The organism is Citrobacter sp. R4 (assembly GCF_026719175.1).
GTDB lineage: Bacteria > Pseudomonadota > Gammaproteobacteria > Enterobacterales > Enterobacteriaceae > Citrobacter_A > Citrobacter_A sedlakii.
The window spans coordinates 1-50,243 of record NZ_JAPPSU010000018.1 but is presented as its reverse complement, the minus strand read 5'-3'; the positions used below and the strand labels follow the sequence as shown (position 1 = coordinate 50,243).

The following is a 50,243-nucleotide window of genomic DNA, read 5'->3' as shown; positions in this document are numbered from 1 at the left end:
ATGGAAGTTTTGCGGCATTCTGGCTACACAATAACAAGGGAAGACTTACTCGTGGCTGCAACCCTACTAGCTCAAAATTTATTCACACATGGTTACGCTTTGGGGAAATTATGAGGGGATCTCTCAGAATTGAGTGTTGCTCTGTGGATAACTTGCAGAGTTTATTAAGTATCATTGCAGCAAAGATGAAATCAATGATTTATCAAAAATGATTGAAAGGTGGTTGTAAATAATGTTACAATGTGTGAGAAGCAGTCTAAATTCTTCGTGAAATAGTGATTTTTGAAGCTAATAAAAAACACACGTGGAATTTAGGTTAAAGAACAGATCGCGGTGCTGAAGGGGAGCCTCCTGCTGTCTCGTATCCTGTATCAGCAGCAGCAAACCCTGCCGTCGGCAGATGAGCTTGAAGATATGACCAACCGCATCGCGGATTTGCGGCTTGAGCAGTTTGAAGTCAACCAACAGCGCGACGCGCTGTTTCAGAATGATGCTTTCGTCGCCAAACTGGAAGAGGGGCATCAGAGCGACGTTAACGACGAGGTGCACGACGCGCTGCTGCAGGTGGTCGATATGCGCCGTGAGCTGCTGGATCAGTTGAATAAGCAGCTTGGCAATCAGTTGATGATGGCCATTAACCTGCAAATTAATCAACAGCAGTTAATGAGCGTATCAAAAAGCCTGAAAGAAATTCTCACCCAGCAAATCTTCTGGGTAAACAGCAACCGTCCGATGGACTGGGACTGGATAAAGGCGTTCCCGGAAACCCTGAAAGAGCAGTTTAAGGCGATGAAAATCACCGTTAACTGGGAGAAAGCCTGGCCTGCGGTATTCATCGCGTTTCTTGCTGGTTTGCCGCTGCTACTGATTGCCGGCGTGATTCGCTGGCGTCTGAAATGGCTGAAAGCCTGGCAGCAAAAACTCGCTGCGGCGGTCGGTTCCTTACGCAATGACAGCCAGTTGAATACGCCGAAAGCGATTCTGATCGATCTGATTCGCGCCCTGCCTGCGTGCCTGCTTATCCTCGCCGTCGGCCTGATTTTGCTGACAATGCAGCTCAACATCAGCGACCTGCTGTGGGCGTTCAGCAAAAAACTGGCCATCTTCTGGCTGGTGTTTGGTTTGTGCTGGAAGGTACTGGAAAAAGAAGGGGTGGCGATTCGACACTTCGGGATGCCCGCGCAGCTGACCAGCCACTGGCGGCGTCAGATCGTACGCATCAGTCTGGCGCTGCTGCCGCTGCACTTCTGGTCGGTGGTGGCCGAGCAGTCGCCGCTGCATCTGATGGATGATGTGCTGGGGCAGGCGATGATTTTCCTTAACCTGCTGTTGATCGCGTTTCTGGTCTGGCCGATGTTCCGGGAAAGCTGGCGCGACAAAGAGTCTCATGGACTGCGACTGGTCACGATCACTATCCTGTCGATCATTCCGGTTGCCCTGATGGTGCTGACCGCGACCGGCTATTTCTATACCACGCTTCGCCTGGCGGGTCGCTGGATAGAGACCGTTTATCTGGTGATTATCTGGAATCTGCTTTACCAGACCGTACTGCGCGGACTGAGCGTTGCGGCGCGGCGCATTGCCTGGCGTCGCGCACTGGCGCGTCGGCAAAATCTGGTGAAAGAGGGCGCTGAAGGGGCGGAACCGCAGGAGGAGCCGACGATCGCGCTCGAGCAGGTGAACCAGCAAACGCTGCGTATCACCATGCTGCTGATGGTCTCGTTGTTTGCGGTCATGTTCTGGGCGATTTGGTCCGATCTGATCACCGTGTTCAGCTATCTCGACAGCATTACGCTCTGGCATTACAACGGCACTGAAGCGGGCGCCGCGGTGGTGAAGAGCGTGACGATGGGCAGTTTACTGTTTGCCATTATCGCCTCAATGGTGGCCTGGGCATTGATCCGTAACCTGCCGGGCCTGCTGGAAGTGTTAGTGCTCTCGCGGCTTAAAATGCGCCAGGGCGCATCGTACGCGATCACCACGATCCTCAATTACATTATTATCGCCGTCGGGGCGATGACAGTATTCGGGTCGCTTGGCGTTTCGTGGGATAAACTGCAGTGGCTGGCGGCGGCGCTGTCGGTCGGTCTGGGTTTTGGTTTGCAGGAGATCTTCGGTAACTTTGTCTCCGGTCTGATTATCCTGTTCGAACGTCCGGTGCGGATCGGCGATACGGTGACCATCGGCACCTATTCAGGGACCGTCAGTAAGATCCGCATCCGTGCGACCACTATCACTGACTTCGATCGCAAAGAGGTGATCATCCCGAACAAGGCGTTTGTGACCGAACGTCTGATCAACTGGTCCCTGTCCGATACCACCACGCGACTGGTGATCCGCATTGGCGTGGCCTACGGTTCAGATCTGGAAAAAGTGCGTAAAGTTCTGCAACAGGCGGCGCTGGAGCATCCAAAGGTGATGCACGATCCGCAGCCTGAAGTGTTCTTTACCACCTTCGGCGCCAGTACGCTCGACCACGAGCTGCGTTTGTACGTCCGCGAACTGCGCGATCGCAGCCATACTGTGGACGAACTGAACCGCGCCATCGACCGCCTGTGCCGCGAAAACAATATCGACATTGCCTTTAATCAACTTGAAGTGCATCTGCGCAACGATAAGGGCGATGAAGTGACGGAAGTGAAGCGCGAGATTAAAGGCGACGATCCGACGCCGGCGGTAAGTTAACCAAACGGGGGGCGGCGAATGTCGCCCCTCGATTGGTTAATGAGACAGCGCAGCCAGTTCTTCTGCGGTCAGGCCAGTAAACTGCATAATACGTGAGGATTCCATCCCGTCATCCAACATTCTACGTGCAATGACACGGGCACTCTCTTCAAGACCTTTTTGCATTCCCAGTTGAATACCCTCTGTGCGGCCTTTCTCTTCCAGCCATTCGGCAATCGTCATCAGTTGATCCTTATACTGAGGCGCACCTTGTGCCAGTTGGCGAATCAGTACGCCGGGATTTTCACAATTCCCTGCCTTCACCATATAGTTTATCAACACGTTAAGTTGAGGGTCGGTAAGCGATTGCTGCGTTAGCAATGTGATCAACTGATCCAGTAACTCACTCAAATCGCGTTGACGAATATGTTTTTGCAGGAGTTCCAGCATCGCCATCCGTTGATGCTGCAGGATCTGATTATCCGGTATCGCCGTCAGGTCCACCAGCGGAAATTCACTGTTGTATAGCGTCTTTGCCATCTCGGGTTCACTAAACAGACTTTGCCAGTTGAGGCTGTGGGGCCATGGGCTTTTTAGCCCCTGGTAAAAGAGGATAGGCACCACTAACGGCAACGTTGTATGTCCCGCATCAAGATGGCGCTGCATGGCGGCAATCGCATAGCGCATCATTCGGAATGCCATGAGCTTATCGGGTGTGCTCTGATGCTCAATCAGCGCATAAATGTAACCAGGACCCTGTTCCGTCTCTAAGGAATAAAGGATATCAGCATACCGATTGCGTAAATTTTCTTCGACAAAACTACCGGACTCCAGCTTTAAGGAGTCCAGATTACAGATCTGAAGAAAATGACCGGGCAGGTGAATCTGCAGAAAATCCCGGGCAACGGCTTTTTGCGTCAGCATCTGTCGGAAAACCGCATCGTGCGGTGAAGGGGGAAGTCGTTCCATGAGCCATCCAATGGTCGCGAATTGTTGCGGCGACTATGCCATTCGCCGCGACGCTCCACCAGACAGTAATCATTGATATTGCGAGCCGTCTTCCGCGCTTTTGAGCTTGTTTTCATAATCACGCATAACGATTTCCAGCGCGCGTAGCACGGTTCGCGGAGGGAGCTGATTCTCTTCCAGCAGCACGATCAAATCGACGGCCAGTTTGACCTCGTCCGGGGCGTTTTCCAGTGACATAGATTCTCCGGGGATTAGCGGGTTAAATGTGCGATGACGCGTTCGATGCTGTCGAGCGCCTTGCGACAGCGCGCCAGACGACCTTCATAGATTTCCACTTCGCGCTGCAGCGTCTGTTGTTCCTGCAGACTGCGGGTTTCGGCGAGGCGCATTTTACGTTCCTGCGTCATCGCTCGCAGGCGACGTTCAAATTCCTGATGTTGAAGGCGTTTACGCTGCCATTTGGTCAGGGTGGGTGAACCGCTGTCCCATTCGCGCAGCGACCAGCTTTCACACTCGCGGGCGATAGCCTCCAGCTGTGAGGCGAGGTGTTCCGCCAGCCAGGCGACCTGTGGAAGCTGCTGTCGCAAAACCGCCTGGCGTAGCGCCTGAAGATTGGCCTCCGCTTCCTCTACGCAGTCCTGAAGACGCGTAGCGCGGGTCTGAAAAAGCTGGCGATCGAAGCGAGGGCTGAGTGTTGCGTGCTGCGCTAGCGGTGCGCAACGATGGCGCAATTCGGCGAGCCGATCGTCCAGCTTTTGTAGCAGCATGGCGGTTTTCAATGCAACACTCCAATGAAAATGATAACTGTTATGCTAAAGTAGCGTTCTGGTTTGCGACATGCCTTTATTATGCAACGAATCTTCTTGATCATCACGGGCTGGCTTGCGGTTGTCCTTGGAACGCTTGGCGTGGTATTGCCGCTTCTGCCGACGACGCCGTTTATTTTACTTGCCGCCTGGTGCTTTGCCCGCTCGTCGCCGCGTTTTCATCAGTGGTTGCTCTACCGTTCGTGGTTTGGCAGCTATTTACGCTACTGGCAAAAACATAAAGCGATGCCGCCGGGCGCGAAATCCCGGGCGATTATTCTGATCCTGATGACCTTTGGCGTCTCATTGTGGCTGACCCCCATGATGTGGGTGCGGATCCTCCTGCTTTTCATCCTCGCCTGCCTGCTGATATTTATGTGGCGAATCCCGGTAGTTGATGAAAAGCAACAAAAGCACTGAAGCGTAATCATCGCAGTTGCAATTACTGGCTGTAGCCAGTAAATTCGACCGTTTTCGAGCACAGGCGCGCCTGGTCAAAGGTTAACCACAGGTAACTTTGGCCTGCTATACACACGATCGTCCAAAGTGCGTTAAGGCAATCTGCAGGATGAAGTATACTGCGCGCAATGTAGAGTAATACCGTATTTATCAGGCACACACTTATGACCGCGACTGCACAGCAGCTTGAGTTTCTCAAAAATAGCATTAAAAGCATTCAGGACTACCCGAAACCGGGCATTCTTTTCCGTGATGTCACCAGCTTACTGGAAGACCCGAAGGCTTACGCGCTCAGCATCGACTTGCTGGTTGAGCGTTACAAAGATGCGGGCATTACCAAAGTGGTCGGTACCGAAGCGCGCGGTTTCCTGTTTGGCGCGCCGGTGGCGCTGGGGCTTGGCGTTGGTTTTGTGCCGGTACGTAAACCGCGCAAATTGCCGCGTGAGACAATCGCTGAAAGCTACGAGCTGGAATACGGCACCGATCAACTGGAAATTCACGTTGATGCCATTCAGCCTGGCGACAAAGTGCTGGTGGTGGACGACCTGTTAGCGACCGGCGGCACCATCGAAGCCACCGCGAAACTGATCCGCCGTCTGGGTGGTGAAGTCAATGACGCGGCGTTTATCATCAATTTACCGGATCTCGGCGGCGAAGCGCGTCTGGAAAAATTGGGTATCGCCAGTTACTGTCTGGTCTCCTTTGCCGGGCATTAATCCCGGTCCCCGCAACCTCGCTCATTGAGCGAGGTTGTGTTAGCATTCCCCCCTATGAATTCACCTTCCAGCGTTGCAGAGCCAGCCAATGAGTTATCAGGTTTTAGCCCGAAAATGGCGCCCACAAACCTTTGCTGACGTTGTCGGCCAGGAACATGTGCTAACCGCACTGGCGAACGGCTTGTCGCTAGGGCGTATTCACCACGCTTATCTTTTTTCCGGGACTCGCGGCGTCGGTAAAACCTCTATCGCCCGTCTGCTGGCGAAAGGGTTGAACTGCGAAACCGGGATCACCGCCACGCCATGCGGCGTTTGCGACAACTGCCGTGAAATTGAGCAGGGACGGTTTGTCGATCTCATCGAGATTGACGCCGCGTCGCGTACCAAAGTCGAAGACACTCGCGACCTGCTGGATAACGTTCAGTACGCCCCTGCGCGTGGTCGCTTTAAGGTGTACCTGATCGACGAAGTGCATATGCTGTCCCGTCACAGCTTTAACGCGCTGCTCAAAACCCTTGAGGAGCCGCCAGCGCACGTCAAATTCCTGCTGGCGACCACCGACCCGCAGAAGTTGCCGGTGACCATATTGTCCCGCTGTCTGCAATTTCACCTTAAGGCGCTGGACGTCGAGCAGATCCGCCACCAGCTTGAGCACATTCTTAATGAAGAGCACATCGCGCACGAACCTCGCGCGTTGCAGTTGCTTTCCCGGGCGGCAGACGGGAGCCTGCGCGACGCGCTTAGCCTGACCGATCAGGCTATCGCCAGCGGCGACGGTCAGGTTTCAACCCAGGCGGTGAGCGCGATGCTCGGTACGCTGGATGACGACCAGGCGCTGTCGCTGGTTGAAGCGGTGATCGCCGCCGACGGTGAACGCGTCATGTCGCTGGTCAACGACGCGGCGGCGCGCGGCATCGAGTGGGAAGCGTTGCTGGTCGAAATGCTCGGCCTGCTGCATCGAATTGCGCTGGTCCAGCTTTCACCCGCGGCGCTGGGCAGCGACATGGCGACAATTGAAGTACGGATGCGCGAACTGGCGCGAACCGTACCGCCAACGGACGTACAGCTTTATTACCAGACGTTGTTGATGGGTCGTAAAGAACTGCCTTACGCGCCGGACAGACGCATGGGGGTTGAAATGACCCTGCTGCGCGCGCTGGCGTTTCACCCACGGATGCCGTTGCCGGAACCGGAGACGCCGCGCCAGTCTTTTGCGCCCGTGGCCCCGACGGCGGTAATGAGTCCGACGCAGGTGCCGCAGCAGCCGTCTGCGCCGACACAGCAGGCGCCAGCCGCGCCATTGTCCGACGCCACCAGTCAGGTGCTGGCGGCGCGCAATCAGCTTCAGCGCGCGCAGGGAGCAACCAAAGCAAAAAAGAGTGAACCGGCAGCCGCAACCCGCGCGCGGCCGGTGAATAACGCTGCGCTGGAAAGGCTGGCATCGGTGACGGAGCGCGTGCAGGCGCGTCCCGCACCGTCTGCGCTCGAACAAGCGCCGGTGAAGAAAGAAGCGTATCGCTGGAAGGCAACCACTCCGGTTGTCGAAGTGAAAGACGTTGTCGCGACGCCGAAAGCGCTGAAAAAAGCGCTGGAGCATGAAAAGACGCCTGAGCTGGCGGCAAAACTGGCGACGGAAGCCATTGAACGCGACCCGTGGGCGGCGCAGGTGAGCCAGTTAGCGTTACCGAAACTGGTGGAACAGGTGGCGCTCAATGCCTGGAAAGAAGAGAACGGCAATGCTGTCTGTCTGCATTTGCGCTCCAGCCAGCGCCATCTGAACTCCGCTGGCGCGAAACAAAAACTGGCCGAGGCGCTGAGCGCGCTGGCCGGTACAACGGTTGAACTGACTATCGTAGAAGATGATAATCCGGCGGTGCGCACGCCGCTGGAGTGGCGTCAGGCCATTTATGAAGAAAAACTTGCGCAGGCGCGTGAGTCGATCGTTGCGGATAATAATATCCAGACCCTGCGTCGCTTTTTTGATGCGGATCTGGATGAAGAGAGTATTCGTCCCATTTGATCGTAAGCGTCGCTTACGATTGTCATCCCTTAACGTGATTGAGAGAGAAGCCTATGTTTGGTAAAGGCGGTCTGGGCAACCTGATGAAACAGGCCCAGCAGATGCAGGAAAAAATGCAGCAGATGCAGGAAGAGATTGCGAAGCTGGAAGTGACCGGCGAGTCCGGCGCAGGTCTGGTGAAAGTGACCATTAACGGCGCGCACAACTGCCGTCGCGTGGAAATCGATCCGAGCCTGCTCGAAGATGACAAAGAGATGCTGGAAGATCTGGTTGCCGCCGCGTTCAACGATGCCGCTCGTCGCATTGAAGAAACGCAGAAAGAGAAAATGGCGTCTGTGTCTTCCGGTATGCAACTGCCGCCAGGCTTTAAGATGCCGTTCTGATGCAAACCAGCCCGCTGTTAACTCAGCTTATGGAAGCACTGCGCTGTTTGCCGGGCGTAGGCCCGAAGTCGGCGCAGCGCATGGCGTTTACGCTGTTACAGCGTGACCGCAGCGGCGGGATGCGCCTGGCGCAAGCGCTGACCCGGGCGATGTCGGAAATCGGCCACTGTGCCGATTGCCGTACTTTCACCGAGCAGGACGTGTGCAATATCTGTTCAAACCCGCGTCGTCAGGAAAACGGTCAGATTTGCGTGGTCGAAAGTCCGGCGGATATCTACGCGATTGAGCAGACCGGGCAATTTTCCGGGCGCTATTTCGTGCTGATGGGGCACCTGTCGCCGCTCGACGGTATCGGACCGGACGACATTGGACTTGACCGGCTGGAACAGCGCCTTTCTTCTGAGCCGCTCAATGAAGTGATCCTCGCGACCAATCCCACGGTCGAAGGGGAGGCAACGGCGAACTATATTGCCGAGCTTTGCGCGCAATATGGCGTCGAAGCCAGCCGTATCGCTCACGGCGTTCCGGTTGGCGGTGAGCTGGAGATGGTTGACGGCACAACGCTGTCACACTCTCTTGCCGGTCGCCATAAGCTTAAATTCTGAACAAACGGAGGCGGCGTTTGCGGCCTCCGCTTGAAATCTCTCCTCCGCGTCCCCATTTTCCCCTCAACGTGTTTTTACCATTAAAAATGGCTTTGTTGAGGTAGATCTACATGAAAGGACAAGAAACTCGCGGTTTTCAGTCAGAGGTAAAGCAGCTTCTGCATCTGATGATCCATTCTCTGTATTCCAATAAAGAAATCTTCCTGCGTGAGCTTATCTCTAACGCCTCAGATGCGGCAGACAAGCTGCGTTTCCGCGCGCTGTCAAACCCGGACCTCTATGAAGGCGACGGTGAACTGCGCGTGCGCGTCTCCTTCGATAAAGATAAGCGTACGTTGACCATTGCCGACAACGGCGTGGGCATGAACCGGGATGACGTTATCGATCATCTGGGGACCATCGCCAAATCCGGCACGAAATCATTTCTCGAATCCATGGGATCTGACCAGGCGAAAGACAGCCAGCTGATCGGCCAATTCGGGGTCGGCTTTTATTCCGCGTTTATTGTTGCCGACAAAGTGACCGTGCGCACCCGCGCGGCGGGCGATAAGCCGGAAAACGGCGTGTTCTGGGAATCCGCGGGCGAAGGCGAATACACGGTTGCCGACATCACCAAAGACGATCGCGGCACCGAAATTACCCTGCACCTGCGCGATGGCGAAGATGAGTTCCTTGATGACTGGCGCGTGCGTTCGATCATCAGCAAATATTCCGATCACATCGCGCTGCCGGTAGAAATTGAAAAACAGGAAGAGAAAGACGGTGAAACCGTTGTCTCCTGGGAAAAAATCAACAAGGCGCAGGCGCTGTGGACCCGTAACAAGTCCGAAATCAGCGAAGACGAATACAAAGAATTCTACAAGCACATTGCCCATGACTTTACCGATCCGCTGACCTGGAGCCACAACCGCGTGGAAGGGAAGCAGGAGTACACCAGCCTGCTGTATATCCCGTCTCAGGCGCCGTGGGACATGTGGAACCGCGATCATAAACACGGCCTGAAGCTGTACGTCCAGCGCGTGTTTATCATGGACGACGCCGAACAGTTTATGCCGAACTACCTGCGTTTCGTGCGGGGTCTGATCGATTCCAACGACCTGCCGCTGAACGTTTCTCGTGAAATCCTGCAGGACAGTACCGTTACCCGTAATCTGCGCAGCGCGCTGACCAAACGCGTTCTGCAAATGCTGGAAAAACTGGCGAAGGACGATGCGGAAAAATACCAGACCTTCTGGAAACAGTTCGGTCTGGTGCTGAAAGAAGGTCCGGCGGAAGATCACGCCAACCAGGAAACCATCGCCAGACTGATGCGTTTTGCCTCCACCCATACCGATTCCTCCGCACAGACTGTCTCGCTGGAAGACTATGTTTCCCGCATGAAAGAAGGGCAGGAGAAGATTTACTACATCACCGCCGACAGCTATGCGGCAGCGAAGAGCAGCCCGCACCTGGAGCTGCTGCGTAAGAAAGGTATCGAAGTCCTGCTGCTTTCCGACCGCATCGACGAATGGATGATGAATTACCTGACCGAGTTCGACGGTAAAGCGTTCCAGTCCGTGGCGAAAGCCGACGAATCTATCGACAAGCTGGCCGATGAAGTGGACGAAAGCGCGAAAGAAGCGGAAAAAGCGCTGACGCCGTTCGTTGAGCGTGTGAAAACTCTGCTTGGCGATCGGGTGAAAGAGGTGCGTCTGACCCACCGTCTGACCGACACGCCCGCGATTGTCACCACCGATGCGGACGAAATGAGCACTCAGATGGCAAAACTGTTTGCCGCTGCGGGTCAGGCTGTACCGGAAGTGAAATACATCTTTGAACTGAACCCGGATCACGTGCTGGTGAAACGCACCGCGGACACCGAAGATGACGCTCAGTTTAAAGAGTGGGTTGAACTGCTGCTGGATCAGGCGCTGTTTGCCGAACGCGGGACGCTGGAGGATCCGAACCAGTTTATCCGTCGCATGAACCAACTGCTGGTTTCCTGACCGCGTTGAGGTGATGCCGGAAGGCGACGAAAACGTCTTTCCGGCCTACCGACAGGTTGCTGTTTGTAGGTCGGATAAGCGTCAGCGCCATCCGGCATTCTTTTATTTGTTCCTCTCTTTTCTTATTTTCCCGCCGTTAACCGTTTCAGCGCAGGGCACCTTCCTTGAGCGAATTGCGTGATGGTGGTATCGTTTAGCGCTTTTTTAAAAAATATCGACAACCTTTAAGGGGATTTTCGTAATGCGTATCATTCTGCTTGGCGCTCCGGGCGCGGGTAAAGGAACTCAGGCTCAGTTCATCATGGAGAAGTATGGTATTCCGCAAATCTCCACGGGTGATATGCTGCGTGCTGCCGTGAAGTCTGGCTCCGAGCTGGGTAAACAAGCGAAAGACATCATGGATGCGGGTAAGCTGGTGACCGATGAGCTGGTGATTGCGCTGGTGAAAGAGCGTATCGCCCAGGAAGATTGCCGTAACGGTTTTCTGTTAGACGGCTTCCCGCGCACCATTCCGCAGGCTGACGCCATGAAAGAAGCGGGCATCGTGGTGGATTACGTTCTCGAATTCGACGTACCGGACGAACTGATCGTGGACCGTATCGTCGGTCGCCGCGTTCACGCCGCCTCTGGCCGCGTATACCACATCAAATTCAATCCGCCGAAAGTGGACGGTAAAGACGATGTGACCGGTGAAGAGCTGACTACCCGTAAAGACGACCAGGAAGAAACCGTACGTAAGCGTCTGGTGGAATACCATCAGATGACCGCACCGCTGATTGGCTACTACCAGAAAGAAGCGGAAGCCGGTAACACCCAATACGCCAAAGTCGACGGCACACAGGCCGTGGCGGACGTGCGTGCAGACCTGGAAAAAATCCTCGGTTAATCGGTAAAATGCCCGAAGGCGCCACGCTTATCGGGCTTACCGCACCGTAGGCCGGAGAGAACGCGGCACGCTACTCTCCGGCTTCGCCCAAAAATACCTCTCGCAGCAATTAGTTCTTCTTCTCTGCTTTTCCGCTACAATTATCAACCAGTTGAAACGATAAGAGGCGGTAATGCGTCAGACGAAAACCGGAATTTTGTTGGCTAACCTCGGCACGCCCGATGCGCCTACGCCAGCGGCAGTGAAACGCTATCTCAAGCAATTTCTCAGCGACAAACGCGTTGTTGATACGCCTCGTCTTTTATGGTGGCCGTTGTTACGCGGGGTGATTTTGCCGCTGCGCTCGCCGCGCGTGGCGAAACTGTATCAGTCTGTGTGGATGGAAGGCGGGTCGCCGCTAATGGTTTACAGCCGCCAGCAGCAGCAGGCGCTTGCCGCACGCTTGCCGGATACGCCGGTTGCCCTCGGGATGAGCTATGGATCGCCATCGCTGGAAAGCGCAGTGGATGAACTGCTGGCCAACCATGTCGATCATATCGTCGTGTTGCCGTTGTACCCGCAATATTCCTGTTCGACCGTCGCTGCCGTCTGGGACGAACTGGCGCGCATTCTTGAGCGCAAGCGCCACATTCCTGGCATCTCATTCATTCGCGATTACGCTGACGACAGCGCCTACATTGATGCGCTGGCCAACAGCGTGCGGGCATCATTTGCAGAACATGGCGAACCCGATCTGCTGCTGCTGTCGTATCACGGCATTCCGCAGCGTTATGCAGATGAAGGCGACGATTATCCGCAGCGCTGCCGTGATACCACCCGAGAGCTGGTTTCTGCGCTCGGCCTGTCGCCGGACAAGGTGATGATGACCTTCCAGTCGCGCTTTGGTCGTGAGCCATGGCTAACGCCTTATACCGACGAAACGCTGAAAATGCTCGGTGAAAAAGGGACCGGTCATATACAGGTGATGTGCCCGGGCTTTGCGGCTGACTGCCTGGAGACGCTGGAAGAGATCGCGGTACAAAACAAAGAGATCTTCCTTGAGGCGGGCGGCAAGAAATATGAATATATTCCGGCGCTTAATGCCACACCGGAACATATTGATATGATGCTAAAACTGACCGCAGCGTATCGCTAAAGCTGGGCGGTAAAGAAACGCGCGCCGTCCTGAAGCGCTTCGTCAGCGCTACGCATCATCCTGGAGTAGTGCAGGAAGGAATGCAGCGTGCCGGGATACATTTTGTATTCGCACGGCTGGCGGTGCGTCCTGAGCGTGTCAAAAAGCAGGCGGCTGTCGTCAATAAGCGGATCAAATTCGGCGGTGGCGATAAAGCATGGCGGCACGTCGCGCGTCAGGTCGTTATTGAACAGGCAATAGTAAGGCGACACCTGGTCTTCTGCGGTACGCAGATAGGCGTTCTCAAATATCTTCAGATCGTCGCGACTCAGGCCGTCCCACTCGCCGCCCAGCAGCCGACGGCTGGGGGAGTCCTGCAAGCCATACAGACCATACCATAGCAACACGCCGGCCACTTTCCCGCAGTCCAACCGTTTATCCCGCAACCACAGCGCGCTGGCGAGCGCCAGCATCGCTCCCGCCGAATCACCGGCAAAGCCAATGTGCGACATGTTCAGTTGATAATCGTCCGCGTGCTGATGAAAAAACTGGCAGGCAGAAACCGTTTCTTCAATCGCCTGCGGAAAACGGGCCTCGGGCGACAGGGAATAATCAATGCCTACCACCGTACACCGGCTATATTGTGCCAACAGACGCATAATGCGGTCGTGGGTATCGAGATTGCCGAGAATAAATCCGCCGCCGTGCAGGTAAAAGAGCGTTGCCTGACTTTCTGGCTCCGGGCAGTAAAACCGCGTGGTCAGTTCGCCGTGCGCGCCTGGAATCGTATATTCTCGCGTCGTCATCGCTGGCGCATCAAGATTCCAGAAACGACGCTCAAGCTGATAATGCTGGCGCATGGCTTTCACATCATCGGCGGGCGGCCAGGGCGGCAGGTCGTCCTGGTGGACATCAAGCACTGTCTGCATCTCTTCTGAAATGCACGTCAGGACGGGAAGCTTATTTTCCGGTTTCATCGAACGCTCCTTGTGAAAAAGGAACATTGTAAAAATTCTCGCCGCAGAAACTGCGATCCCGCCGTCGGATATTGAAACTCTGCGGAAGCGGGGGGGAATGTGCTACCATGCACCGCTCCGTTAGTCACCCGTAAAAACAGTCATGAAATTTCCCGGTAAACGCAAATCCAAACACTATTTCCCCGTCAATGCGCGCGATCCGCTGCTGCAACAAATTCAGCCTGAAAACGAGAGTAGCGCCGCGTGGGTCGTCGGTATCGACCAGACGCTGGTGGATATTGAAGCGAAAGTCGATGACGAGTTTATACAACGTTACGGATTAAGCGCCGGACATTCTCTGGTGATCGAAGATGACGTGGCGGAAGCGTTATATCAGGAGCTGAAGCAGAGAAATTTAATCACTCATCAGTTTGCGGGCGGCACCATAGGCAACACCATGCACAACTATTCGGTGCTGGCGGACGATCGCTCGGTGTTGCTTGGCGTCATGTGCAGTAACATTGAAATAGGCAGCTATGCCTATCGCTATTTGTGCAATACCTCCAGCCGTACCGATCTCAACTATCTTCAGGGCGTGGACGGACCGATTGGCCGTTGTTTTACCCTGATCGGCGAATCCGGTGAGCGTACCTTCGCCATCAGCCCCGGCCACATGAACCAACTGCGTGCGGAAAGCATCCCCGAGTCGGTGATTGCCGGTGCCTCTGCGCTGGTATTAACCTCCTATCTGGTGCGCTGTAAGCCGGGAGAACCAATGCCGGAAGCGACCATGAAGGCCATCGGGTATGCGAAAAAACACAATGTGCCGGTAGTGCTGACGCTTGGCACCAAATTCGTGATTGCCGATAACCCACAGTGGTGGCAGGCATTTCTGCAAGAAAACGTCTCAATTCTGGCGATGAACGAAGAAGAAGCCGAAGCGTTGACCGGAGAGAGCGATCCGCTGCTGGCGTCGGACAAGGCGCTGGACTGGGTGGATCTGGTGCTTTGCACCGCCGGGCCGATCGGCCTGTATATGGCGGGCTTCACCGAAGACGAAGCCAAACGGAAAACCCAGCATCCATTATTGCCGGGCGCGATTGCCGAGTTTAACCAGTACGAGTTCAGCCGCGCGATGCGTCATAAGGATTGCGTGAATCCGCTGCGGGTCTATTCTCATATCGCGCCGTATATGGGCGGTCCGGAAAAGATCATGAATACCAACGGCGCGGGCGACGGCGCGCTGGCGGCGCTACTGCATGATATTACTGCTAACAGCTATCACCGCACGAACGTGCCGAATTCCAGCAAGCATACCTTTACCTGGTTGACCTATTCGTCACTGGCGCAGGTATGCAAGTATGCGAACCGGGTTAGCTATCAGGTGCTGAACCAACACTCCCCGCGTCTGACGCGAGGATTGCCGGAACGGGAAGACAGTCTTGAGGAGTCCTACTGGGATCGCTGAACCTCTGCCCGATGGCGATTCACTGATCGGGCCTGCGTAGAGTACCAGGCGCTGTAGGCCGGACAAGGCATGACGCCGCCATCCGGCAGGGTGACATTCAGGACTCAGGATTAACCCGGCACCACATCACCTGCTGGCCCCGTTTCCAGCAGTTCCAGCATCGTCCGGGCGATTTCACGTTCGCCCATCACCACCTGATTCGCCCCGCGCTCGGTAATGTACTCCACCTCATCGTCATAGTGCGCGCGGGCGATAATCTCAATGTTCGGGCATTTCTCACGGGCAGACGCCACGATTTCACCCGCTTCGTAGCCGTTCGGGATAGTAAGGATGAGCCAGCGCGCGCAGTCCAGATGCGCCAGATTCATGATTTCTTCGTTGGCGGCATTGCCCAGCACCGCGCGGATCCCTCGCTCGCGCAGTTCATCCACGCGGGTTCGTGACGTTTCAATCACCACCAGCGGTATATCCGCCGCCATCAGTTTCTCGCCAAGCAGGCTGCCGACGCGGCCAAAGCCTACCAACAGCGCGTGGTTGCAGATATCCACCGGAATTTGCTTCTCTTCTTCGATCGCTTCTTCCAGCGTCTGCTCTTCCAGCGTTTCGGTTTTCGCCAGATATTTTTCCAGCAGCGCAAACAGTATTGGGTTTAGCATTATCGACAGGATCGCGCCGGCCAGCACCAGATTCTGCCCTTCCTGGGGCAGCAGATTCAGCGCCATCCCCAGGCCTGCAAGAATAAAGGCGAATTCGCCAATCTGCGCCAGGCTGGCGGCAATGGTCAGTGCGGTACGCGGCGAATGCCCAAACAGACGCACCAGCAGGAAGGCGGCGACCGACTTACCGAAGATGATGATAGCCAGCGTGGCAAGCACCGCCAGCGGTTGTTGCACAAGGATCATCGGGTCGAACAGCATACCGACGGAAACGAAGAACAGTACGGCAAACGCGTCGCGCAAAGGCAGCGTATCGTGCGCCGCGCGGTGGCTCAGTTCAGATTCATTCAACACCATGCCGGCAAAGAACGCGCCGAGGGCGAAGGAGACGTCAAACAGTTCCACCGCGCCAAAGGCGATGCCTAACGCCAGCGCCAGAACGGATAACGTAAACAGCTCGCGGGAGCCGGTGGCGGCGCTGCGGGCCATAATCCATGGCACCAGGCGGCGACCCACCAACATCATAATGGCGATGAATGCCACGACTTTGCCGATGGTAATGCCCATATCGACCGCCAGCGAGGCGAAACCGACGTTGCCTTTTTCCACCATTCCGGCCACCGCGGGCAGAAGCACCAGCGTCAGCACCATCACCAGATCTTCGACAATCAGCCAGCCGATAGCGATCTGCCCGCGCTGGCTGTCAACCAGTTGACGCTCCTCAAGCGCGCGAAGCAGCACCACGGTACTGGCGGTCGACAGACACAGCCCAAAGACGATGCCGGTCATCAACGACCAGCCCATCACTGCGGAAAGCGCCATACCCAGCAGCGTCGCCACGGCTATCTGGGCGATCGCGCCGGGAATGGCGATGGACTTTACCGCCATCAAATCCTTGAGCGAGAAGTGCAGGCCAACGCCGAACATCAGCAGGATAACCCCCAGTTCGGCGAGTTCCGGCGCCAGTTGGGTATCAGCCACAAAACCAGGGGTAAATGGACCGGCCAGAACGCCCGCTAACAGATATCCCACCAGAGGAGAAATACGCAGTTTATTGGCAAGCATGCCGAGAATAAAAGCGAGCACAAGGCCGCCAACAATGGTGGTGATAAGCGGGGTGGCGTGATGCATTCCGTCTCCTTTGGTAGCTGATGTCCACAAATTCCACGTAATAGTTTATGACAATTTTCATTATCATGTTTATGAATAATTGTTGAATTTTGAAGAAAACTGCAATCTGGCGCAAAAAAGGCACGGATCGGAAAAGGGACTGAGGACAGGCAGAGCAAACGCTTATGATAACTGGTCTGGGGCGCGGCTAAAGTTTAGCTTTAGCCGCGGTAAACTCAGGCTTTAGGTCGGTTATCAGGTAAGAATATGGTCAATATCCCGAGAAGCGGCAGGAAAGCGCAGATTTTATAAACTAAATCGATACTGGTATGGTCGGCAACTAACCCTAATACCGCCGCGCCAAGTCCGCCCATTCCGAAAGCGAAGCCGAAAAACAGACCAGAAACCATGCCGATACGGCCGGGTAACAGTTCCTGGGCATACACCAGAATGGCAGAAAACGCCGAGGCAAGAATAAATCCAATGATCACCGTTAAAACCCCCGTCCAGTAGAGCGTGGCATAGGGTAAAATCAATGTAAACGGCGCTACGCCGAGGATAGACCCCCAAATCACATATTTTCGACCGATTTTATCGCCGACAGGCCCGCCAATAACCGTCCCGGCAGCGACCGCAAACAGAAACGCAAACAGATGAAGCTGCGCGTTTTGTACCGATAATCCGAATTTTTGCATCAGATAAAAGGTGTAATAGCTGCTGATGCTCGCCATATAGAAGTATTTCGAGAAAATCAGCACCAGCAGGACGCTTACCGCGAGTACGACTTTGTTGCGCGGTAGCGGATTGATAACGCTGGCTTTAGGTTTTCCTTTGCTCATTCGATGCTGCGCGGCGTACCAGCGACTGATTTGCGCCAGCACGACAATCGCCAGCAGAGCGGCCAGCACAAACCACGCGACGTTGCCTTTACCGTAAGGGGCGATAATCACTGCCGCCAGCAGCGGCCCTAACGAGCTACCAAAGTTGCCGCCCACCTGGAAGATCGACTGGGCAAGGCCGTGACGTCCGCCGGAGGCCATGCGCGCCACGCGCGAGGATTCCGGATGGAAGACCGATGAACCTGTCCCTACCAGCGCTGCCGCCAACAAAACGGCGCCAAAGCTGCCCGCCATCGCCAACAGAACCAGCCCGCTAAGGGTGAAACACATTCCAATGGGGAGCGACCACGGCATGGGATATTTATCGGTCCAGTAGCCGACAACCGGTTGCAACAGCGACGAGGCCAGTTGAAAGGTAAGGGTGATCATGCCAATCTGCATAAACGTCAGCGAAAATTCTGACTGAAGCAGTGGGTAAATCGCCAGAATCAGCGACTGGATCATATCGTTAAGTAAGTGCGAGAGGCTGATGGCCCCTAAAATGCCAAATGACGTCCGCCCTTTCGGCAGCGACGCTGGCTGAGAGGTTTCACTGATTGCCATAAGTACCACGTCTATAGTTATTGAAGTGCAGGGAGTAATTATTATCCGCCTAACATACCTGTGACTGAGTTTTGAAGAAAGTCGCATTTCTGAAAACTTATTTGTTTATTCTCATTACTCGCTGTAATTTCTGCATTTGTCCTGGGTCAGGGAGAGAAAAAATGAAGTTTATGAAACGTGGCGTCGCACTGGCGTTGCTGGCAACCTGGGCGCTGGTCAGCCAGCCCGTGCAGGCATATGAAAAGGATAAAACTTACAAAATCACCATCCTGCACACCAACGATCATCACGGTCATTTCTGGCGCAGTGAATACGGCGAATATGGCCTGTCTGCGCAAAAAACGCTGGTGGACGGTATTCGTCACGAAGTGGCGGAAGAGGGCGGAAGCCTGCTGCTGCTCTCCGGCGGCGATATCAATACTGGCGTGCCGGAGTCCGATCTGCAGGATGCCGAACCCGACTTTCGCGGCATGAATTTGATTGGCTATGATGCAATGGCCGTCGGCAATCACGAATTCGATAATCCGCTCACTGTTTTACGCCAGCAGGAAAAGTGGGCGAAGTTTCCGTTTCTTTCCGCCAATATTTACCAGAAAAGCACCGGTGAACGTCTGTTTAAACCCTGGGCTATTTTTAAGCGTCAGGATCTGAAAATTGCGGTTATCGGTTTAACCACCGACGACACGGCGAAAATTGGCAACCCTGAATTCTTTACGGATATTGAGTTCCGTAAGCCCGCGGATGAAGCGAAGCTGGTGATTCAGGAACTGCAAATGAACGAGAAGCCGGATGTGATTATCGCGACGACCCACATGGGGCACTACGATAACGGCAATCACGGCTCCAATGCGCCGGGCGACGTCGAAATGGCGCGCAGCCTGCCTGCCGGTTCGCTGGCGATGATTGTAGGCGGTCACTCGCAAGACCCCGTGTGCATGGCGTCAGAAAACAAAAAGCAGGTCGATTATGTTCCGGGAACGCCTTGCGCACCGGATAAGCAGAACGGCATCTGGATCGTACAGGCGCATGAATGGGGTAAATACGTAGGCCGCGCGGACTTTGAGTTCCGTAACGGTGAAATGAAAATGGTCAACTACCAGCTCATTCCGGTGAACCTGAAGAAGAAAGTCACCTGGGAAGACGGGAAAAGTGAGCGCGTGCTTTACACACCGGAAATAGCCGAAAACCCGCAGATGCTCTCACTGCTGACGCCATTTCAGAATAAAGGCAAAGCGCAACTGGATGTCAAAATCGGCTCAGTGAATGCTCGTCTGGAAGGCGATCGCAGCAAAGTGCGCTTCGAGCAAACCAATATGGGCCGTCTGATCCTGGCCGCGCAAATGGCGCGCACCGGCGCGGATTTTGCGGTGATGAGCGGCGGTGGTATTCGCGACTCGATTGAAGAGGGCGACATCACGTATAAAAGCGTCCTGAAGGTGCAGCCGTTTGGCAACATTGTGGTATACGCCGATATGAGCGGCAAAGAGGTCATTGAATACCTGACCGCCGTAGCGCAAATGAAGCCGGATTCCGGCGCGTATCCGCAGTTTGCTAACGTCAGCTTTGTGGCGAAAGACGGTAAGCTAAACGATCTCAAAATCAAAGGGGAAGCGATCGATCCGGCCAAAACCTACCGGATGGCGACGCTGAGCTTTAACGCCACGGGCGGGGATGGTTATCCGCGGTTGGATAACAAGCCGGGCTACGTCAACACCGGCTTCATCGATGCGGAAGTGCTGAAAGAATATATCCAGAAAAATTCACCGCTGGATGCCGGTGCGTATGCGCCTGGCAATGAGGTGATTTTTTAAACCTGCTTGCCCGGTGACGCTAGGCCGCCGGGCTGACAACGGGTTTAATCGCGACGCGCAATGTCGGCGAACTTAGCGTCCAGAATGGCGGCCAAATCGTTTGCCGCCAGTTCGATATCCAGCCCGCGCTTGCCGCCGGATACGTAAATGGTCGGGAACGTTTGTGCGGGCGCATCTATCAGCGTCGGCAACCGCTTTTTCTGTCCGAGTGGGCTAATGCCGCCCACCAGATACCCCGTAGTACGTTGCGCAACCATCGGGTCAGCCATATCGACTTTTTTTGCCCCCAGCGCTTTCGCCACTTTTTTTAGATCCAGTTGACCGGCAACCGGCGTGACCGCAACGGCCAGGTGCTTCATGTCTCCGTTTACAGCGACCAGTAGCGTTTTATAAACCTGATCCGCATTCAGTCCCAGTTTACGCACCACTTCGTCGCCAAAGTTCGTTTCGCCAGGATCGTGATCGTAGGTGTGGATCTGAAAGGAAATTTTGTTTTTTTCGAGTAATTTAACGGCGGGTGTCATAACTACGAATCCTTGCTCGGAGATAATTCAACAAAAGCATACCCCTGACGACTGTCTAAAAAATAGTACCATCTTGCGCAATTGTATTGGCAGGATGCAGAGTTTGAGCGACAATCGACATACACCGTCGCAAAAAGCGGCGGCATAATAATAATGATGAAATTCCTCTTTGACGGGCCAATAGCGATATTGGCCATTTTTTTAGCGCATCAGCGCCGGTAAATTTCCTTCCCCATACAGATGAAGCGCGCCGACGGCAACCACATAGCGTCCCGCGGGCAGCGCCGCCAGGCGATCCCGCCAGGCGAGGTTGCGCTGGTGCATCAGTACGTCGTACAACGATTCGCTAAAGGTGTTCGGCAGCGTCAACGCGTTATCCTGCGGCGGCGTTTTCAGCCACCAGCTCATCATCTGCTGAAGCAGCCGGGCATTGGTATGCCAGTGCGTCAGCGTATCGTCCAGCAACGCCAGGCCGTTGTCCGGCAGTTCGCTCAGTAACGTAATCTGGCTGGCTGCGCCTTCCAGTTCAATGACCGGAATCTGCGCGTTTTTGGCCGCCTGCAATAGCTGGTAGTCGATTCCGTACTCAGGCCGTAATCCTAACTGTTGCGCCTGGGTGGCCTGCAGCACCATCGCAATCTGCCACAGCGGCTGCGTGGAAAACAGGGAAGGGGAGATCCCCAGCTCGTCGGTCGCTCTGTGCAGATTGCGCAACTGGTGTTCGCTGATGCGATCTTCCAGCGCGGCAAACGCCGGTAAGTCGGCAAACGGACTGTCGCTACCGGAGACATCGGCTTCAACGATCAGCGCATCGGCGTTTCTGAGCTTTTTGAGTAGCCTGGCGGGGAGCGGCGACATGTCGCGGCTGCCCATATGAATACTGCCAATCAGATGAAAGTGGCGATGGCCGGGCAGCGAAACGTCAATGGCGGGCCAGCTATACGGATGGCCGCGCAGCGCAGCGAAAACCCTTTTTACCCGGTACAACAGATCCATGCGACCTCCCTAAGTAGAGACTCATGCTAGCGCGTGGCCTGAGAAGGTGCAAACCGTGAATTGTCGGATGACGATGCGCGCGCGGCTTATCCGGCCTACAAACGGCTGTGTAGACCGGATAAGCGTCAGCGATCCGCGTTACTCTTTTGGTTTAAAACGCAGCAGACGGTTCGCGTTACTCACCACGGTAATGGATGACAGCGCCATTGCCGCCCCGGCAACCACCGGATTCAGCAGAGTACCGGTGAAGGGCCAGAGGATCCCGGCGGCGACCGGAATACCGATGCTGTTATAAATAAACGCGCCGAGCAGGTTCTGCTTCATATTTCGCAGCGTGGCGCGGGAGATCGACAGCGCGTCGGCGACGCCCATCAGGCTATGGCGCATCAGGGTGATGGCGGCGGTTTCAATCGCCACATCGCTGCCGCCGCCCATCGCGATACCGACATCCGCCTGCGCCAGCGCCGGGGCGTCGTTAATGCCGTCGCCCACCATCGCCACCTGACGTCCCTGACTCTGCAGACGCTTAATGGCATCGGCTTTACCGTCCGGCAATACCCCTGCGATCACCTCGTCGATCCCGGCTTCTTTCGCGATCGCGTTAGCGGTCGTCGGGTTGTCCCCGGTCAACATCACCAGACGATACCCGGCGCGATGAAGTCGCTGAAGCGCCGCGACGCTGTCGCTGCGCAGCGGATCGCGCACAGCCAGTAACGCTGCCGCTTTACCGTCAATCGCCAGCAGAACCGGCGTGGCGCCTTGTGACGCCTGAGCGGCAATCTCGGTCTCCATCAGCGTCGTGGCGACCTGCTGCTCATTTAACAGCGCCTGGTTGCCCAGCAGCAGGGTATGGCCTTCGGCTTCACCGCTCACGCCCAGCCCGCGCAACGTACGGAAACGGTTAACCTGCGGCAGCGTTGCCTCGCCCGCTTTGTCGAGGATCGCCCGGGCCAGCGGATGGCTGGAGCCTTGTTCCAGCGCCGCCGCCAGACGCAGCGCCATGGCGTCATCAACGCCGTTAAAGGTTGCGATCGCCACAACCTGGGGCTTGCCTTCGGTCAGCGTCCCGGTTTTGTCAAAGACCACCGTATCCAGGGTGCTGGCGCGCTGTAGCGCATCGGCATCGCGAACCAGAACGCCAAATTCGGCGGCGCGTCCAACGCCGGAAATGATCGACATCGGCGTTGCCAGCCCCAGCGCACATGGACAGGCGATGATCAGCACCGTTGTCGCGATGACCAGGGTATAGACAATTTGCGGCGCGGGGCCAAAGAAGTACCATATCCCGGCGCTCACCAATGCAATAACCACTACTACCGGGACGAACACCGCAGAGATTTTATCGGCCATCTGACCGATTTCCGGTTTGCTGCTCTGGGCCTGGCGCACCATGCGAATGATGCGTGACAGTGTGGTGTGGCTCCCCGTGCGGCTTGCGCGAAACAGTACGCTGCCGTCCTGCACGACGGTACCGGCATGAACGCTATCGCCTTCGCCTTTTTGCTGCGGGACAGGTTCCCCGGTGAGCATCGCTTCATCCAGCCACGCTTCACCCTGGGTGATTTCACCGTCAACCGGTACGCGGTCCCCGGTGGTAAGCCGCAGTAGCATGCCTGGCTGGACATCGGCCAGCGGGACGCTTTTTTCGCCTTCGTCGGTGACGATCCGGGCGGTTGGCGGTGTGAGGTCGAGCAGTTTTTCCAGCGCTTTTGACGAGCGCTGGCGGGCGCGGGCTTCCAGCATATGTCCGAGGTTAATCAGACCGATGATCATCGCGCTGGCTTCATAATAGAGATGCCGCGCTTCCATTGGGAACCACTGCGGCCACAGGTTGACGCTCATCGAATAGAGCCACGCCACGCCGGTGCCGAGGGCGACCAGCGTATCCATCGTGGCGGTGCCGTTCAACAGGCTTTTCCACGCGCTGCGGTAGAAATGGCCGCCTGCGAAAACCATAACGGCCAGCGTCGCCAGGCCAATCGCCAGCCACAGGCTGCGGTTGTCGTCGGTGACCATCATATTGTCGCCGATCATGCCCCAGACCATCACTGGCACACCGAGCAGCAGGGCGACAATCGCCTGCCAGCGAAAGCGTTTCATGGTGGCGATGGCGGTTTCCTGCTGGCGTTCGCGGCGTTTGGCGTCATCTTCAATCGCCTCGGCGCCGTAGCCCGCTTTTTCCACCGCCTGCACTAATTCCGCGGCGGACGCGCTGCCCATGACCAGCGCAGTGCGTTCCGCAAGGTTTACCCGTGCCTGCGTGACGCCCGGTACGCTTTGCAGCGCGTTCTGAACCCGGGAGACACAGCTGGCGCAGCTCATGCCGCTTAACAGCAGCTGTTGGCTATCGTCTTCAGCCGTGGCTGCCGGAAGCTCATCAGGGACCGCTGCCAGTGCTTCCGACGGGATTGATGACTCCGCCAGCGGTTTAGCCTTTGGGTGGCTTAACTCCGCGCCGTAACCGGCTTGCTTGATGGTTTCGATAAGCGCGTCGGCGCTGGCGGTGCCGGTGACGTGCGCTTCCGTAATGCTTACTTCCGCCTGGTCAACATCAGGGCGCTGCTCAAGGCTCTCTTTCACGCGTTTCACGCAATGACCGCAGGACAGGCCGTCCAGGGTCAGGTCGATGGTTTGTGGCATCACAACTCTCCTCTGTTACAGGGCAAAGGTATTGCCCCTTGCACTTCGATGGGCTAACTGTTATTTAGGGTAAACCTTCCATCAAGGGGAAGGTCAAGAGGGAAGTCATGAATATATCCGATGTCGCGAAAAAAACCGGTTTAACCAGCAAAGCCATCCGCTTTTATGAAGAAAAGGGGCTGGTGACGCCGCCGTTACGCAGTGAAAATGGCTACCGGACCTACAGCCAACAGCATCTGAACGAACTGACGCTGCTGCGCCAGGCGCGTCAGGTTGGATTTAACCTTGAAGAATGTGGCGAACTGGTCAACCTGTTCAACGATCCGGCCCGCCACAGCGCGGATGTGAAAAAGCGCACGCTGGAAAAAGTGGCGGAAATTGAAAGGCACATCAGCGAGTTACAGTCGATGCGCGAGCAACTGCTGACGCTGGCGGACGCCTGTCCCGGCGATGACAGCGCCGACTGTCCGATTATCGATAATCTTTCCGGCTGCTGCCATCACAAGGGAAGGTGAGTTAATTACGAACGTGTTATTGCTCTGACATGCAGGGTAATCCCTTCAACGGCAATCACTTCAACTAACGTACCGCCAGCCAGATCTTCCGTGGCGCTGACCGGCCAGGAGCTGTCGCCGACCCGCACATGCCCGCGGCCATTGACCAGCCCGGACTCCAGCATAAACCGACGACCCACCAGTTGCTGCCCGCGCTGGTTTAACTGGCGGTCGGCGGGTTTCTGCTCCCGTACACGCTTCGCCAGCCATTTCCACCATAGCCAGGCGGCGAGGAGGGTTAAGACCGCGAACATCACGCCCTGCCACTCCCAACCAACCGGCAGTAGCCATACCGTGAGACCGGTAATCACTGCCGCCACGCCGCTCCACAGCAGGTAGCCGTTACCGCCGAGCATTTCGGCGGCAAGCAGCAGGCCGCCGAGGCTGAGCCAGAAAATATGCGGATGCGCCGCTATCATCTCGATCATTATTTTTTCCGTTCGCTGGCGCTGTCTTTAACCAGTTCCGTGATGCCTGCAATGGAGCCCATCAGACTGCTGGCATCCAGCGGCATCATCACCACTTTACTGTTACTGGACGAGCCTATTTGTTGTAGCGCTTCGGTATATTTCTGCGCCACGAAGTAGTTAACTGCCTGAATATCCCCGGCGGCAATCGCTTCGGACACCATTTTGGTCGCCCGCGCTTCCGCTTCAGCGGAGCGTTCACGCGCTTCCGCCTGCAGGAAGGCCGACTGGCGTTCGCCTTCCGCTTTCAGGATTTGCGACTGTTTCTCCCCCTCGGCCTTGAGGATCTCCGCCTGGCGTACCCCTTCGGCTTCCAGAATATAGGCGCGCTTGGTTCGCTCCGCTTTCATCTGCGCGTTCATAGAGGAAATTAACTCCGCCGGAGGACGCACGTCGCGGATTTCAATACGTGTGACTTTGATGCCCCACGGGTTGGTCGCCTCATCGACAATATGCAGCAGTCGCGAGTTGATGCTGTCGCGCTGGGAAAGCATTTCATCGAGCTCCATCGAACCCAGAACGGTACGGATGTTGGTCATCGTAAGGTTGATGATCGCCAGTTCGAGGTTACTGACCTCATAGGCCGCCCGTGGAGCATCGATGACCTGGATAAAACACACGGCGTCGATGGTGACATTGGCGTTGTCTTTGGAAATCACTTCCTGCGAAGGAATGTCCAGCACCTGTTCCATCATATTGATCTTGCGGCCAATGCGGTCCATAAACGGCACAACGAGGCTCAGACCGGGCTGGAGCGTTTTGGTGTAACGGCCAAAACGTTCCACTGTCCACTGATACCCCTGCGGTACGATTTTCACGCCCGCGCCAACGACCACCAGGGCGACAAAGATGAGAATAGGGATAAAAATAAGCATTAAAAAAACCTCCTGTTGCACTGTCCTTGAAATGATATATCGCTACCAGCGTAAACAAATTATATCCGATTAATCAAAGGGAGTTCCCCTCTTATTCCATACAGAGATACACTCTTTGCCGATAAAAAATGGAAAGATGGACGCACAATGAAAGAAAATGGCATTCTGCTTCAGCTCAAAAACGTGGGATACCAGGCAGGGGAGACAACCATTCTGCGTGGTATTCGCTTTAACCTCCTTCCCGGCGAATTTAAACTGATTACCGGACCTTCCGGCTGCGGTAAAAGCACCTTGCTGAAAATTATCGCATCGTTACTTAGCCCCAGCGAAGGGGAAATTCTTTTTGCGGGTCAAGACATCGCCACGCTCAGTCCGGAAACGTATCGCCAGCAGGTTTCTTACTGTACGCAAACGCCCACGCTGTTTGGCAACACCGTGTATGATAATTTGATCTTCCCCTGGGAAATCCGCAATAAGCGCCCGGAGCGACAGCAGCTTGTCGACGATCTGGCGCGATTTGACCTTTCGGAAACGCTACTGGAGAAAAACATCAGCGCGCTTTCCGGCGGCGAAAAGCAGCGTATCTCGCTAATCCGCAATCTACAGTTTTTACCGCAGGTGCTGTTGCTTGATGAAATCACCAGCGCGCTGGATGAAAAAAATAAGCGCAACGTCAACGAAATGATTCATCGCTACGCTCGTGATAAGCAAATTGGGGTGCTGTGGGTCACTCACGATAAAGATGAGATCGATCATGCGGATACGATAATTACCCTGACGCCGCATGCCGGTGAAATGCAGGAGACGCGTAATGAACGAGCATAATATTACCAATTCGTCTCTGGCCCTGGCGATGATGCTGGTGGTGGTGGCGATGCTGATCAGCCACAAAGAGAAACTGGCGCTGGAAAAGGACATTCTCTGGAGCGTTGGGCGCGCTGTCGTTCAGCTTATTATCGTGGGCTATGTCCTGAAATATATCTTCGCCGTCAATCACGCCGTTCTGACGTTAGTGATGGTGCTATTTATCTGTTTTAACGCGGCGTATAACGCGCAGAAGCGCAGCAAATATATTGATAAAGCGTTTGTATCCTCATTTATTGCCATTACCGTGGGCGCAGGCTTAACACTGGCGGTGCTGGTGCTGTCAGGGTCGATTGAATTTATTCCCATGCAGGTAATTCCGATCTCCGGGATGATTGCCGGGAACGCGATGGTCGCCGTTGGCTTGTGCTATAACAATCTCGGACAGCGATTTAGCAGTGAGCGGCAGCAGATTCAGGAAAAACTGAGCCTGGGCGCGACGCCAAAAATGGCATCAGCCGGATTGATTCGCGACAGCATTCGCGCTTCGCTAATCCCAACGATTGACTCGGCGAAAACGGTAGGGCTGGTGAGTTTGCCAGGTATGATGTCGGGGCTGATCTTTGCCGGGATCGATCCGGTAAAAGCGATAAAATACCAGATTATGGTGACCTTTATGCTGCTTTCGACGGCGAGCCTGTCAACCATTATCGCCTGTTATTTAACCTATCGGAAATTCTACAATTCGCGCCACCAACTGGTGGTGACGCATTTAAAGTCGTGAGCGGGGAAGGGCATCTCTGACCCGCAGGCCCGGTAAACGTAGCGCCACCGGGCACTGCAGGCAGAATTAATATAACAGCGCGTACAGCTGGCGACGGTACTTCGACGCCAGCGCATCACCCGTGCCAAGCGCGGCCAGAATTTCCTGGAACATTTTACGCACCTGTCCGTCCGCCGCGGCGAGATCGTGACGCAGATGGCTAAACAGCAGTTCCAGCGCTTCTTCGTTACGTCCCACCTGATGCAGTTGCAGCGCCAGTTGCGCCGCCAGTCCGGCATCCTGCGGGTTATCGGCAACCTGTTGCTGGAGCTGTTGAATCTCTGGCGTGTCGGCGGCCTGTTTCAGCAAATCAATCTGCGCCACCAGTCCCTGATAGCGGGTGTCCTGGTCCTGCAGAGGAATCGTTTTGAGCACCGCTTCGGCCTCTTCAGTGCGGTTCAGGGCAATCTGGGTTTCCGCAAGCAGCAGGCCAATTTCACCGTTCTGGTTAGACAACTGCCAGGCGTCTTTCAGCAGGGGCAGCGCGTCGATATAGTTTCCCTCCTGCATCAGTTGCATTGCCTGCTGGGCTTTCAACTCTTCTTCACGCGGCAGCACTTTATCGAGCAAGGCGCGAATCGCTTCTTCCGGCTGCGGCCCCTGGAAACCGTCAACCGGCTGACCGTTCTGGAACAGGTAAACGGTAGGGATCGCGCGCAGGCCAAACTGGGAGGCGATCATCTGCTCGGCGTCACAGTCGAGCTTCGCCAGGATAAACTGGCCGTTGTACTGCGCGGCCAGGCTTTCCAGCACTGGCGTCAGTTGCAGACAGTGCTGGCTACGCTCGGACCAGAAATAGAACAGTACCGGTGTGGTCATCGACTGTTCTAAAGTCTGCTGCAGGTTCGATTCGTTAATGTTGACAATATTCTGTACGGACATGGAGTTGCTCTCTTTTGTCGATTTCTTTTTTACATGGGGGCTGACGCGCGCGCTTCAACTCACCCACGCAAAATTTTGTCCATCAGGCGCCCCGGCAGCAGACGTTTCAGCAGCATGACGGCCCAGGTGACCAGCGTGACCGGATAGCGAAGTTTAGGTTTGTCGCTGACAAACGCGTGGCGCACTTTATTGACCACCGCTTCAGGATCCAGGGTAAAACGGGCGGCAATGCCGGGATTTTCCACCGGTTTGTCGCTTTGCGTTTGGTTAACGTTCTCGGTAAAACGGGTACGAATGGGGCCGGGCTCGATCACGCTGACGTGAATTCCGCTGTGGCGCAACTCCATACGTAGCGCGTCCGACCACGCTTCCAGCGCGTATTTACTGGCGGCGTAAGCGCCGCGTCCCGGCGTGGAGATCAGCCCCATCACCGACGAGGTCATGACGATACGCCCTTCGCCGTGGGGCAGCATTGCCGGTAATAAGCGCATTGTGAGCTGGTGAGCGCCAAAAAAGTTGGCGGAAAATTGCTGCTCCATCTGCTCACGACTGATGGTGCTCAGGGGACCGTAAACGCCGTACCCGGCATTATTAAAGATCCCAAACAAACAGTTATCGGTCAGGGCGATCACTTCATCGGCGGCGCGATCCACACTCTCAGGAGAGTCGAGATCGATCTGTACGCCGGTGAAGCCCATGCTATTCATGCGGGCGACATCTTCAGGTTTACGGCAGCCTGCGAGAATTTGAAAGCCCTGGCGCTTAAGTTCAAACGCGCTTTCCAGGCCAATTCCGCTGGAACATCCTGTTATTAAGACCGATTTTTGCATAACTTTACCTGTCAGGATCTCCGTTGTGTTATGACTCATGATTTACTAAAGGACTCAGCTGTTTCGCCATCCAGTCAGCGATAAACGGCTGAGCTTCGGGGTTAGGATGAATACCATCATCCTGCATCCATTGGGGTTTCAGATAGACCTCTTCCATAAAAAAGGGTAACAGAGGAATATCGAACTCACTGGCAAGCTTAGGATAAACAGCGCTGAAGGTTTCATTATAACGGCGACCGTAGTTTGCGGGCAGGCGAATTTGCATCAGCAGCGGTTCGGCGTTAGCGGCTTTCACCTTTTGCAAAATGGTGCGCAGCGTCTGTTCGGTTTGCGCCGGGGCGAAACCGCGCAGGCCGTCGTTACCGCCAAGTTCAACCAGTACCCAGCGCGGTTGATGTTGTTTTAGCAAGGCAGGCAGCCGCGCCAGCGCTTGCCCGGAGGTGTCGCCGCTGATGCTTGCATTGACAACCGTGGTTTTTGCTTGCCATTTGTCATTCAACAGCGCAGGCCAGGCTGCGCTGGCAGACATACGATAGCCGGCGCTCAGGCTGTCGCCGAGGATTAATAACGTGTCAGCCGCCACGGCCCGACAGGTAAACAGGATCAAAAACAGGAAGGGCAAATGCCAGCGGAAAACATTGTTGAAGTTCATCGTCTTAAGAAGTCCGTCGGTCAGGGGGAGCATGAGCTTTCCATCCTTACCGGAGTTGAACTGGTTGTCAAACGCGCCGAGACCATCGCCCTGATTGGCGAGTCGGGTTCGGGTAAGTCAACGCTGCTGGCGATCCTCGCCGGACTGGATGACGGCAGCGGCGGCGAGGTCAGTCTGGTGGGTAAACCGCTGCACCAGATGGACGAGGAAGCGCGGGCGCAACTGCGCGCCAGGCACGTCGGCTTTGTTTTCCAGTCGTTTATGTTGATCCCGACGCTAAACGCGCTGGAGAACGTCGAGCTGCCAGCGCTGCTGCGTGGGGAAACCAGCAGCAAAAGCCGGGAAGGCGCGAAAGCGTTGCTGGAACAACTGGGGCTGGGTAAGCGTCTGGATCATCTTCCGGCCCAGCTTTCCGGCGGCGAACAGCAGCGCGTGGCGCTGGCGCGCGCGTTTAACGGACGACCGGAGGTGCTGTTTGCGGATGAACCAACCGGCAACCTGGATCGACAGACTGGCGACAAAATTGCCGATCTGCTGTTTTCGCTGAACCGTGAACACGGGACGACGTTGATCCTGGTGACCCACGATCCCCAACTGGCGGCGCGCTGCGACAGGCGTCTGCGACTGGTCAACGGACAGTTGCAGGAGGAGGCATGATCGCACGCTGGTTCTGGCGCGAATGGCGCTCGCCGTCGTTACTGATTGTCTGGATGGCGCTGAGCCTGGCGGTGGCCTGTGTGCTGGCGCTGGGCAGCATCAGCGACCGAATGGAGAAAGGGTTAAGCCAGCAAAGCCGTGAGTTTATGGCCGGCGACCGGACGCTGCGTAGTTCGCGCGTGGTCCCGCAGGCGTGGATCGACGAAGCGCGTCAGCGCGGGCTAAAAGTCGGGGAACAACTGACCTTCGCCACCATGACGTTTGCCGGAGACACGCCGCAACTGGCTAACGTTAAGGCGGTTGATGACCTTTATCCGATGTACGGCAAGCTGGAGACCCGCCCGTCTGGGCTGAAGCCCCAGCCCGGGTCGGTGCTGCTCGCGCCGCGCCTGATGGCGCTGCTGAATCTGAAAATCGACGATACCCTTGACGTGGGCGACGCCACGTTGCGTATTGCCGGTGAAGTGGTGCAGGAGCCGGACTCGGGCTTTAACCCATTCCAGATGGCGCCGCGGCTGATGATGAACATTGCTGATGTGGAAAAAACCGGTGCGGTACAGCCCGGCAGCCGCGTTACCTGGCGCTACAAGTTTGGCGGTACTGCGCAGCAATTGGACGACTACGAAAAATGGCTGCTGCCGCAGCTCAAACCAGAGCATCGTTGGTATGGTCTTGAGCAGGATGAAGGCGCGCTCGGTAAATCCCTTGAGCGTTCGCAGCAATTTTTACTGCTTTCAGCGCTGTTAACCCTGCTGTTGGCCGTCGCCGCCGTGGCGGTGGCAATGAGCCATTACTGCCGCAGCCGCTATGATCTAGTGGCAATCCTGAAAACCCTCGGCGCGGGCAGGGCGCAATTGCGCAAACTGATCGTCGGGCAGTGGCTGATGGTGCTGGCGCTTTCTGCCGTCACCGGAGGCGCGATAGGGTTACTGTTTGAAAAGGTCTTAATGGTGCTGCTCAAGCCGGTATTGCCTGCCGCACTGCCGCCTGCCAGCCTCTGGCCGTGGCTGTGGACGCTGGGCACCATGGTGGTGATTTCGCTGCTGGTGGGCCTGCGTCCGTATCGTCTGCTGCTGGCGACTCAGCCGCTGCGCGTACTGCGTCGCGACGCGGTGGCGAATGTCTGGCCGCTGAAGTTTTATCTGCCGGTCGTCACCGTTGTCGTTGTGCTGTTGCTCGCCGGATTAATGGGCGGCAGTCCCCTGCTGTGGGCGGTGCTGGCGGGCGCGGTGGTACTGGCGCTGCTGTGCGGCGTGCTGGGGTGGATGCTGCTGAATGTTCTGCGCGGCCTGACGCTCTCGTCGTTGCCGCTGCGTCTGGCCGTTAGCCGCCTGCTGCGTCAGCCGTGGTCCACCCTGAGCCAGCTTTCCGCATTCTCGCTGTCGTTTATGCTGCTGGCGCTACTGCTGGTGCTGCGCGGCGATCTGCTGGATCGCTGGCAGCAGCAACTGCCGCCGGAAAGCCCCAACTATTTTCTGATCAACATCGCTTCTGAACAGGTGCCGCAGGTGAAGGCCTTTCTCTCGGAGCATCAGGTGATCCCGGAAGCGTTTTATCCTATTGTCCGGGCGCGCCTGACGGCCATTAACGATAAATCGACCGAAGGCAATCCGGATGAAGCGCTAAACCGCGAGCTGAATCTGACATGGCAGGATAGCCGACCCAGCCATAATCCGATTGTCGCCGGCGTCTGGCCGCCGAAAAAGGGCGAAGTGTCGATAGAAGAGGGGCTGGCGAAGCGGTTGAACGTGTCACTGGGCGATAGCGTGACCTTTATGGGCGATACCCAACAGTTCAGCGCAAAGGTCACCAGTCTGCGTAAGGTGGACTGGGAAAGTTTGCGACCAAACTTCTTCTTTATCTTCCCGTCCGGCGCGCTTGACGGACAGCCGCAAAGCTGGCTGACCAGCTTTCGTTGGGAAAACGGCAACGAAATGCTGACCCAGCTTAACCGCGAGTTTCCGACGGTTAGCCTGCTGGATATCGGCGCTATTCTCCGGCAGGTCGGCCAGGTGCTGGAGCAGGTGAGCCGGGCGCTGGAAGTCATGGTGGTGCTGGTTACCGCCTGCGGCATCCTGCTGTTGCTGGCGCAGGTGCAGGTTGGCATGCGGCAACGCCATCAGGAACTGGTCGTCTGGCGCACGCTGGGGGCGGGCAAGAAACTGCTGCGCACCACCTTATGGTGTGAATTTGCCATGCTGGGATTGGTGTCCGGGCTGGTGGCTTCCATTGGCGCAGAAACAGCGCTGGCCATGTTGCAAACCCGGGTCTTTGATTTCCCCTGGCAGCCGGACTGGCGATTGTGGGCGGTTTTACCCCTTAGCGGCGCGTTCCTGCTTTCCGTCTGCGGCGGCTGGTTGGGGATCCGGTTACTGAAGGGGAAAGCGCTGTTCCGCCAGTTTAGCAATTAAGCAGTATGAGACTGACGCGCCGGTGAAGATACCGGCGCGCTCTTTTTTAAAAGCATAAATGGATAAGCCCGCGCCGTTTAACGGCACAAATCATTAAAAACCCGCCAACACGCCAGTAGTAATTCCGGTTAACATTCCATTGCTGAATAATTAGCAGGAAATCTATCAAGGAAAAATAATGACTATAAAAACAACAGCGCTGGCGGCATCGATCGGCGCGGCAGTGGCATTAATGTCTTTCGCTTCTCAGGCGGAAATCACTGTTCTGAAACAAGATCCCCAGGCGGGCAACCCGCTGAGCCGTCTAAACTTCACCGTGGGCGGGAGTATTCGTCCCCAGTTCCAGAATATGACGGGCGATGACGGCGCCAACGGTTATAAACGTAATGGTTTTGACGGCGGCACCCGTTTCCGTTTCGCGGCAGATTACTATCTGTTTGACGACATTAGCTGGATCAGCTTCTACGAGCTGGGCGTGAATATTCCGGCGCAGTTTAACTGGGATAACCACTACGCCGAAGGCGCGCACGACACCACCCGCCGTATGCTGTATACCGGTCTGAAAAGCGATACCTGGGGTACGCTGACTTTCGGTCAACAGAACAGCATTTACTACGATGTGGTGGGCGCGAAAACCGATATCTGGGACTATGACATGATAGGCCAGGCTCCGGGTAACGGGATCAACGGCGACTACGACGGCTCCTACCGTTCTCGCAAAATGCTGAAATACAAGAAAACCGTAGGCGATGTTGATCTCTACGCGTCTTATCTGTTCAGCGATGACTACAACGCAAACAACGGCCTGAACTACAAGCGTAAAGGCGGCGGCTCGCTGGGTGCGGATTATCATATTACTGACGATCTAAGCTGGGGTACGGCGTGGAACTACACCCGTGCAGAAATGCGCGGCAACGGCAACAAGACGTACGATCAGAACATTGTGGGTACAGCATTGAGCTGGACGCCGGAAAACTGGACCTTCTCAATGGGCGGCGGCTGGTACCAGAACTTCATGACCACGAAAAAAGTATCGGTGAACGACTACTTTGCTGGTGATGCCTGGGGTCTGGAATACTTCGCGGGCTACACTTTCCCGATCAACCAGTACGCGGTGAAATCCATTCAGCCGTACTTTATGGGAGACCGTATTGAATACGTGAATGGCCGGGATTATCTGCGCACCGATAACGGCGTGGGGATCAGCTTCCAACTGGACTATGGTTTCCGTGTTGATTACGAGCATGTCTTCACCTCCAGCACCGATGACCTGGGCGATATGAACCTCGTACGTCTGCGTTACGACTTCTGAGTCGGCGCCAGTGCCGGAGAGCGACGCGTGGCGTCTTATCCGGCCTGTGTCGCCGCACTGTGCGCGCCGGGTAAGGCGAAAACGCCGCCCGGCTCTTTTAATGGCGCAGCCAGTCCGCCACCTCTTCAAACGTCCCGCGAAAGACAATCTTGTCGGCTTTTTTCTCCAGTTGATAGCGGTACATCGGGTCGTAATATTCTTCCAGCAGCGGCACCAGCCAGTTGAAATGGGCGTCGGTGCTACCGGTACGACGCTGTTCCGTCAGCGCGGTGTCAAGCTTTGCGGTCAGTTCGGCAAAGCGTTGCAAACCCAGACGGCGGCGAATAGCGAAAAGCCCGTGATGCAGATACTCGCCATATTCCTGCCAGCCCTGTTCGTCCCCGTATGCGTGGGTGAAATCATGGTGCATACGGATAAAATACTCGTCGCGCAACCGTTCAAGACGGCGTTCGAACGGATCGTCCACCACGGCGATGCTCGCCTGAGTCATCCTGAGGCGCAGACATTCCGGCAGATGGTTTGAGCCGATCATCCGGCCTTCATCTTCCAGCACCCAGCGTGACGCCTGTTTTTGCAGTAACGTCACCGCCAGCAGGTTTTCAAAACTCGCCTGGCTGAGCTGCGGTTCCAGCGTGCGGCCAAACGAGGAGCCGCGATGATGGGCGAGCCCTTCAAGATCGACCCCATCAGGCCGCTGCTGGACCAGCTGCGTTTTGCCATTGCCTGTGCAGCCGCCGACAAGCACCATCGGTTTCTGGACCTGTTCTTCCGTAATGTGTATCGCCGCCTGGCGTAGCGCTTTGTAGCCGCCTTTGATCAGCGGGTACTCGACGCCCGCCTCGCGCAGCCACTGTTGAGTAATATGCGAACGCTGGCCGCCGCGCGCGCAGCAGAGATAGCCGTGCGGGTATTTTTCGCAGGCCGCGCGCCAGGCGTCAATTCGCTGCTGGCGTTTCTCGCCGCAGACCCGTTGATGACCCAGCGCCAGCGCAGCGTCCGGCCCCTGGCGTTTGTAACAGGTGCCGACGGCGGCGCGCTCGTCATCATCCATCAAGGGCAAATTGATCGCGCCGGGCATTGCGCCTTGCTGAAATTCAACCGGCGCGCGGACATCGATTAAGGGCGTATCAGCGGCGAGGATCGCCCGATAGTCCGTTCCATCGTTCATGTGAAATCCTGAAAAGACAAAAACAGCAATGGGGGGATTTTACGCGCGTAGAGGGGAAACGGGGAAGGAAACTTCCTTCCCCTGGCACTAAATGTGTTAGTTGAGCTGGCTTTGCGCCCAGACGATACCGCTGGCGTATTCCGGCGGAAGCAGCGGCGCGAGGGCTTCAAGCGTTGCGCTCAGGCGCGCGGTGTCGCTGTCGGTCAGGTTCAGGTGGCCAACTTTACGCCCCGGACGCACCTCTTTGTCATACCAGTGCAGGTGCACGAGCGGCAGCTTCAGCCAGTCAGCATTCAGCTCGCTGCCAATCAGATTCACCATCACCGACGGGCTGTTTACCACCGGCGCTGGCATCGGCAGGCCGGTAATGGCCCGCAAATGCAACTCGAACTGGCTGATGCTGGCGCCGTTTTGCGTCCAGTGACCGCTGTTATGCACGCGCGGCGCCAGTTCGTTAATCAACAGGCCGTCCGGCGTGACAAAACACTCCATCGCCATTACGCCGACGTAGTTCAGCTCCTGCATAATGGCGGAGAGCATCGCTTCGGCCTGTGCCTGTTGTTTCGCATTGGCCTGGGGAAAAGCGACGCTGGTACGCAGAATTCCGTCCTGATGCAGGTTGCGCGTTAACGGGTAAAACACCGTACTGCCGTCGAAGGCGCGAGCGCCAACCAGCGACACTTCAGCGGAAAAGTTGATGCCCTGTTCAACGATGCATTCGCCGTAGCAGTCGGCCGGAAGCTGGTCGGTTTCCGTCGCGCGCAGTCGCCACTGGCCGCGGCCGTCGTAGCCGCCGACGCGACGTTTCACGATCGCCAGTTCACCCAGCCGTTCAAACACCGCGGGCCATTCCTTTTTATCGGCCAGCAATTGCCACGGCGCGGTCGCCAGGTTGAGCGTGTCAAAAAGCTGCTTTTGCGTCAGGCGGTCGGCAATAATCGGGAAGACGTCGCGGTTGACGAACGCGGGATGACGCGCCAGTTCACGGGTCAGCGCCGTTTCCGGCCAGCGCTCAATTTCTGCGGTGATAACGCTTTGTTGAAAAGGGACGGCGGCAGGTTCCGCGTCCAGCCCAACCGGCCAGACGGCGATACCCAGCGGTTCACCGGCCTGACGCAGCATTCGACCTAACTGACCGTTGCCCAGTACGCAGACCTGTTTCATGCCGTACCTCGCGGGTCCGGATTCTCAAGGACGTCGTCCGTCTGCGCCTTGCGCCAGTCGTGCAAACGCTGACGTAACGCGTCGTCGTGCGTTGCCAGAATTTGGGCGGCCAACAGCGCTGCGTTTGCCGCGCCGGCTTTACCTATCGCCAGCGTGCCCACCGGAATGCCGCGCGGCATTTGCACGATGGAGTAGAGGCTGTCGACGCCGCTCAGCGCTGCGCTTTGTACCGGAACGCCCAGCACCGGCACCAGCGTTTTCGCCGCAATCATGCCTGGCAGATGCGCCGCGCCGCCGGCGCCGGCGATAATCACCTGATAGCCGTGTTCTTCCGCACTTTCGGCGAAGCTGAACAGTTTATCGGGGGTGCGGTGCGCAGAGACAACCTCAACGTGGTGTGGGACGTTCAGAATATCGAAGATTTCGGCGGCGAACTGCATGGTAGCCCAGTCGCTTTTGGACCCCATCACGATGGCGACTCGCGCCGGGTTATTGCGGGAAGACATGCGTCTGAAAACTCCTGTGGTGCGGGACACGCTGCTTTTGAGGCCACAGAGAATAGCATGTAAATACGCCAAGGAAAACGGTTGCGTCACTTATGAGGCTGGCAATTCGCGGGGAGATTTAAAACGGGAAAGAGATCAGTTTAACGTCTGTCGGCGTCACTTTTACCATCGACCCTTCGCTGTGCCAGGCGCCCAACACCACGCGGAACGCGGGTTGGCCGTTAGCGGTAAGGGTATGCACGTCCGGGCGGTGGGTGTGCCCGTGGATCAGCCACTGCACCTGATGTTTTTCCATCCCGGCCACAACGGCATCTTGATTAACGTCCATGATGGCCAGCGATTTGCTGCTGTTGGCGGCTTTGCTGCCCGCGCGCATTTTCGCGGCTACCCGTTTGCGAATAAACAACGGCAGGGCGAGAAACAGCGTTTGCAGCCAGCGCTGATGAACTTTTGCGCGAAACGCCTGATAACCGTGGTCGTCAGTACACAGCGTATCGCCATGCATAATCAGTATCCGGCGGCCATACAGCGTGAGCACCTTTTCCTGCGGCAAAAGGATCATTCCGCTTTCACGCGCGAAGCGTTTCCCAAGCAGAAAGTCCCGGTTGCCGTGAATAAAGAAGCAAGGAACGCCCGCGTCAACCACCGCCTTGATTGCCGCCGCGATTTGCCGGTGCAGAGGCAGAGGGTCGTCGTCGCCGATCCAGGCTTCAAACAGATCGCCGAGGATATACAGCGCGTCGGCCTGACGGGCCTCTCCGGCTAAAAAACGCAGAAAACCGGCGGTGATCGCCGGTTCTTCCGTGCAGAGATGAAGATCTGCAATAAACAGTGTCGCCACGATTACTCGCTAACGGTCACGTTTTCGATGATCACGTCTTCTTTTGGTACGTCCTGGTGCATACCGCTGCGACCGGTCGCGACGCCTTTGATTTTATCCACAACGTCCATGCCTTCAACGACCTCGGCAAATACGCAGTAACCCCAGCCCTGCATGCTTTCGCCGGAGAAGTTCAGGAAGTCGTTGTCGACGACGTTGATGAAGAACTGCGCGGTTGCAGAGTGCGGAGCCTGAGTACGGGCCATCGCCAGCGTACCGCGGGTGTTTTTCAGACCGTTGTTGGCTTCGTTTTTGATCGCTTCTTTCGTTGCTTTCTGCTTCATGCCAGGTTCGAAACCGCCGCCCTGAATCATGAAACCGTTAATCACACGGTGGAAAATGGTGTTGTTGTAAAAACCTTCGCGGCAGTAGTCCAGGAAGTTTTTAACTGTTTCAGGCGCTTTATCATCAAACGTTTTGATTACGATATCGCCGTGATTAGTGTGGAAAGTAACCATTTTTGCATCCTGTTCCGATAGAGAAGTGCTTTAACCCGATGAGGGTCAGAGTAAGGGGTGTGTTATAGCATAAGCGCAGGCTGTGATCACCTTGCAAAGTGTGCTGATCCCATGCCGAATTATGGGTATTATACGGACTTTACGATCCACACACGTCTTACACGGAACCTTCAATGTTAAAAATTTTTAATACACTGACGCGCCAAAAAGAGGAATTCAAACCTATTCATGCCGGGGAAGTCGGCATGTACGTGTGTGGTATTACCGTTTACGATCTCTGTCATATCGGACATGGCCGTACTTTCGTCGCGTTCGATGTGGTGGCGCGTTACCTGCGTTTTCTGGGCTACACGCTGAAATACGTACGCAACATTACTGATATCGACGACAAAATCATCAAACGCGCTAATGAAAACGGTGAAAGCTTCGTGGCGCTTGTCGATCGCATGATCGCGGAAATGCACAAAGATTTTGATGCGCTGAATATTCTGCGCCCGGACATGGAGCCACGCGCGACGCATCATATCGCCGAGATCATTGAGATCACCGAGCAACTGATCGCCAAAGGCCACGCTTACGTCGCAGACAACGGTGACGTGATGTTCGACGTGCCGACTGACCCAAACTACGGTCTGCTGTCTCGTCAGGATCTGGATCAGTTGCAGGCCGGGGCGCGCGTGGACGTGGTTGACGTCAAACGCAACCCGATGGACTTCGTGCTGTGGAAGATGTCCAAAGAGGGCGAACCGAGCTGGCCGTCGCCGTGGGGCGCAGGCCGTCCTGGCTGGCATATTGAATGCTCGGCCATGAACTGCAAACAGCTGGGTAATCATTTTGATATTCACGGCGGCGGTTCGGATCTGATGTTCCCGCATCATGAAAACGAAATCGCGCAGTCCACCTGTGCGCACGACGGCGAATACGTGAACTACTGGATGCACTCCGGCATGGTGATGGTCGATCGCGAAAAGATGTCTAAATCGCTGGGCAATTTCTTCACCGTGCGCGACGTGTTGAAATACTACGATGCGGAAACGGTGCGCTACTTCCTGATGTCCGGTCACTACCGCAGCCAGCTGAACTACAGCGAAGAGAACCTTAAGCAGGCGCGTTCGGCGCTGGAGCGGCTGTACACCGCGCTGCGCGGAACGGATAAAACCGTCGCTCCTGCCGGTGGCGAGGCCTTTGAAACGCGCTTCATTGAGGCGATGAACGACGACTTCAATACGCCGGAAGCCTATTCGGTGCTGTTCGACATGGCGCGCGAAGTGAACCGTCTGAAAGGGGAAGATATGGCAGCCGCGAACGCGATGGCGTCGCATCTGCGTAAAATTTCTGCTGTGCTCGGTCTGCTGGAGCAGGAGCCGGAAGCGTTCCTGCAAAGCGGCGCGCAGGCGGATGACGGCGAAGTAGCCCAAATCGAAGCGTTGATCCAGCAGCGTCTGGATGCCCGTAAAGCGAAAGACTGGGCGGCGGCGGATGCGGCGCGCGATCGTCTGAACGAAATGGGTATCGTCCTGGAAGACGGACCGCAGGGAACCACCTGGCGTCGCAAGTAAGACGGAGATCCCCGGCGGCGTTTACGCTTGTCGGGTTGAGGTTATTTACAGGCCGGATAAGACGTAACGCGTCGCTATCCGGCTTTTTATCGCCGTTTCCACCACAACATCCCCATTAGCATCAGCCCCGGTAACCACACCCACAGCAGTTCCGAGAATATCACCTGATGGCCATACGGCGTGGCATAGCGCGATAGCGCGAACGGCGCGACCTTAATCACCTGCCACGGCGCAAAAAAGCGTTCATCCGACCACGGCCACAGCCAGCCGACACCTTTGCCGCCGGTAGTGATCGAATCCAGTAAACTGTGTGACAGCAGTGATACCGTAAGAAACAGCCAGCAGCGCGTCAGGCTGGCTTTCAACCATCGTCGACCGATGAGCACGCACAGTATCGGCACCACAAAAGCAAACAGCAGCGAATGGGTAAAGCCGCGATGGCCGAACGCGTTGCCGTAGGCCACGCCGAGTTTAAAGGAGAGCACATCCATGTCCGGCACCATCGCCAGCGCGATGCCGGCGAGCAGCAAACGGGGGGGAATGACTTTTGTGCCCAGCCCTAAGCCGAGGCAGAGCGGGACAGCCGCGTGGGTGAGAATCGTTGGCATATTTTCGCTTCGTATGAAAAAACGCTATGTTCGCAACGCACTGTGAAGGGATGATGAAGTCACTCGACGGGAAGGGGAGCATCGCCGGACAGGGTGCGAAGACCGCTGTCCGGCAAAGGGCATCAGGCGACGACGGTGACGCTCTGACCGGCATAGCTGACGGTTTGACCGGCAACGATTTTGCAGCGTTTGCGGGTTTCCACCGCGCCGTCAACGTTGACCTGTCCTTCCGCAATGGCCATTTTCGCCTGGGCGCCGCTTTCGCTCCAGCCTTCCAGTTTCAGCAAATCACACAGTTCAACGTGAGAATGCTTGCCTAAAGAAAATGTCGCCATGTTAGTTATCCTGTGGGTCGTGATATTCAACACACGCCTGAAGCGTGTTTTCGATAAGAGTGGCGACGGTCATTGGGCCAACGCCGCCCGGCACGGGGGTAATGTAAGATGCGCGCGCGGACGCGTCGTCAAAAACGACGTCGCCAACCACCTTGCCATTTTCCAGACGGTTAATGCCGACATCAACCACGATGGCGCCTTCTTTGATCCACTCACCGGGAATAAAGCCCGGTTTACCGACCGCGACGACCAGCAGATCGGCATTTTCGACATGATGGCGCAGATTTTTGGTAAAGCGATGCGTCACCGTGGTCGTGCAACCGGCCAGCAGCAGCTCCATGCTCATCGGGCGGCCCACGATGTTGGATGCGCCAATCACGACGGCGTTCAGGCCATAAAGGTCGATATTGTAGCGTTCAAGCAGGGTAACGATGCCGCGGGGCGTACAGGGGCGCAGACGCGGCGCGCGCTGGCACAGACGACCAACGTTGTAAGGGTGAAAACCATCCACGTCTTTGTCCGGATCGATACGCTCCAGCACTTTAACGTTATCGATACCCGCCGGAAGCGGCAATTGCACCAGAATACCGTCAATGGTGTTATCGGCATTCAGCGTATCGATCAGTTCCAGTAACTCCGCCTCGCTGGTGGTTTCCGGCAGGTCATAGGAGCGGGAGACGAATCCCACTTCGTCACAGGCCTTACGTTTGCTTGCGACATAAATCTGCGAAGCCGGGTTACTGCCTACCAGCACAACCGCCAGTCCTGGCGCCCGCAGTCCGGCCGCCACGCGCGCCTGAACTTTTTGAGCAACCTCAGAGCGCACCTGCTGCGCAATCGTTTTACCGTCAATAATCTTTGCTGCCATCAGAGAGAGGATTCCATCTGTAATTTCACGTCGAAGGGGATGCGGCTATTTTGTCAGAAGTGAGGACGGTTGTCAGTCGCCGCTTACGGTCGCGGCAGTTTTTGACAGGAATCAGGCCACTCTTGAGGTGAACGGCGGCGGTTATGCTCATAACTCAAGCAGTTGAAAGGAAAGCCATTGACCACCAGAGTGGTGAACGTATAATACCGGGCAGTTTTATGTCAGTTTGTTTTCTCTCGATGCTCCCTTAGCTCAGCTGGATAGAGCAACGGCCTTCTAAGCCGTCGGTCGCAGGTTCGAATCCTGCAGGGGGCGCTCTTAATTATCAATAAGTTAACCATTTCCTCCTGCCTCTAAATTTCCTTCATGGGACATATTTGGGACATCATCGTTAAAAATCGAGTCAATTTGCTTCGCGTGTTCGGTCAAATGATTAGGTGCAAGATGAGCATACCGGCGTACCATTTCTATAGACTCCCATCCTCCCATTTCCTGTAGTACCGACAACGGAACGCCTGACTGTATCAACCAGCTTGCCCATGTATGTCTCAGGTCATGGAACCGGAAATCTTCTATCCCTGCACGTTTGCAAGCTGATTTCCACGCCCGACCATCGTCGACTCTCATTTTCCTGACTGCCGGAGTGACAGAGCCATCAGGCCTTCTTCCTGCCTTTGTGTGTACGAACACAAATTTATGATGATTGCCTATCTGGTCACGCAGAACCTTACATGCGGTATCATTCAGCGCTACGCCAATAGCTCTGTTTGATTTGCTGTCTTCCGGATTAACCCACGCCACCCGACGCTGCATGTCTATCTGCTGCCACTCCAGATTGATGATGTTCGAACGCCGTAAACCTGTTGCCAGCGCGAACTTTACGACAGACTTTAACGGCTCCGGACACTCATCAATTAAGCGCTTTGCTTCATCTTTCTCCAGCCATCTGACACGCTTATTCCTGACGGTTGGTATCTTGATGACTGGCGCTTTCTCCAGCCACTTCCAGTCGCGTTCCGCTGCTCTAAGAATGGCTTTCATCAACGCAAGGTGCTTCGCCTTGGTGGAAGTGGTTACCGGCTTGGCTACATAAACAGGGTCAGGCTTACCTTTCTTCCTTGCTGCTTCTACTCGTGATTTCCATATCTCCAGATTGCTTCGGTTATGCATCCTGCTAACCGCCGAGTAAATCCTCGCCTCGGTAATGTCCTTTAACCTGACCCCTTCAAAATGCTCAAGCCAGAATCCCATCCGGCCTTTGTCAGTATCGAGCGACTTCTTATCTGATTTCTCCTCAATCCATCGTAAGCAAGCTTCTTCAAAAGTCACATCGGGAAAGTCGCCGAGCCTGTCTACTCGCCAGAGTTCAGCCTTTCGTTTGTCGTGCAACTCCTGTGCTTGCCGCTTGTCCGTTGTGCCAAGAGACTCCTTAATTCGCTTCCCGCCCGGGAGCGAGTACGAGGCGTACCATATTTCACCTCTGCGGAAGAGTGACATTTTCTTTCCTCTCTAATGCCATCACCCGCGCTCACGCCGACAGTATGCATCGGAGACTGAAGCGCCGCAATGCAGGCTTGTCGTGTGGTGAGGTAAGGGGATTTGGGTTTGGTGGGGTCTTTACGTGTTGCCTGTAGTCGGCCTGTGCGAATCCAGTTGGTGGCGGTAGGTCTGGATATCTTGAGAAATGCACAGGCCTCATCGAGTGTGATGCTGTGTGATTCCATGGTTACTCCTATGCATACCACTTATCGATAACGTCATACTCCTTTACGACATCTTCATAGCCGAGCGCTTTTAAGAGATCGCAGATCACGTCATCGGCACTGCAATGGGCGATTTCCTTATCTCTCATCTCCTGCAGAATCTTGAGTTTGTTGATAGCTTCTTCACGATTCATTATCTATCTCCAATAAAAAACCGCCATTGCGGCGGTCTAGTCGATTATGATTTTTCTTGACTTGATAGCGTCGTAGATAAGCTCTGCTGAGTGACTATTGCTTGCTGAGTTTCGACATAACTCGGCAATGGCATGGATGGCTTCATTTCGTTTCTTATCGTCGCGTTCCTTCTTTATTGCTCCCAGAAGTTCAACACACTCCATGCAGATATGAATTTTATCCTTTCCTTCAATCATGGCTGCCTTGCCAAAATTACCTCCACATAATGAGCACAGGTCTTCTGGTGAAGGCTGGTATTTCATAAAGCCAAGAGTTCTGCATTCCATCATTCGCTCCATAAAACAAAACCCGCCGTAGCGAGTTCAGATAAAAGAAAACCCGCACTCGGCGGGTTCGTGTTTCTTCAAGTGCTTACTTCTTGGCGTTCTGCTCAGCCATCTCGATATATCGCGGGTCGCTTGCCTTTGGCAGACTTAACGACTGCTCCCGATAGTATCGGACTCTTTCCATGAAATACTCGCGCAGGTGCTCAGGCTGTTCTCTCGCCACCTGCTCAGCGATAACAGGCATGTTCAGGCGCTCTTTGTACGCAACGCCAGAAGCGGCAAGGTCAACATTAACCTTGTCACGATCTTCCTGGCTCTTTGCTGCTATGTTGAACCTTGACATAAATTAACCTTAAGGTTGCCATCCCATGCCGCAATTTCCAGTTTCATGCATCCATTTATGTCCGCACTCTCTACAAACATAGTAGCTTTCCTGGGTAGCACGGCCATTCAGACTCATGTACTCGCCTTGCTCTTCAGGGATATACTCCATGCATTCTAGAGGGTGGTGACGGCGCCCTCTGGGCTGTTTTTCACATACCTTACATGTCATAAAAACCTCCACACAAAAAAGCGAAGGCCATACAGTAGCATGGCCTTATACGTTTATCTTTGTATAACATCACTTATATGCGCAGCTTTACGCTCTGCTGGGGTCTTAGCCATTACCAAATCCCCATATCAGAGTCAGCAATAAGCTGGCAGATGGCAATCATGATAACGGTGACGATAACTACTTTTACTGGTGGCATTAATCGTCATCCTCATCCCAATCATCTTCGTCATCATCGCAATTAGTCAGAAGCGGATTCATGCGGCGCCCCACATGGCTGGCATAGCCGCGGCGACCGAGATTGTGCAGTACGCCGTAGATTTCGAACATTTCGGTACGCTCATCGCCAATATCAAGCTCACAGGCCAGCGCATGGCATTCAGTGGCGAGCGAATGTATCTTCTGAAGCAATTCTGCTTTACTCACTTTTCACCTCCTGCGGTGCTGCTGGCAGTGGCATCCAGTGAGTTGGTTTGCAATAAACGCCACCACCATTCGGAAGCGATGCAAATCTAAACCATCCCTCTGCTTCATTGCGCTCCATGTAGCCAACCATCTGCTCTTTCTTGTCAGCGCAGTAAACCTGTACATCAACATCGCGTTCCGGCATGCGCTCACTGCAAGCCACCCAACCACCTGGCAACTCATCACGATTACTTACAGGTTCGGCACCCTGAAGCATGGCGGCGCGGAAGGAATCCTCAACACGTTTTACGGCATCTGAGCAATAGTTGTAGCGATTACAATCAACCAGCTTCTTCTTGAGGTTCTCTATCGCCAGATTAACTTCATCAGGCACTACAGGCGCTGGCGGGGCGGTGTATAGCGGAATAACCGCATCCCCCATTGGTTCAGATAAACAGGTCAGGTGAAGCTCACCATGCTTAGCGTAAGCAAGCGTTTCCTCTGCCGCGTAAAGAACAGGATCAGCTTCGAGCGATGCCAGCGCGATACGCGCAAGCTCCTCCGCTTCTTCTGCTGGCAACACGACATTGCTACCTGGTCCGTATGTTTCGCGCCACTGCTGAATTTTGAGCAGGCGTTCTCTGGTAAATGCCTTCATCGCAATACATCCTCCACGCTGATTAGCCCTTTACGGCTCAGATAGTCCATTGCATCACTATGTAACTTGCTGTCTGGTCTGGCGTTTCTGAGCGAATGAGCCAGGCGTTTAACCAACATCGTTAATTCTTCCACTTGCTTTTCTGCCCGATCTGCCCGCTCACCCTCAGACTCAGCCAGTCCGTGGTAATGCCATTTTTCAGCCTCGTATGCACTGGCGTAGCCATTGGCGCTGTCCAGCTCATCCAGCAGCGCCAGATAATCAGAGTGTTTGACGTATCCACCGTCAGCCCATTCCATCATGTCGACACCAAAGTTTGAGTAGCGCTGTACTTCGCGAGCCTGTTTGTCGATGTTGCTCATTGGGCGGCCTCCGCTTGGCGAACTGAATTGATGTACGCCTTAAACGCCTCTCCATCATCACGGCTGGTACCCACATGATTCTCTCCAACAGTCCATGATGCCTTTGCTAATCCACCAGGAAATCTAAAATAAACCGTGATGTCTTTCTTGTAACCGATGTAGGCCGTGACGTCTGTAATTCCAGGGAACTTTGCTTCCGCTTCCGCAATGGCTGCCTGCTCTGCCTCATGAGTACGTTTTCGTTCCGCTTCGCAATCAAGGCGATGATTAATCCATCGCGCCTCGCACTCCATATCGCAATACACAGAATCGCCATCCCATACGCGGCCTTCTTTCTCCTCATCAACGTGGCAACTGCAATAGGCGCACTCTTGCCAAAAGCCAAACTCTTCAACCAGAACGCGATGTGGGACACTACCAATTTCTGCGTATTTATCAGCTCCGGGCATGCGCTTACACGATACGCAGTTGAACTCCTCTTCCAGCTCGTTCGCACCTTCACGGCGAGCGACCACGTTGCTTTTAGCAAATCGGATAACCCCGTACTCATCGCCCTGCACGTAGTAAGCTTTCAGCACTTGAATGTTGTTGCTCATGACTGCACTCCTTTGCGAAGCTGGCCCGCACGAACCGCCTTCCACTGTAACCACATGCCGTTGTAATCCATTCCTGAGAGAGTCGAGTTTCGGTAACCTACATCTGTGCGCAGGCCTTCAAGAGTGGATTTAGAGACGCAAACATTCTCCATCACCCATTCTTCGAATAAATCGCGCTCAGTTGCTTCATCTGGCATGGTGCTGGCCCGCACCTCAGCCAGGAAAGCATCGGTCGCTGGGGTTTTGCTCATGTTAATTTTCATTCGCTCAATGGCATCGTTAAACCTAACATCTTCAGCTAGTGATATGTCATCCATGCTGTCGTTATCGAATTCAACATTTCGTTGCTGAGGTATCGAAGCCTTCAGCCCTGCATTCTCCGCAGCCAGAGCATTACACTTCGCTTCCAGTTCTTCATAACTCGGTTTCATTTATCACCTCTCAGCATCGCATTCAGCCACTTGTTGTTCTGTAGTCGTGTTTTCGTATCGAAAGAGTCACGCTTGAGTAACTCCTGCTTATCTGGCATTGGCTTGAATTTGTGTCTGGCTATTAATTCGTGAGGTGAAATACCTGGGTCATATGTGTTGCCTATCATGATTTACTCTCCATAAAGTCGTTTACCGCTTTGCTGAGAGAAAGGCCAAGTGTTTCTATATGCTTCTGTAACGCCTGAAATGATTGTGCTTCTGATGCCAGGATTTCACGATGGCAGAGTTCTTTAACCAGATGCTCAAACTTGCTGTAGTAACCACAACGGACAAGCACCTCATTACCAAAGTTTTTACTTTTCTCATCGGTTACTTTCTTCTTCTCACTGAGAATGAGGTCATGCTTTGTTCCGGTAATAACGTACTTACCTAAGTCGATGTTCAGTTTCATGATGAATTCCTCAGTCGTCTCGTCTGTTGCCGTAGCGTCCATAACGAACAACCATGCGTGGGTCGATGGACTCTTTGAATTTCTCTAGTGGTTTGCGGAACGGACGGATTGATGTCTGGTAGATGGCTTCGCGTTCTTCTTTTTCCGCAAGCCAGATAAGATGGCGAATGTCCTTTTCGGCTTTCGTTTCCTGCGGCATAGCCATAATCAGGTCGTAGTTCTTTCTGAAGTTATCCAGCACCTCCGATACGGAATTACCAGATAACCGGCGCGGATCATCCGCCCCGTATAGAGGTACTGGCATTTGTGACTCCTGATTAAATTGCGTAAATAGCGTGGCGAGGGAAGGGGAGAGTTACAGGCGCAAAGGGTATATCGTCGTCGAAATCCATGGGTGGTTCGCTATGTTGTGTCGGTGCTGAATGCTGTTGTCGTCCTTGAGGCTGCTTATTGTTTGCTTGACGGTCTGATTCCTGTTTTCCACCAAGCATCTGCATTACTCCACCTACCCCAACGAGCACCTCAGTAGTGTATTTTTCAACACCTGACTGATCTGTCCATTTTCGAGTTCGTAACTTTCCTTCAAGGTATACTTCTGAACCTTTCCGTAGGTATTCACCTGCAATTTCCGCTAACTTTCCGCTAATAACCACGCGGTGCCATTCCGTCTGCTCTTTCTGCTCGCCAGTCTGCTTATCACGCCACTGTTCTGATGTTGCAACAGTGATATTTGCGAACGCTGCACCAGAAGGTGCATAGCGCACTTCCGGATCCTGACCTAAACGACCGATAATGATCGCCTTATTTACACCTCTACTAGCCATTTATGCCGCCTGTTTTAGCTCATTGACCCTTACGTTCATTACCTGAACGCATCTATTCTGCGCATCCTCATTACCAGCCAGTAATTGCCAGTCATGCTGATATCGCTCAATTAATTTCTTTTTGTCAGTCTCGGTGGTTGCATACTCAGTGAAGTTCAGCAGTATTTTCTCAACATCCACACCATCTGATTCAGTGCTATCGGTGCTCTTGTCGCCTTCTGGAATTGCCCACGAAGGCAGGGAAGGAGGAATCCAGAAAAACGCCGTACCATCCTTGAGCTTTGCTCTGTTCCACCCCTGTTTCTTGTCTGTCGATGTTTGAGCAAATCCTTCTTCCAGGTTGTATAGGTAGCGCCCTATCCCCCATTGAACAGCTGCGCGCTTCATTGCACCTGAGCGACCACCTTTAACAGCTTCCACCTGTGTATTTTCAGCGGCATCCCATTTTGTTACCCATTCGGAATCAATCTTGATAGATATGCCACATTCAACACCGCCGTTGTTCGGGATATCACGATATTCGTTACGCCAGCCAGCCTTTCCGCATACATCATCAAGGCGCTTCATAATTGCCCTGTTGGTCACATACGCGAGCACCATTGCCCAGACTTTACCATCTCGCGTTTTACCGCTTTGTTGGATGCGCCATTCAATATCGTCAGCAGCGAATGGCGCATCAAAATCATTCAAATTCATAAACACCTCAGAATGGGAGTTCGGAAGGATTAGCCAGAAACTCGCCTTTATTCATTCGCTCACGACGAGCCATATCAAGACAGAAGGACTTCATCGACTTATCACCGGCCTTACGCCAGTACATTGCCTCAGTCAGGTGATACTGACGCTTTATCCTGCTCAATTCTGGAGTTCTGGCTAGGTCTGTAGGAATCATCATCGTTCTCCTGTTCTTTCTGCTGATTGAGCATGTCTTTCATAAGGCGAATAAACGCATCGTCTGACCAGGTGTCTGCAATGCTCACTAGATAATCTCCGGCTCGTTTTTATGGTTAAGCACGATATCTACCAGAAGGTCCTTAAGTGGCTTAGCTTCGGTCAGCGTGTGGATGTGCAACTTGCCGTCTTTGTTAACTGCTGCTCTCCATGGCTTTCCGTGGTGCATAACTAACATCCCCGGAGTCACGCACTGGCGAATAACGGTTAATGTGTTTTGCATAACGCCTCCAGGTGCTTACGAACAGCGCGAATAAGACGACGAACACGTTTTGATAATTCTGATTCAGCCGGGTAGTAGGCGGACATGATGCCGCCACCCGATAGCGATAAATGCATCATGGTGGGATTCCTTTTGTTGTGTGATTTGCATTACGACTGAGCACTTGAATAAATGCTCACTCAGATGCGGGTATGAAAAAGCCGCACGGTGGCGGCTATTACTCAATCTTCCCCGCCGATTTCACTGAAAATCTCATCGGCATCATCACCATTCTGTTCACAGAAGGTTTCCCACCTACTCCAGTTCTCAGAAAGGAATTCAACAACACGCATCAATTCGTATTCCATATTTTCTCCAGGCAAAAAATAGCCGCCCATATAGAGCGGCAAGACTATCAAGGGATGATTCTCCAATGACCAGAACGAGTCTTCGTCCTCATTCGGTTACGAGCGATATTGCTCACATAGCAGACTCGTAAATCTGCTATAGGTGCTTATTCGCTAGGTGGTTCAGGTAATGGCATCCAGTGGGTAACTCTGGCT

General features: G+C 54.9%; 60 protein-coding genes, 1 tRNA gene, 2 pseudogenes and 1 other annotated feature. Of the genes and pseudogenes, 21 read left to right on the top strand and 42 right to left on the bottom strand.

Going from position 1 to position 50,243, the window contains the following annotated elements:
• Both OOJ60_RS22720 and mscK read left to right on the top strand, forming a co-directional pair.
• A partial coding sequence (locus OOJ60_RS22720; protein ID WP_001466727.1) for a hypothetical protein occupies nt 1-114 on the top strand: 114 nt, incomplete at its 5' end.
• Nucleotides 115-315: 201 nt separating this feature from the next.
• A pseudogene (gene mscK, locus OOJ60_RS22715) lies at nt 316-2,685 on the top strand (mechanosensitive channel MscK); the annotation flags it as partial.
• 36 nt (nt 2,686-2,721) lie between these two features.
• Here the strand turns inward: mscK and OOJ60_RS22710 are convergent.
• The 3 genes from OOJ60_RS22710 to priC all read right to left on the bottom strand — a co-directional run bounded on the left by OOJ60_RS22710 (nt 2,722) and on the right by priC (nt 4,412).
• A complete protein-coding gene (locus OOJ60_RS22710) occupies nt 2,722-3,633 on the bottom strand; it encodes an Rpn family recombination-promoting nuclease/putative transposase (RefSeq protein WP_205612849.1) in 912 nt (303 codons plus the stop codon).
• A gap of 69 nt (nt 3,634-3,702) precedes the next feature.
• On the bottom strand, nt 3,703-3,870 hold the full coding sequence (rsmS, locus tag OOJ60_RS22705) for a pleiotropic regulatory protein RsmS (protein WP_042285825.1): 168 nt from the start codon (nt 3,868-3,870) through the stop codon (nt 3,703-3,705).
• Between the two features lie 14 nt (nt 3,871-3,884).
• Nucleotides 3,885-4,412, bottom strand: a complete 528-nt coding sequence (gene priC, locus OOJ60_RS22700) for a primosomal replication protein N'' (protein WP_205612848.1) — start codon at nt 4,410-4,412, stop codon at nt 3,885-3,887.
• A gap of 69 nt (nt 4,413-4,481) precedes the next feature.
• Here priC and OOJ60_RS22695 point away from each other — a divergent pair, with 69 nt between their 5' ends.
• The 8 genes from OOJ60_RS22695 to hemH all read left to right on the top strand — a co-directional run bounded on the left by OOJ60_RS22695 (nt 4,482) and on the right by hemH (nt 12,628).
• Nucleotides 4,482-4,859, top strand: coding sequence for a DUF454 family protein (locus OOJ60_RS22695; protein ID WP_042285821.1), 378 nt, complete (start codon nt 4,482-4,484; stop codon nt 4,857-4,859).
• A gap of 203 nt (nt 4,860-5,062) precedes the next feature.
• Nucleotides 5,063-5,614 (top strand): adenine phosphoribosyltransferase, encoded by a 552-nt coding sequence (gene apt, locus OOJ60_RS22690; protein ID WP_042285819.1) that lies wholly within the window; start codon nt 5,063-5,065, stop codon nt 5,612-5,614.
• Nucleotides 5,615-5,702: 88 nt separating this feature from the next.
• Nucleotides 5,703-7,634 carry a DNA polymerase III subunit gamma/tau gene (dnaX, locus tag OOJ60_RS22685; protein WP_042285817.1) on the top strand — a complete coding sequence of 644 codons (1,932 nt, stop codon included), beginning with the start codon at nt 5,703-5,705 and terminating at the stop codon, nt 7,632-7,634.
• Nucleotides 6,967-7,031: a sequence feature (DnaX frameshifting element), on the top strand. (Overlaps the previous gene by 65 nt.)
• A gap of 53 nt (nt 7,635-7,687) precedes the next feature.
• On the top strand, nt 7,688-8,017 hold the full coding sequence (locus OOJ60_RS22680; protein WP_001515903.1) for a YbaB/EbfC family nucleoid-associated protein: 330 nt from the start codon (nt 7,688-7,690) through the stop codon (nt 8,015-8,017).
• On the top strand, nt 8,017-8,622 hold the full coding sequence (gene recR, locus OOJ60_RS22675) for a recombination mediator RecR (protein WP_042285814.1): 606 nt from the start codon (nt 8,017-8,019) through the stop codon (nt 8,620-8,622). The genes OOJ60_RS22680 and recR overlap by 1 nt, the downstream gene beginning before the upstream one ends.
• Nucleotides 8,623-8,732: 110 nt before the next feature.
• Nucleotides 8,733-10,607 carry a molecular chaperone HtpG gene (htpG, locus tag OOJ60_RS22670; RefSeq protein WP_181821853.1) on the top strand — a complete coding sequence of 625 codons (1,875 nt, stop codon included), beginning with the start codon at nt 8,733-8,735 and terminating at the stop codon, nt 10,605-10,607.
• 241 nt (nt 10,608-10,848) lie between these two features.
• On the top strand, nt 10,849-11,493 hold the full coding sequence (gene adk, locus OOJ60_RS22665) for an adenylate kinase (RefSeq protein WP_042285806.1): 645 nt from the start codon (nt 10,849-10,851) through the stop codon (nt 11,491-11,493).
• A 172-nt stretch (nt 11,494-11,665) separates the two neighbouring features.
• On the top strand, nt 11,666-12,628 hold the full coding sequence (gene hemH, locus OOJ60_RS22660; protein WP_042285804.1) for a ferrochelatase: 963 nt from the start codon (nt 11,666-11,668) through the stop codon (nt 12,626-12,628).
• Here hemH and aes read toward each other — a convergent pair.
• Nucleotides 12,625-13,584: an acetyl esterase gene (gene aes, locus OOJ60_RS22655; RefSeq protein WP_205612847.1), complete on the bottom strand. Its 960-nt coding sequence runs from the start codon at nt 13,582-13,584 to the stop codon at nt 12,625-12,627. The two genes, hemH and aes, sit on opposite strands and share 4 nt — an antisense overlap.
• Nucleotides 13,585-13,726: 142 nt before the next feature.
• Between aes and gsk the strand changes: the two genes are divergently transcribed.
• Nucleotides 13,727-15,031: an inosine/guanosine kinase gene (gsk, locus tag OOJ60_RS22650; RefSeq protein WP_042285800.1), complete on the top strand. Its 1,305-nt coding sequence runs from the start codon at nt 13,727-13,729 to the stop codon at nt 15,029-15,031.
• 110 nt (nt 15,032-15,141) lie between these two features.
• Here the strand turns inward: gsk and ybaL are convergent, their stop codons facing one another.
• Both ybaL and OOJ60_RS22640 read right to left on the bottom strand, forming a co-directional pair.
• Nucleotides 15,142-16,818: a YbaL family putative K(+) efflux transporter gene (gene ybaL, locus OOJ60_RS22645; protein ID WP_042285798.1), complete on the bottom strand. Its 1,677-nt coding sequence runs from the start codon at nt 16,816-16,818 to the stop codon at nt 15,142-15,144.
• 215 nt (nt 16,819-17,033) lie between these two features.
• Complete coding sequence (locus tag OOJ60_RS22640; RefSeq protein ID WP_060569043.1) at nt 17,034-18,239, bottom strand: MFS transporter; 1,206 nt, start codon at nt 18,237-18,239, stop codon at nt 17,034-17,036.
• A 161-nt stretch (nt 18,240-18,400) separates the two neighbouring features.
• On the opposite strand from OOJ60_RS22640, the gene ushA reads away from it, so the two are divergent.
• Nucleotides 18,401-20,050 (top strand): bifunctional UDP-sugar hydrolase/5'-nucleotidase UshA, encoded by a 1,650-nt coding sequence (gene ushA, locus OOJ60_RS22635; protein WP_060569042.1) that lies wholly within the window; start codon nt 18,401-18,403, stop codon nt 20,048-20,050.
• A 44-nt stretch (nt 20,051-20,094) separates the two neighbouring features.
• On the opposite strand, the gene ybaK is transcribed toward ushA, so the two are convergent.
• From ybaK to copA, 3 genes are all read right to left on the bottom strand, one after another.
• Nucleotides 20,095-20,574 (bottom strand): Cys-tRNA(Pro)/Cys-tRNA(Cys) deacylase YbaK, encoded by a 480-nt coding sequence (gene ybaK / locus OOJ60_RS22630; protein ID WP_042285792.1) that lies wholly within the window; start codon nt 20,572-20,574, stop codon nt 20,095-20,097.
• Between the two features lie 201 nt (nt 20,575-20,775).
• Nucleotides 20,776-21,570, bottom strand: a complete 795-nt coding sequence (locus tag OOJ60_RS22625; protein WP_205612846.1) for a TraB/GumN family protein — start codon at nt 21,568-21,570, stop codon at nt 20,776-20,778.
• 138 nt (nt 21,571-21,708) lie between these two features.
• Complete coding sequence (gene copA / locus OOJ60_RS22620) at nt 21,709-24,210, bottom strand: copper-exporting P-type ATPase CopA (RefSeq protein ID WP_200033584.1); 2,502 nt, start codon at nt 24,208-24,210, stop codon at nt 21,709-21,711.
• A 107-nt stretch (nt 24,211-24,317) separates the two neighbouring features.
• Here copA and cueR point away from each other — a divergent pair, with 107 nt between their 5' ends.
• Nucleotides 24,318-24,725, top strand: a complete 408-nt coding sequence (gene cueR, locus OOJ60_RS22615; protein ID WP_042285786.1) for a Cu(I)-responsive transcriptional regulator — start codon at nt 24,318-24,320, stop codon at nt 24,723-24,725.
• Nucleotides 24,726-24,730: 5 nt separating this feature from the next.
• Here the strand turns inward: cueR and OOJ60_RS22610 are convergent, their stop codons facing one another.
• A complete protein-coding gene (locus tag OOJ60_RS22610; protein ID WP_042285783.1) occupies nt 24,731-25,192 on the bottom strand; it encodes an NfeD family protein in 462 nt (153 codons plus the stop codon).
• The gene (locus OOJ60_RS22605) at nt 25,192-26,106 is read right to left on the bottom strand and encodes an SPFH domain-containing protein (RefSeq protein ID WP_042285781.1); all 915 of its coding nucleotides are present in this window, start codon (nt 26,104-26,106) and stop codon (nt 25,192-25,194) included. The genes OOJ60_RS22610 and OOJ60_RS22605 overlap by 1 nt, the downstream gene beginning before the upstream one ends.
• Nucleotides 26,107-26,253: 147 nt before the next feature.
• On the opposite strand from OOJ60_RS22605, the gene fetA reads away from it, so the two are divergent.
• Together fetA and fetB are read left to right on the top strand one after the other, a co-directional pair.
• Nucleotides 26,254-26,931 (top strand): iron efflux ABC transporter ATP-binding subunit FetA, encoded by a 678-nt coding sequence (fetA, locus tag OOJ60_RS22600; protein ID WP_060569038.1) that lies wholly within the window; start codon nt 26,254-26,256, stop codon nt 26,929-26,931.
• Nucleotides 26,918-27,694, top strand: a complete 777-nt coding sequence (gene fetB / locus OOJ60_RS22595) for an iron efflux ABC transporter permease subunit FetB (RefSeq protein ID WP_205612845.1) — start codon at nt 26,918-26,920, stop codon at nt 27,692-27,694. The genes fetA and fetB overlap by 14 nt, the downstream gene beginning before the upstream one ends.
• A 66-nt stretch (nt 27,695-27,760) precedes the next feature.
• On the opposite strand, the gene OOJ60_RS22590 is transcribed toward fetB, so the two are convergent.
• From OOJ60_RS22590 to tesA, 3 genes are read right to left on the bottom strand one after another with little or no spacing between them, the layout of a single operon-like run.
• Nucleotides 27,761-28,615, bottom strand: a complete 855-nt coding sequence (locus OOJ60_RS22590) for a co-chaperone YbbN (RefSeq protein ID WP_042285772.1) — start codon at nt 28,613-28,615, stop codon at nt 27,761-27,763.
• Between the two features lie 59 nt (nt 28,616-28,674).
• Nucleotides 28,675-29,484, bottom strand: coding sequence for an SDR family oxidoreductase (locus OOJ60_RS22585; protein WP_120714857.1), 810 nt, complete (start codon nt 29,482-29,484; stop codon nt 28,675-28,677).
• Nucleotides 29,474-30,097 carry a multifunctional acyl-CoA thioesterase I/protease I/lysophospholipase L1 gene (gene tesA, locus OOJ60_RS22580; RefSeq protein WP_042286206.1) on the bottom strand — a complete coding sequence of 208 codons (624 nt, stop codon included), beginning with the start codon at nt 30,095-30,097 and terminating at the stop codon, nt 29,474-29,476. The genes OOJ60_RS22585 and tesA overlap by 11 nt, the downstream gene beginning before the upstream one ends.
• Between tesA and ybbA the strand changes: the two genes are divergently transcribed.
• The 3 genes from ybbA to OOJ60_RS22565 all read left to right on the top strand — a co-directional run bounded on the left by ybbA (nt 30,068) and on the right by OOJ60_RS22565 (nt 34,477).
• The gene (ybbA, locus tag OOJ60_RS22575; RefSeq protein WP_042285767.1) at nt 30,068-30,754 is read left to right on the top strand and encodes a putative ABC transporter ATP-binding protein YbbA; all 687 of its coding nucleotides are present in this window, start codon (nt 30,068-30,070) and stop codon (nt 30,752-30,754) included. The two genes, tesA and ybbA, sit on opposite strands and share 30 nt — an antisense overlap.
• Nucleotides 30,751-33,165: a putative ABC transporter permease subunit YbbP gene (ybbP, locus tag OOJ60_RS22570; protein ID WP_205612844.1), complete on the top strand. Its 2,415-nt coding sequence runs from the start codon at nt 30,751-30,753 to the stop codon at nt 33,163-33,165. Before ybbA ends, ybbP begins: the two co-directional genes overlap by 4 nt.
• A gap of 178 nt (nt 33,166-33,343) precedes the next feature.
• The gene (locus tag OOJ60_RS22565; protein WP_042285761.1) at nt 33,344-34,477 is read left to right on the top strand and encodes a porin; all 1,134 of its coding nucleotides are present in this window, start codon (nt 33,344-33,346) and stop codon (nt 34,475-34,477) included.
• Nucleotides 34,478-34,574: 97 nt separating this feature from the next.
• Here the strand turns inward: OOJ60_RS22565 and mnmH are convergent, their stop codons facing one another.
• The 5 genes from mnmH to ppiB form a co-directional block, all read right to left on the bottom strand.
• A complete protein-coding gene (mnmH, locus tag OOJ60_RS22560; protein ID WP_181821846.1) occupies nt 34,575-35,645 on the bottom strand; it encodes a tRNA 2-selenouridine(34) synthase MnmH in 1,071 nt (356 codons plus the stop codon).
• A 96-nt stretch (nt 35,646-35,741) separates the two neighbouring features.
• On the bottom strand, nt 35,742-36,809 hold the full coding sequence (purK, locus tag OOJ60_RS22555) for a 5-(carboxyamino)imidazole ribonucleotide synthase (RefSeq protein WP_042285754.1): 1,068 nt from the start codon (nt 36,807-36,809) through the stop codon (nt 35,742-35,744).
• The gene (gene purE, locus OOJ60_RS22550; protein WP_042285752.1) at nt 36,806-37,315 is read right to left on the bottom strand and encodes a 5-(carboxyamino)imidazole ribonucleotide mutase; all 510 of its coding nucleotides are present in this window, start codon (nt 37,313-37,315) and stop codon (nt 36,806-36,808) included. Before purE ends, purK begins: the two co-directional genes overlap by 4 nt.
• 118 nt (nt 37,316-37,433) lie before the next feature.
• Nucleotides 37,434-38,156 (bottom strand): UDP-2,3-diacylglucosamine diphosphatase, encoded by a 723-nt coding sequence (gene lpxH / locus OOJ60_RS22545; protein WP_060569032.1) that lies wholly within the window; start codon nt 38,154-38,156, stop codon nt 37,434-37,436.
• Nucleotides 38,157-38,158: 2 nt separating this feature from the next.
• Complete coding sequence (ppiB, locus tag OOJ60_RS22540; protein ID WP_012904905.1) at nt 38,159-38,653, bottom strand: peptidylprolyl isomerase B; 495 nt, start codon at nt 38,651-38,653, stop codon at nt 38,159-38,161.
• A 173-nt stretch (nt 38,654-38,826) separates the two neighbouring features.
• On the opposite strand from ppiB, the gene cysS reads away from it, so the two are divergent.
• The gene (gene cysS / locus OOJ60_RS22535; protein ID WP_042285746.1) at nt 38,827-40,212 is read left to right on the top strand and encodes a cysteine--tRNA ligase; all 1,386 of its coding nucleotides are present in this window, start codon (nt 38,827-38,829) and stop codon (nt 40,210-40,212) included.
• Nucleotides 40,213-40,298: 86 nt separating this feature from the next.
• Here the strand turns inward: cysS and OOJ60_RS22530 are convergent, their stop codons facing one another.
• The 3 genes from OOJ60_RS22530 to folD form a co-directional block, all read right to left on the bottom strand.
• On the bottom strand, nt 40,299-40,820 hold the full coding sequence (locus OOJ60_RS22530) for a metal-dependent hydrolase (RefSeq protein ID WP_205612843.1): 522 nt from the start codon (nt 40,818-40,820) through the stop codon (nt 40,299-40,301).
• A gap of 122 nt (nt 40,821-40,942) precedes the next feature.
• A complete protein-coding gene (gene ybcJ / locus OOJ60_RS22525) occupies nt 40,943-41,155 on the bottom strand; it encodes a ribosome-associated protein YbcJ (RefSeq protein ID WP_042285741.1) in 213 nt (70 codons plus the stop codon).
• A 1-nt stretch (nt 41,156) separates the two neighbouring features.
• Nucleotides 41,157-42,023: a bifunctional methylenetetrahydrofolate dehydrogenase/methenyltetrahydrofolate cyclohydrolase FolD gene (folD, locus tag OOJ60_RS22520; protein WP_042285739.1), complete on the bottom strand. Its 867-nt coding sequence runs from the start codon at nt 42,021-42,023 to the stop codon at nt 41,157-41,159.
• 241 nt (nt 42,024-42,264) lie between these two features.
• Here folD and OOJ60_RS22515 point away from each other — a divergent pair.
• Nucleotides 42,265-42,338 (top strand) — tRNA-Arg (locus OOJ60_RS22515).
• 18 nt (nt 42,339-42,356) lie between these two features.
• Here OOJ60_RS22515 and OOJ60_RS22510 read toward each other — a convergent pair.
• The 19 genes and pseudogenes from OOJ60_RS22510 to OOJ60_RS22420 all read right to left on the bottom strand — a co-directional run bounded on the left by OOJ60_RS22510 (nt 42,357) and on the right by OOJ60_RS22420 (nt 49,820).
• Nucleotides 42,357-43,520, bottom strand: a complete 1,164-nt coding sequence (locus OOJ60_RS22510; protein WP_205612842.1) for a tyrosine-type recombinase/integrase — start codon at nt 43,518-43,520, stop codon at nt 42,357-42,359.
• A gap of 131 nt (nt 43,521-43,651) precedes the next feature.
• Nucleotides 43,652-43,747, bottom strand: a pseudogene (locus tag OOJ60_RS22505) (helix-turn-helix domain-containing protein); the annotation flags it as partial.
• Between the two features lie 8 nt (nt 43,748-43,755).
• Complete coding sequence (locus OOJ60_RS22500; protein ID WP_205612841.1) at nt 43,756-43,920, bottom strand: hypothetical protein; 165 nt, start codon at nt 43,918-43,920, stop codon at nt 43,756-43,758.
• A 36-nt stretch (nt 43,921-43,956) separates the two neighbouring features.
• Nucleotides 43,957-44,259, bottom strand: coding sequence for a hypothetical protein (locus OOJ60_RS22495; RefSeq protein ID WP_233470902.1), 303 nt, complete (start codon nt 44,257-44,259; stop codon nt 43,957-43,959).
• 73 nt (nt 44,260-44,332) lie between these two features.
• Nucleotides 44,333-44,590 carry a DNA polymerase III subunit theta gene (locus OOJ60_RS22490; RefSeq protein WP_205612840.1) on the bottom strand — a complete coding sequence of 86 codons (258 nt, stop codon included), beginning with the start codon at nt 44,588-44,590 and terminating at the stop codon, nt 44,333-44,335.
• Nucleotides 44,591-44,998: 408 nt separating this feature from the next.
• A complete protein-coding gene (locus OOJ60_RS22485) occupies nt 44,999-45,226 on the bottom strand; it encodes a hypothetical protein (protein ID WP_205612839.1) in 228 nt (75 codons plus the stop codon).
• Nucleotides 45,219-45,863 carry a DUF551 domain-containing protein gene (locus tag OOJ60_RS22480; protein WP_205612838.1) on the bottom strand — a complete coding sequence of 215 codons (645 nt, stop codon included), beginning with the start codon at nt 45,861-45,863 and terminating at the stop codon, nt 45,219-45,221. Before OOJ60_RS22480 ends, OOJ60_RS22485 begins: the two co-directional genes overlap by 8 nt.
• Nucleotides 45,860-46,225 carry a hypothetical protein gene (locus tag OOJ60_RS22475; RefSeq protein ID WP_205612837.1) on the bottom strand — a complete coding sequence of 122 codons (366 nt, stop codon included), beginning with the start codon at nt 46,223-46,225 and terminating at the stop codon, nt 45,860-45,862. Before OOJ60_RS22475 ends, OOJ60_RS22480 begins: the two co-directional genes overlap by 4 nt.
• Entirely contained in the window at nt 46,222-46,821 is a 600-nt protein-coding gene (locus OOJ60_RS22470) for a hypothetical protein (RefSeq protein ID WP_205612836.1), read from the bottom strand. Before OOJ60_RS22470 ends, OOJ60_RS22475 begins: the two co-directional genes overlap by 4 nt.
• Nucleotides 46,818-47,252, bottom strand: a complete 435-nt coding sequence (locus tag OOJ60_RS22465) for a hypothetical protein (protein ID WP_233470901.1) — start codon at nt 47,250-47,252, stop codon at nt 46,818-46,820. Before OOJ60_RS22465 ends, OOJ60_RS22470 begins: the two co-directional genes overlap by 4 nt.
• Nucleotides 47,249-47,419, bottom strand: coding sequence for a DUF2737 family protein (locus tag OOJ60_RS22460; protein ID WP_205612835.1), 171 nt, complete (start codon nt 47,417-47,419; stop codon nt 47,249-47,251). The genes OOJ60_RS22465 and OOJ60_RS22460 overlap by 4 nt, the downstream gene beginning before the upstream one ends.
• Nucleotides 47,416-47,703, bottom strand: a complete 288-nt coding sequence (locus OOJ60_RS22455) for a hypothetical protein (RefSeq protein ID WP_205612834.1) — start codon at nt 47,701-47,703, stop codon at nt 47,416-47,418. The genes OOJ60_RS22460 and OOJ60_RS22455 overlap by 4 nt, the downstream gene beginning before the upstream one ends.
• A 10-nt stretch (nt 47,704-47,713) precedes the next feature.
• On the bottom strand, nt 47,714-48,007 hold the full coding sequence (locus OOJ60_RS22450; RefSeq protein WP_205612833.1) for a phage anti-RecBCD protein: 294 nt from the start codon (nt 48,005-48,007) through the stop codon (nt 47,714-47,716).
• Between the two features lie 13 nt (nt 48,008-48,020).
• Nucleotides 48,021-48,527, bottom strand: coding sequence for a single-stranded DNA-binding protein (gene ssb, locus OOJ60_RS22445; RefSeq protein ID WP_205612832.1), 507 nt, complete (start codon nt 48,525-48,527; stop codon nt 48,021-48,023).
• Nucleotides 48,528-49,223, bottom strand: coding sequence for a Rad52/Rad22 family DNA repair protein (locus OOJ60_RS22440; protein WP_205612831.1), 696 nt, complete (start codon nt 49,221-49,223; stop codon nt 48,528-48,530). It lies immediately after the preceding gene.
• Between the two features lie 7 nt (nt 49,224-49,230).
• Nucleotides 49,231-49,419, bottom strand: coding sequence for a hypothetical protein (locus OOJ60_RS22435; protein WP_000613174.1), 189 nt, complete (start codon nt 49,417-49,419; stop codon nt 49,231-49,233).
• On the bottom strand, nt 49,352-49,507 hold the full coding sequence (locus OOJ60_RS22430) for a hypothetical protein (protein WP_205612830.1): 156 nt from the start codon (nt 49,505-49,507) through the stop codon (nt 49,352-49,354). Before OOJ60_RS22430 ends, OOJ60_RS22435 begins: the two co-directional genes overlap by 68 nt.
• Nucleotides 49,507-49,701 carry a hypothetical protein gene (locus tag OOJ60_RS22425; RefSeq protein WP_141227419.1) on the bottom strand — a complete coding sequence of 65 codons (195 nt, stop codon included), beginning with the start codon at nt 49,699-49,701 and terminating at the stop codon, nt 49,507-49,509. The genes OOJ60_RS22430 and OOJ60_RS22425 overlap by 1 nt, the downstream gene beginning before the upstream one ends.
• Nucleotides 49,686-49,820, bottom strand: a complete 135-nt coding sequence (locus OOJ60_RS22420) for a hypothetical protein (RefSeq protein WP_205612829.1) — start codon at nt 49,818-49,820, stop codon at nt 49,686-49,688. The genes OOJ60_RS22425 and OOJ60_RS22420 overlap by 16 nt, the downstream gene beginning before the upstream one ends.
• Before the next feature lie 72 nt (nt 49,821-49,892).
• Between OOJ60_RS22420 and OOJ60_RS22415 the strand changes: the two genes are divergently transcribed.
• A complete protein-coding gene (locus tag OOJ60_RS22415; RefSeq protein ID WP_205612828.1) occupies nt 49,893-50,117 on the top strand; it encodes a hypothetical protein in 225 nt (74 codons plus the stop codon).
• 77 nt (nt 50,118-50,194) lie between these two features.
• On the opposite strand, the gene OOJ60_RS24925 is transcribed toward OOJ60_RS22415, so the two are convergent.
• The coding region (locus OOJ60_RS24925) for a DUF551 domain-containing protein (protein WP_205612925.1) at nt 50,195-50,243 on the bottom strand (49 nt) is incomplete at its 5' end.

Bases quoted from the DNA above. Each gene is read 5' to 3' on its own strand.
- ybaK (WP_042285792.1), bottom strand. From the start codon at position 20,574: ATGACACCCGCCGTTAAATTACTCGAAAAAAACAAAATTTCCTTTCAG.
- rsmS (WP_042285825.1), bottom strand. From the start codon at position 3,870: ATGTCACTGGAAAACGCCCCGGACGAGGTCAAACTGGCCGTCGATTTG.
- OOJ60_RS22425 (WP_141227419.1), bottom strand. From the start codon at position 49,701: ATGCAAAACACATTAACCGTTATTCGCCAGTGCGTGACTCCGGGGATG.
- OOJ60_RS22605 (WP_042285781.1), bottom strand. From the start codon at position 26,106: ATGCTTATTTTTATCCCTATTCTCATCTTTGTCGCCCTGGTGGTCGTT.
- fetA (WP_060569038.1), top strand. From the start codon at position 26,254: ATGAAAGAAAATGGCATTCTGCTTCAGCTCAAAAACGTGGGATACCAG.
- OOJ60_RS22470 (WP_205612836.1), bottom strand. From the start codon at position 46,821: ATGAGCAACAACATTCAAGTGCTGAAAGCTTACTACGTGCAGGGCGAT.
- adk (WP_042285806.1), top strand. From the start codon at position 10,849: ATGCGTATCATTCTGCTTGGCGCTCCGGGCGCGGGTAAAGGAACTCAG.
- ssb (WP_205612832.1), bottom strand. From the start codon at position 48,527: ATGGCTAGTAGAGGTGTAAATAAGGCGATCATTATCGGTCGTTTAGGT.
- OOJ60_RS22590 (WP_042285772.1), bottom strand. From the start codon at position 28,615: ATGTCCGTACAGAATATTGTCAACATTAACGAATCGAACCTGCAGCAG.
- OOJ60_RS22415 (WP_205612828.1), top strand. From the start codon at position 49,893: ATGAAAAAGCCGCACGGTGGCGGCTATTACTCAATCTTCCCCGCCGAT.
- OOJ60_RS22435 (WP_000613174.1), bottom strand. From the start codon at position 49,419: ATGATTCCTACAGACCTAGCCAGAACTCCAGAATTGAGCAGGATAAAG.
- OOJ60_RS22450 (WP_205612833.1), bottom strand. From the start codon at position 48,007: ATGCCAGTACCTCTATACGGGGCGGATGATCCGCGCCGGTTATCTGGT.
- ybcJ (WP_042285741.1), bottom strand. From the start codon at position 41,155: ATGGCGACATTTTCTTTAGGCAAGCATTCTCACGTTGAACTGTGTGAT.
- OOJ60_RS22680 (WP_001515903.1), top strand. From the start codon at position 7,688: ATGTTTGGTAAAGGCGGTCTGGGCAACCTGATGAAACAGGCCCAGCAG.
- apt (WP_042285819.1), top strand. From the start codon at position 5,063: ATGACCGCGACTGCACAGCAGCTTGAGTTTCTCAAAAATAGCATTAAA.
- OOJ60_RS22490 (WP_205612840.1), bottom strand. From the start codon at position 44,590: ATGTCAAGGTTCAACATAGCAGCAAAGAGCCAGGAAGATCGTGACAAG.
- OOJ60_RS22465 (WP_233470901.1), bottom strand. From the start codon at position 47,252: ATGAAACCGAGTTATGAAGAACTGGAAGCGAAGTGTAATGCTCTGGCT.
- cysS (WP_042285746.1), top strand. From the start codon at position 38,827: ATGTTAAAAATTTTTAATACACTGACGCGCCAAAAAGAGGAATTCAAA.
- ppiB (WP_012904905.1), bottom strand. From the start codon at position 38,653: ATGGTTACTTTCCACACTAATCACGGCGATATCGTAATCAAAACGTTT.
- OOJ60_RS22500 (WP_205612841.1), bottom strand. From the start codon at position 43,920: ATGAATCGTGAAGAAGCTATCAACAAACTCAAGATTCTGCAGGAGATG.
- OOJ60_RS22610 (WP_042285783.1), bottom strand. From the start codon at position 25,192: ATGATCGAGATGATAGCGGCGCATCCGCATATTTTCTGGCTCAGCCTC.
- OOJ60_RS22460 (WP_205612835.1), bottom strand. From the start codon at position 47,419: ATGATAGGCAACACATATGACCCAGGTATTTCACCTCACGAATTAATA.
- cueR (WP_042285786.1), top strand. From the start codon at position 24,318: ATGAATATATCCGATGTCGCGAAAAAAACCGGTTTAACCAGCAAAGCC.
- gsk (WP_042285800.1), top strand. From the start codon at position 13,727: ATGAAATTTCCCGGTAAACGCAAATCCAAACACTATTTCCCCGTCAAT.
- OOJ60_RS22510 (WP_205612842.1), bottom strand. From the start codon at position 43,520: ATGTCACTCTTCCGCAGAGGTGAAATATGGTACGCCTCGTACTCGCTC.
- tesA (WP_042286206.1), bottom strand. From the start codon at position 30,097: ATGAACTTCAACAATGTTTTCCGCTGGCATTTGCCCTTCCTGTTTTTG.
- OOJ60_RS22475 (WP_205612837.1), bottom strand. From the start codon at position 46,225: ATGAGCAACATCGACAAACAGGCTCGCGAAGTACAGCGCTACTCAAAC.
- htpG (WP_181821853.1), top strand. From the start codon at position 8,733: ATGAAAGGACAAGAAACTCGCGGTTTTCAGTCAGAGGTAAAGCAGCTT.
- OOJ60_RS22565 (WP_042285761.1), top strand. From the start codon at position 33,344: ATGACTATAAAAACAACAGCGCTGGCGGCATCGATCGGCGCGGCAGTG.
- OOJ60_RS22420 (WP_205612829.1), bottom strand. From the start codon at position 49,820: ATGATGCATTTATCGCTATCGGGTGGCGGCATCATGTCCGCCTACTAC.
- aes (WP_205612847.1), bottom strand. From the start codon at position 13,584: ATGAAACCGGAAAATAAGCTTCCCGTCCTGACGTGCATTTCAGAAGAG.
- dnaX (WP_042285817.1), top strand. From the start codon at position 5,703: ATGAGTTATCAGGTTTTAGCCCGAAAATGGCGCCCACAAACCTTTGCT.
- mnmH (WP_181821846.1), bottom strand. From the start codon at position 35,645: ATGAACGATGGAACGGACTATCGGGCGATCCTCGCCGCTGATACGCCC.
- OOJ60_RS22530 (WP_205612843.1), bottom strand. From the start codon at position 40,820: ATGCCAACGATTCTCACCCACGCGGCTGTCCCGCTCTGCCTCGGCTTA.
- OOJ60_RS22585 (WP_120714857.1), bottom strand. From the start codon at position 29,484: ATGAGTCATAACACAACGGAGATCCTGACAGGTAAAGTTATGCAAAAA.
- ybaL (WP_042285798.1), bottom strand. From the start codon at position 16,818: ATGCATCACGCCACCCCGCTTATCACCACCATTGTTGGCGGCCTTGTG.
- recR (WP_042285814.1), top strand. From the start codon at position 8,017: ATGCAAACCAGCCCGCTGTTAACTCAGCTTATGGAAGCACTGCGCTGT.
- folD (WP_042285739.1), bottom strand. From the start codon at position 42,023: ATGGCAGCAAAGATTATTGACGGTAAAACGATTGCGCAGCAGGTGCGC.
- OOJ60_RS22440 (WP_205612831.1), bottom strand. From the start codon at position 49,223: ATGAATTTGAATGATTTTGATGCGCCATTCGCTGCTGACGATATTGAA.
- OOJ60_RS22480 (WP_205612838.1), bottom strand. From the start codon at position 45,863: ATGAAGGCATTTACCAGAGAACGCCTGCTCAAAATTCAGCAGTGGCGC.
- OOJ60_RS22455 (WP_205612834.1), bottom strand. From the start codon at position 47,703: ATGAAACTGAACATCGACTTAGGTAAGTACGTTATTACCGGAACAAAG.
- fetB (WP_205612845.1), top strand. From the start codon at position 26,918: ATGAACGAGCATAATATTACCAATTCGTCTCTGGCCCTGGCGATGATG.
- OOJ60_RS22695 (WP_042285821.1), top strand. From the start codon at position 4,482: ATGCAACGAATCTTCTTGATCATCACGGGCTGGCTTGCGGTTGTCCTT.
- ybbP (WP_205612844.1), top strand. From the start codon at position 30,751: ATGATCGCACGCTGGTTCTGGCGCGAATGGCGCTCGCCGTCGTTACTG.
- hemH (WP_042285804.1), top strand. From the start codon at position 11,666: ATGCGTCAGACGAAAACCGGAATTTTGTTGGCTAACCTCGGCACGCCC.
- ushA (WP_060569042.1), top strand. From the start codon at position 18,401: ATGAAGTTTATGAAACGTGGCGTCGCACTGGCGTTGCTGGCAACCTGG.
- OOJ60_RS22495 (WP_233470902.1), bottom strand. From the start codon at position 44,259: ATGGAGCGAATGATGGAATGCAGAACTCTTGGCTTTATGAAATACCAG.
- ybbA (WP_042285767.1), top strand. From the start codon at position 30,068: ATGCCAGCGGAAAACATTGTTGAAGTTCATCGTCTTAAGAAGTCCGTC.
- copA (WP_200033584.1), bottom strand. From the start codon at position 24,210: ATGCCACAAACCATCGACCTGACCCTGGACGGCCTGTCCTGCGGTCAT.
- OOJ60_RS22640 (WP_060569043.1), bottom strand. From the start codon at position 18,239: ATGGCAATCAGTGAAACCTCTCAGCCAGCGTCGCTGCCGAAAGGGCGG.
- purK (WP_042285754.1), bottom strand. From the start codon at position 36,809: ATGAAACAGGTCTGCGTACTGGGCAACGGTCAGTTAGGTCGAATGCTG.
- purE (WP_042285752.1), bottom strand. From the start codon at position 37,315: ATGTCTTCCCGCAATAACCCGGCGCGAGTCGCCATCGTGATGGGGTCC.
- OOJ60_RS22710 (WP_205612849.1), bottom strand. From the start codon at position 3,633: ATGGAACGACTTCCCCCTTCACCGCACGATGCGGTTTTCCGACAGATG.
- OOJ60_RS22625 (WP_205612846.1), bottom strand. From the start codon at position 21,570: ATGGATCTGTTGTACCGGGTAAAAAGGGTTTTCGCTGCGCTGCGCGGC.